The sequence below is a fragment of the Streptomyces yongxingensis genome, assembly GCF_055597465.1.
This window is the reverse complement of the sequence record NZ_CM145717.1, coordinates 10,273,811-10,329,582: the sequence shown is the minus strand read 5'-3', so window position 1 is coordinate 10,329,582 and position 55,772 is coordinate 10,273,811. Positions and strand designations below refer to the sequence as shown.

Annotated in this window: 52 protein-coding genes and 1 pseudogene (2 of these 53 running past the window's edge); 28 read left to right on the top strand and 25 right to left on the bottom strand. The window is 71.4% G+C overall.

The genetic code is table 11. The annotated features are described in order from the left end of the window. The 3 genes in view from ACZ6TD_RS43620 to ACZ6TD_RS43610 are tightly spaced (at most 4 nt apart) and all read right to left on the bottom strand, a layout consistent with a single transcriptional unit that may run on beyond the window. A protein-coding gene (locus ACZ6TD_RS43620; RefSeq protein ID WP_471347177.1) for a UbiA family prenyltransferase crosses the window boundary here: on the bottom strand, nt 1-972 show its 5' portion. The gene continues 30 nt to the left of window position 1, outside the view; only the first 972 of its 1,002 coding nucleotides appear in the window; it begins with the start codon at nt 970-972; the stop codon falls past the left edge of the window. A 4-nt stretch (nt 973-976) separates the two neighbouring features. After that, nucleotides 977-2,005, bottom strand: coding sequence for a polyprenyl synthetase family protein (locus tag ACZ6TD_RS43615; RefSeq protein ID WP_471347175.1), 1,029 nt, complete (start codon nt 2,003-2,005; stop codon nt 977-979). Beyond that, on the bottom strand, nt 2,002-2,982 hold the full coding sequence (locus ACZ6TD_RS43610) for an aminotransferase class I/II-fold pyridoxal phosphate-dependent enzyme (RefSeq protein ID WP_471347173.1): 981 nt from the start codon (nt 2,980-2,982) through the stop codon (nt 2,002-2,004). The genes ACZ6TD_RS43615 and ACZ6TD_RS43610 overlap by 4 nt, the downstream gene beginning before the upstream one ends. A gap of 335 nt (nt 2,983-3,317) precedes the next feature. On the opposite strand from ACZ6TD_RS43610, the gene ACZ6TD_RS43605 reads away from it, so the two are divergent. Next, nucleotides 3,318-4,244: a LysR family transcriptional regulator gene (locus tag ACZ6TD_RS43605; protein WP_471347171.1), complete on the top strand. Its 927-nt coding sequence runs from the start codon at nt 3,318-3,320 to the stop codon at nt 4,242-4,244. Between the two features lie 34 nt (nt 4,245-4,278). Here the strand turns inward: ACZ6TD_RS43605 and ACZ6TD_RS43600 are convergent, their stop codons facing one another. Then, nucleotides 4,279-5,286, bottom strand: coding sequence for a sulfotransferase (locus ACZ6TD_RS43600; RefSeq protein ID WP_471347170.1), 1,008 nt, complete (start codon nt 5,284-5,286; stop codon nt 4,279-4,281). Nucleotides 5,287-5,528: 242 nt separating this feature from the next. On the opposite strand from ACZ6TD_RS43600, the gene ACZ6TD_RS43595 reads away from it, so the two are divergent. Further along, nucleotides 5,529-6,440, top strand: a complete 912-nt coding sequence (locus tag ACZ6TD_RS43595; RefSeq protein ID WP_471347168.1) for an endonuclease/exonuclease/phosphatase family protein — start codon at nt 5,529-5,531, stop codon at nt 6,438-6,440. Between the two features lie 39 nt (nt 6,441-6,479). On the opposite strand, the gene ACZ6TD_RS43590 is transcribed toward ACZ6TD_RS43595, so the two are convergent. Continuing rightward, entirely contained in the window at nt 6,480-7,688 is a 1,209-nt protein-coding gene (locus ACZ6TD_RS43590) for an MFS transporter (protein ID WP_471347167.1), read from the bottom strand. A gap of 292 nt (nt 7,689-7,980) precedes the next feature. Here ACZ6TD_RS43590 and ACZ6TD_RS43585 point away from each other — a divergent pair, with 292 nt between their 5' ends. Then, on the top strand, nt 7,981-9,042 hold the full coding sequence (locus tag ACZ6TD_RS43585; RefSeq protein ID WP_137976320.1) for a mechanosensitive ion channel family protein: 1,062 nt from the start codon (nt 7,981-7,983) through the stop codon (nt 9,040-9,042). Nucleotides 9,043-9,103: 61 nt separating this feature from the next. Here ACZ6TD_RS43585 and ACZ6TD_RS43580 read toward each other — a convergent pair whose 3' ends face one another. Together ACZ6TD_RS43580 and ACZ6TD_RS43575 are read right to left on the bottom strand one after the other, a co-directional pair. Beyond that, a complete protein-coding gene (locus ACZ6TD_RS43580) occupies nt 9,104-9,766 on the bottom strand; it encodes a response regulator (protein ID WP_471347164.1) in 663 nt (220 codons plus the stop codon). Continuing rightward, complete coding sequence (locus ACZ6TD_RS43575; protein WP_471358580.1) at nt 9,763-11,031, bottom strand: sensor histidine kinase; 1,269 nt, start codon at nt 11,029-11,031, stop codon at nt 9,763-9,765. The genes ACZ6TD_RS43580 and ACZ6TD_RS43575 overlap by 4 nt, the downstream gene beginning before the upstream one ends. A gap of 301 nt (nt 11,032-11,332) precedes the next feature. Between ACZ6TD_RS43575 and ACZ6TD_RS43570 the strand changes: the two genes are divergently transcribed. The 4 genes from ACZ6TD_RS43570 (at nt 11,333) to ACZ6TD_RS43555 (ending at nt 15,558) form a co-directional block, all read left to right on the top strand. Continuing rightward, the gene (locus ACZ6TD_RS43570) at nt 11,333-12,124 is read left to right on the top strand and encodes a class I SAM-dependent methyltransferase (protein ID WP_471347162.1); all 792 of its coding nucleotides are present in this window, start codon (nt 11,333-11,335) and stop codon (nt 12,122-12,124) included. Between the two features lie 241 nt (nt 12,125-12,365). Beyond that, complete coding sequence (gene tgmA, locus ACZ6TD_RS43565; protein ID WP_037962403.1) at nt 12,366-12,557, top strand: putative ATP-grasp-modified RiPP; 192 nt, start codon at nt 12,366-12,368, stop codon at nt 12,555-12,557. 15 nt (nt 12,558-12,572) lie between these two features. Then, nucleotides 12,573-13,511 (top strand): ATP-grasp ribosomal peptide maturase, encoded by a 939-nt coding sequence (gene tgmB / locus ACZ6TD_RS43560; protein ID WP_471347160.1) that lies wholly within the window; start codon nt 12,573-12,575, stop codon nt 13,509-13,511. Nucleotides 13,512-13,725: 214 nt separating this feature from the next. Next, nucleotides 13,726-15,558: a glycoside hydrolase family 15 protein gene (locus ACZ6TD_RS43555; protein ID WP_471347158.1), complete on the top strand. Its 1,833-nt coding sequence runs from the start codon at nt 13,726-13,728 to the stop codon at nt 15,556-15,558. Between the two features lie 25 nt (nt 15,559-15,583). Here the strand turns inward: ACZ6TD_RS43555 and ACZ6TD_RS43550 are convergent, their stop codons facing one another. Next, nucleotides 15,584-17,203 (bottom strand): GMC oxidoreductase, encoded by a 1,620-nt coding sequence (locus ACZ6TD_RS43550; RefSeq protein ID WP_471347156.1) that lies wholly within the window; start codon nt 17,201-17,203, stop codon nt 15,584-15,586. Nucleotides 17,204-17,341: 138 nt separating this feature from the next. Here ACZ6TD_RS43550 and ACZ6TD_RS43545 point away from each other — a divergent pair. Beyond that, nucleotides 17,342-17,481: pseudogene (locus ACZ6TD_RS43545) on the top strand (galactonate dehydratase); the annotation flags it as partial. A gap of 309 nt (nt 17,482-17,790) precedes the next feature. On the opposite strand, the gene ACZ6TD_RS43540 reads toward ACZ6TD_RS43545, so the two are convergent. After that, nucleotides 17,791-17,919 (bottom strand): hypothetical protein, encoded by a 129-nt coding sequence (locus tag ACZ6TD_RS43540; RefSeq protein WP_471347155.1) that lies wholly within the window; start codon nt 17,917-17,919, stop codon nt 17,791-17,793. Between the two features lie 197 nt (nt 17,920-18,116). Between ACZ6TD_RS43540 and ACZ6TD_RS43535 the strand changes: the two genes are divergently transcribed. Beyond that, nucleotides 18,117-21,494 (top strand): pyruvate carboxylase, encoded by a 3,378-nt coding sequence (locus ACZ6TD_RS43535; protein ID WP_471347153.1) that lies wholly within the window; start codon nt 18,117-18,119, stop codon nt 21,492-21,494. A gap of 46 nt (nt 21,495-21,540) precedes the next feature. Here ACZ6TD_RS43535 and ACZ6TD_RS43530 read toward each other — a convergent pair whose 3' ends face one another. Further along, on the bottom strand, nt 21,541-22,203 hold the full coding sequence (locus ACZ6TD_RS43530; RefSeq protein WP_471347151.1) for a TetR/AcrR family transcriptional regulator: 663 nt from the start codon (nt 22,201-22,203) through the stop codon (nt 21,541-21,543). A 125-nt stretch (nt 22,204-22,328) separates the two neighbouring features. On the opposite strand from ACZ6TD_RS43530, the gene ACZ6TD_RS43525 reads away from it, so the two are divergent. Next, nucleotides 22,329-22,748 (top strand): Dabb family protein, encoded by a 420-nt coding sequence (locus ACZ6TD_RS43525; protein WP_471347149.1) that lies wholly within the window; start codon nt 22,329-22,331, stop codon nt 22,746-22,748. Here ACZ6TD_RS43525 and ACZ6TD_RS43520 read toward each other — a convergent pair. Beyond that, entirely contained in the window at nt 22,688-24,193 is a 1,506-nt protein-coding gene (locus tag ACZ6TD_RS43520) for an MFS transporter (RefSeq protein WP_471347147.1), read from the bottom strand. The two genes, ACZ6TD_RS43525 and ACZ6TD_RS43520, sit on opposite strands and share 61 nt — an antisense overlap. Next, entirely contained in the window at nt 24,190-24,780 is a 591-nt protein-coding gene (locus ACZ6TD_RS43515) for a TetR/AcrR family transcriptional regulator (protein WP_471347145.1), read from the bottom strand. Before ACZ6TD_RS43515 ends, ACZ6TD_RS43520 begins: the two co-directional genes overlap by 4 nt. A gap of 247 nt (nt 24,781-25,027) precedes the next feature. On the opposite strand from ACZ6TD_RS43515, the gene ACZ6TD_RS43510 reads away from it, so the two are divergent. Further along, nucleotides 25,028-25,876, top strand: coding sequence for a hypothetical protein (locus tag ACZ6TD_RS43510; protein WP_471347143.1), 849 nt, complete (start codon nt 25,028-25,030; stop codon nt 25,874-25,876). Between the two features lie 70 nt (nt 25,877-25,946). On the opposite strand, the gene ACZ6TD_RS43505 is transcribed toward ACZ6TD_RS43510, so the two are convergent. Further along, nucleotides 25,947-26,450 (bottom strand): MarR family winged helix-turn-helix transcriptional regulator, encoded by a 504-nt coding sequence (locus ACZ6TD_RS43505; protein WP_471347141.1) that lies wholly within the window; start codon nt 26,448-26,450, stop codon nt 25,947-25,949. A 66-nt stretch (nt 26,451-26,516) separates the two neighbouring features. On the opposite strand from ACZ6TD_RS43505, the gene ACZ6TD_RS43500 reads away from it, so the two are divergent. Together ACZ6TD_RS43500 and ACZ6TD_RS43495 are read left to right on the top strand one after the other, a co-directional pair. Continuing rightward, on the top strand, nt 26,517-26,681 hold the full coding sequence (locus ACZ6TD_RS43500) for a hypothetical protein (RefSeq protein ID WP_471347139.1): 165 nt from the start codon (nt 26,517-26,519) through the stop codon (nt 26,679-26,681). 56 nt (nt 26,682-26,737) lie between these two features. Beyond that, entirely contained in the window at nt 26,738-27,139 is a 402-nt protein-coding gene (locus ACZ6TD_RS43495) for a DUF3662 domain-containing protein (RefSeq protein ID WP_137976329.1), read from the top strand. A 4-nt stretch (nt 27,140-27,143) separates the two neighbouring features. Here ACZ6TD_RS43495 and ACZ6TD_RS43490 read toward each other — a convergent pair whose 3' ends face one another. Beyond that, a complete protein-coding gene (locus ACZ6TD_RS43490) occupies nt 27,144-29,600 on the bottom strand; it encodes a GH92 family glycosyl hydrolase (RefSeq protein ID WP_471347137.1) in 2,457 nt (818 codons plus the stop codon). Between the two features lie 130 nt (nt 29,601-29,730). On the opposite strand from ACZ6TD_RS43490, the gene ACZ6TD_RS43485 reads away from it, so the two are divergent. Then, nucleotides 29,731-30,660 carry a right-handed parallel beta-helix repeat-containing protein gene (locus tag ACZ6TD_RS43485; protein ID WP_471347135.1) on the top strand — a complete coding sequence of 310 codons (930 nt, stop codon included), beginning with the start codon at nt 29,731-29,733 and terminating at the stop codon, nt 30,658-30,660. A gap of 127 nt (nt 30,661-30,787) precedes the next feature. Here ACZ6TD_RS43485 and ACZ6TD_RS43480 read toward each other — a convergent pair whose 3' ends face one another. From ACZ6TD_RS43480 to ACZ6TD_RS43455, 6 genes are all read right to left on the bottom strand, one after another. Next, nucleotides 30,788-31,582: a sugar phosphate isomerase/epimerase family protein gene (locus ACZ6TD_RS43480; protein ID WP_471347133.1), complete on the bottom strand. Its 795-nt coding sequence runs from the start codon at nt 31,580-31,582 to the stop codon at nt 30,788-30,790. 4 nt (nt 31,583-31,586) lie between these two features. Beyond that, nucleotides 31,587-32,447, bottom strand: coding sequence for a carbohydrate ABC transporter permease (locus ACZ6TD_RS43475; RefSeq protein WP_471347131.1), 861 nt, complete (start codon nt 32,445-32,447; stop codon nt 31,587-31,589). After that, entirely contained in the window at nt 32,437-33,390 is a 954-nt protein-coding gene (locus tag ACZ6TD_RS43470; protein WP_471347129.1) for a carbohydrate ABC transporter permease, read from the bottom strand. Before ACZ6TD_RS43470 ends, ACZ6TD_RS43475 begins: the two co-directional genes overlap by 11 nt. Nucleotides 33,391-33,401: 11 nt before the next feature. Further along, entirely contained in the window at nt 33,402-34,715 is a 1,314-nt protein-coding gene (locus ACZ6TD_RS43465; RefSeq protein ID WP_471347127.1) for an ABC transporter substrate-binding protein, read from the bottom strand. Between the two features lie 40 nt (nt 34,716-34,755). Next, a complete protein-coding gene (locus ACZ6TD_RS43460) occupies nt 34,756-35,886 on the bottom strand; it encodes a mandelate racemase/muconate lactonizing enzyme family protein (RefSeq protein ID WP_470012120.1) in 1,131 nt (376 codons plus the stop codon). 61 nt (nt 35,887-35,947) lie between these two features. After that, a complete protein-coding gene (locus ACZ6TD_RS43455) occupies nt 35,948-36,934 on the bottom strand; it encodes a hydroxyacid dehydrogenase (RefSeq protein ID WP_471347125.1) in 987 nt (328 codons plus the stop codon). Between the two features lie 116 nt (nt 36,935-37,050). Here ACZ6TD_RS43455 and ACZ6TD_RS43450 point away from each other — a divergent pair, with 116 nt between their 5' ends. The 6 genes from ACZ6TD_RS43450 to ACZ6TD_RS43425 all read left to right on the top strand — a co-directional run bounded on the left by ACZ6TD_RS43450 (nt 37,051) and on the right by ACZ6TD_RS43425 (nt 41,601). Then, nucleotides 37,051-37,971 carry a LysR substrate-binding domain-containing protein gene (locus ACZ6TD_RS43450; RefSeq protein ID WP_471347123.1) on the top strand — a complete coding sequence of 307 codons (921 nt, stop codon included), beginning with the start codon at nt 37,051-37,053 and terminating at the stop codon, nt 37,969-37,971. A gap of 130 nt (nt 37,972-38,101) precedes the next feature. After that, nucleotides 38,102-38,920 (top strand): DUF4142 domain-containing protein, encoded by an 819-nt coding sequence (locus ACZ6TD_RS43445; protein ID WP_471347122.1) that lies wholly within the window; start codon nt 38,102-38,104, stop codon nt 38,918-38,920. Nucleotides 38,921-39,421: 501 nt separating this feature from the next. Further along, complete coding sequence (locus tag ACZ6TD_RS43440) at nt 39,422-39,844, top strand: hypothetical protein (protein WP_471347120.1); 423 nt, start codon at nt 39,422-39,424, stop codon at nt 39,842-39,844. Then, nucleotides 39,841-40,668 (top strand): transcriptional regulator, encoded by an 828-nt coding sequence (locus ACZ6TD_RS43435; RefSeq protein WP_471347118.1) that lies wholly within the window; start codon nt 39,841-39,843, stop codon nt 40,666-40,668. The genes ACZ6TD_RS43440 and ACZ6TD_RS43435 overlap by 4 nt, the downstream gene beginning before the upstream one ends. Nucleotides 40,669-40,705: 37 nt before the next feature. After that, on the top strand, nt 40,706-41,140 hold the full coding sequence (locus ACZ6TD_RS43430) for a roadblock/LC7 domain-containing protein (RefSeq protein ID WP_471347116.1): 435 nt from the start codon (nt 40,706-40,708) through the stop codon (nt 41,138-41,140). Nucleotides 41,141-41,226: 86 nt separating this feature from the next. Next, the gene (locus tag ACZ6TD_RS43425; protein ID WP_471347114.1) at nt 41,227-41,601 is read left to right on the top strand and encodes a hypothetical protein; all 375 of its coding nucleotides are present in this window, start codon (nt 41,227-41,229) and stop codon (nt 41,599-41,601) included. Nucleotides 41,602-41,667: 66 nt separating this feature from the next. On the opposite strand, the gene ACZ6TD_RS43420 is transcribed toward ACZ6TD_RS43425, so the two are convergent. From ACZ6TD_RS43420 to ACZ6TD_RS43410, 3 genes are all read right to left on the bottom strand, one after another. Further along, on the bottom strand, nt 41,668-42,996 hold the full coding sequence (locus ACZ6TD_RS43420; RefSeq protein WP_471358578.1) for an enolase C-terminal domain-like protein: 1,329 nt from the start codon (nt 42,994-42,996) through the stop codon (nt 41,668-41,670). Between the two features lie 52 nt (nt 42,997-43,048). Beyond that, a complete protein-coding gene (locus ACZ6TD_RS43415; protein WP_471347113.1) occupies nt 43,049-44,386 on the bottom strand; it encodes a gluconate:H+ symporter in 1,338 nt (445 codons plus the stop codon). A 181-nt stretch (nt 44,387-44,567) separates the two neighbouring features. After that, on the bottom strand, nt 44,568-45,746 hold the full coding sequence (locus tag ACZ6TD_RS43410) for an L-talarate/galactarate dehydratase (RefSeq protein WP_471347111.1): 1,179 nt from the start codon (nt 45,744-45,746) through the stop codon (nt 44,568-44,570). Between the two features lie 152 nt (nt 45,747-45,898). On the opposite strand from ACZ6TD_RS43410, the gene ACZ6TD_RS43405 reads away from it, so the two are divergent. The 3 genes from ACZ6TD_RS43405 to ACZ6TD_RS43395 all read left to right on the top strand — a co-directional run bounded on the left by ACZ6TD_RS43405 (nt 45,899) and on the right by ACZ6TD_RS43395 (nt 49,554). Then, complete coding sequence (locus ACZ6TD_RS43405; RefSeq protein WP_471347109.1) at nt 45,899-46,801, top strand: LysR substrate-binding domain-containing protein; 903 nt, start codon at nt 45,899-45,901, stop codon at nt 46,799-46,801. A 5-nt stretch (nt 46,802-46,806) separates the two neighbouring features. Continuing rightward, nucleotides 46,807-48,093 carry an MFS transporter gene (locus ACZ6TD_RS43400; RefSeq protein WP_471347107.1) on the top strand — a complete coding sequence of 429 codons (1,287 nt, stop codon included), beginning with the start codon at nt 46,807-46,809 and terminating at the stop codon, nt 48,091-48,093. 204 nt (nt 48,094-48,297) lie between these two features. After that, nucleotides 48,298-49,554, top strand: coding sequence for a cytochrome P450 (locus ACZ6TD_RS43395; RefSeq protein WP_471347105.1), 1,257 nt, complete (start codon nt 48,298-48,300; stop codon nt 49,552-49,554). 32 nt (nt 49,555-49,586) lie between these two features. Here ACZ6TD_RS43395 and ACZ6TD_RS43390 read toward each other — a convergent pair whose 3' ends face one another. Then, complete coding sequence (locus ACZ6TD_RS43390) at nt 49,587-50,213, bottom strand: ATP-binding protein (protein ID WP_471347103.1); 627 nt, start codon at nt 50,211-50,213, stop codon at nt 49,587-49,589. Nucleotides 50,214-50,411: 198 nt separating this feature from the next. On the opposite strand from ACZ6TD_RS43390, the gene ACZ6TD_RS43385 reads away from it, so the two are divergent. The 5 genes from ACZ6TD_RS43385 (at nt 50,412) to ACZ6TD_RS43365 (ending at nt 55,112) form a co-directional block, all read left to right on the top strand. Beyond that, nucleotides 50,412-51,179, top strand: coding sequence for an IclR family transcriptional regulator (locus tag ACZ6TD_RS43385; RefSeq protein ID WP_471347101.1), 768 nt, complete (start codon nt 50,412-50,414; stop codon nt 51,177-51,179). Between the two features lie 43 nt (nt 51,180-51,222). After that, nucleotides 51,223-52,728 (top strand): glycerol kinase GlpK, encoded by a 1,506-nt coding sequence (glpK, locus tag ACZ6TD_RS43380; protein ID WP_471347100.1) that lies wholly within the window; start codon nt 51,223-51,225, stop codon nt 52,726-52,728. Between the two features lie 160 nt (nt 52,729-52,888). Then, entirely contained in the window at nt 52,889-53,290 is a 402-nt protein-coding gene (locus tag ACZ6TD_RS43375) for an SseB family protein (RefSeq protein ID WP_037964666.1), read from the top strand. 158 nt (nt 53,291-53,448) lie between these two features. Then, nucleotides 53,449-54,285: an undecaprenyl-diphosphate phosphatase gene (locus ACZ6TD_RS43370; protein ID WP_471347099.1), complete on the top strand. Its 837-nt coding sequence runs from the start codon at nt 53,449-53,451 to the stop codon at nt 54,283-54,285. Nucleotides 54,286-54,776: 491 nt separating this feature from the next. Then, nucleotides 54,777-55,112, top strand: a complete 336-nt coding sequence (locus tag ACZ6TD_RS43365; RefSeq protein ID WP_471347097.1) for a hypothetical protein — start codon at nt 54,777-54,779, stop codon at nt 55,110-55,112. Between the two features lie 334 nt (nt 55,113-55,446). Here ACZ6TD_RS43365 and ACZ6TD_RS43360 read toward each other — a convergent pair whose 3' ends face one another. Then, a protein-coding gene (locus ACZ6TD_RS43360) for an oxidoreductase (protein ID WP_471347095.1) crosses the window boundary here: on the bottom strand, nt 55,447-55,772 show its end. 532 nt of this gene lie beyond the right edge of the window; only the last 326 of its 858 coding nucleotides appear in the window; its start codon lies off the right edge, out of view; it ends in the stop codon at nt 55,447-55,449.

Sequence of the window (55,772 nt, the reverse complement as noted above, 5' to 3'; positions counted from 1 at the left end):
GCCGTCGGCCAGGGGCGGCGCGGGGAATTCGTGGCGGGACCGCATCCGGCTCTGGGTGATGACGCTGACCGCGAGGAGCGGCGTCAGCAGGGCCAGGGCGGGTGCCGCGCCGGCGCCCGCGGCCACCACCGCCGCGGCCAGCACCAGACGTTCGGCGACGAGGACGGCGTGGGCGCGCAGCGCCAGCGCGGGGGCGAGGTGCCCCGGTGACCGCAGCAGCAGCCGGAAGGCGCCCGCGCCGCACAGCGCCGCCGCCGACAGCAGTGCGAGGTACCCGGCCGGGTCCCTGGGCACCAGCCCGGTGGCGGCGCAGGCCACGGCCACGGCGGCCAGATACAGCGCGGCCGCGGTGTGGGTGGCGCGCCGGAGGCCCCGGCGCACCGGCACGGTGGCGTAGCCGCCCTCGCGGTCGCCGTCGACGTCGCGGAGGGTGCCGACGAGGTTGGACGCGGTGTCATGGGCCAGGAACACCAGGGCGAAGGGCAGCGCCCGCCACGGTGGCCACGGCTGGACGGCCATCGCGCCGAAGAGCACGGTGAGCGCGGTGAGCACGCCGCGGATGAGATTGCCCGGCAGGCCACGCCCCTTGAGGACCCGGCTGTACGCCACGATGCCCGCCATGGCTGCGGCGGCCACGGCCACGGCGCGCCAGTTCGCCCACAGGGCCAGCGCGGCGACGGCCACGATGCAGCCGATGCCCGTGGCCACGGCCGTGCGTGGGCTCAAGCGCCCCGAGGGTATGGGGCGTTGGGGCTTGCTGAGCGCGTCGAGGTCACGGTCGTAGTAGTCGCCGAGATAGTGGCCGGCGACCCAGCCGAGGGTCGGCGCGGCCCAGGCCACCATCAACTGTCCCGTGGTGGGGTGCCCTCCGGTGAGCGCGGCTCCGGCCAGTCCGACCAGCCCGGGATACCAGAGGGTGTACGGGCGCCAGGTCTGCAGATGGGCCAGGAGCGCGGTGCGCGGGGCCGCCACGGCGTCACCGGTCCCGGCTGACCGACAGATCGGCCACCGCCGCGAGTACGGCGGTGGCCCGGGAGCGGGGCAGCGGCTCCAGACAGGACTTGGCGCGCTCGGCCTGGGCCGTGGCCCGGTCCCGCACGGCGGTGAGCGCGCCGGTCGCCTCCAGCAGCTCGTGCACCGTCCTCAGCGCGTCGGCGGCGGGCAGGGCGCCGCCGAGCGCCGCCTCCAGCCGGGCGCGGGCCGGGCCGCCGGCCATGGCGTGGCAGAGCAGGACCGGAAAGGTGGGCCGGGCGGCCGCGATGTCGCTGAGCGCGGACTTGCCGGTGGTGCGGCTGTCGCTGGTGTACGGCAGCAGGTCGTCGTGCATCTGGAAGGCCAGCCCCAGGTGTTCGGCGTAGGAGGTGAGCGCGTGCTGCTGGGCGGGGGATCCGCCGCCCAGGATCGCCCCGCCCCGGCAGGCGGCCCGGAACAGCGCCCCGGTCTTCAGGGCGCTCATGGTGAGGTACCGGTCGAGTCCGGAGCCGAGGTCGCCCCTGAGCTCGCCCTCCATCGCCTGGCCTCGGCACAGATCGACGCCCGCCCGGGCGAAGACCCGTACCGCCCCGAGGACCCGGCCCGCCGGCAGCCCGCCGGCGTCCTCGGCGCCGTCGGTGAGCACGCCGAACATGCCCAGCATCAGGGCGTCCCCGGTGACGATGGCGTCGGTGGTGCCGTAGCGCGCCGCGACGGACGGGCGGCCCCGCCGCATGGTGTCGCCGTCGATGACATCGTCGTGGACGAGGGATCCCACATGCAGGTACTCCACGCTCAGCGCGGCCGGGACGACGGCGGGTCCGCCGCCGCCCACCGCCTCGGCCGACTCCATGAGCAGCAGCGGGCGCAGCAGCTTCCCGGCCGGGAGCAGGGCGTACCGGGAGATCTGGTGGAGGCGTTCGGCTTCCCGCGGCCAGCGCCGGTCGAGCTCGCGCAGCAGGAGCTCCATGGTCGGGGCGGCCTCGGCCAGCGGGTCGGCCACCTCGGTGACCGCGACGTCGGGCGGGGTCACCGGCACGCCTCCCGGTACTTCCCGGCGAGCTCCGCGAACGCCTGGTTGGCTTCGGGCTCGGCGACGGTCACCCGTATCCCCTCGCCCGGTTTGCCGCACACCACCACGCCGTGGTCCGCGCAGAACTGGGTGAAGCGCTCCACGCCGGACGCCATGGGCAGCCACAGGAAGTTGCCCTGGCTCGCGGGCGCCTCCCAGCCCTGGTCGAGCAGGATCCGGTGGAGCCGGTCGCGCTCCTCGGCGGTCTCGGCGCACTGCCGGAGCACCCGCTCATGGGCGCCGAGCGCGGCGATGGCGGCTTCCTGCGCCACGGCGCTCACCCGGTGGAAGGGCAGGATCGCGCGGAGCGGGGCGAGCACGGGCTCGTGCGCCACGAGATAGCCGACCCGCAGGCTGAGCAGACCGTACGACTTGGAGAACGTCCGCACCACACAGACCCGTTCATCGGCACGGTGCAGTGCGATGCCGTCGGCGATGGCGCCGGGGGCGGCGAAGTCCCGGTACGCCTCGTCGATGACGACGGTGACGTGGGCGGGGAGCCGGTCCAGGAAGCGAAGGATCCGGTCATGGTCCAGCGCGGTGCCGGTGGGGTTGTTGGGGGTGCACAGCAGGACCATGCGGGTGCGGCCGGTGACGGCGTCGGCCATCGCCTTCAGATCGTGGTCGTATCCGGTGAGCGGCACCCGGACGGTGGTGGATCCGGCATTGGCCGCCATCATCGGGTACGCCTCCCAGGAGGGCCAGGCGTGCACCGTGTCGGTGTCCGGTCCGGTGAGCGTGGAGAAGAGCTGCTGGAGCAGCGCGCCGGAGCCCGGCCCGGCGAGCACGTGCTCCGGCTCCACTCCCAGATGTGCGGCGAGGGCCTGACACAGCCCGGTGCCGAGGGCATCCAGGGTACGGTGGGCGGTCCGCGCGGTGCGCAGGACGGCGTCCACCACTTCCGGAAGCGGAGGGTGAACGGTTTCGTTGAGCGACATCTGATGGAGGGGATTGTTCTCCGCGACCACCGGAGTCATGCGATTCCAGCCATCATGCATCGGGCACCATCCATCCATTCCAGCGGGGGATTCGGGCGGAGGGAGGAATGTCACCGCGCCCGGTTCCCCTTGCCGGTCCGGCCGGATCGGTGGGAAGGAAACCGTCGTGGGCGGGCTATGACCGTACGGTCAGCCAGTGCGGGTGGGCCGTGTCCGATCGGTCAGTTCGATGAGCGAGTACGGGCGAAATCCGTCACCATGATTTTGACGGCCTATCGATCACGCGTCCAATTAAAGTCTTTCGGGAATTGATAAACGATTTTTATCTTCCTGTGGTGATCGAACTTCGCCAGCTCACCGTGCTCGCAGAGGTCTGTCGCTCCGGCTCGTACAGCGCCGCGGCGGACCATCTCGGTTACACCCAACCGGCCATCAGCTATCACATGCGCGCGCTGGAACGTGCCGTGGGCGTGCCGCTGACGGTCAAGGCGGGACGGGGGGTGCGGCTCACGCCCGCGGGCCACAGACTCGCCGAGCGCGCCCGGGGGGTGCTGGCCGGGCTGCGGGACGTGGAGAACGAGTTCGAGGCGCTCGCCGCGCGCACCCGTGGCCGGGTGCGGATGTCCTCGGTGCAGAGCGTCTGTGTCGCCGTGCTGCCCGCGGCGCTGGCCCGGCTGGGCGCCTCCCGTATCGAGGTGGAGGTCGAGCTGGGCCGGCCCGCCTCCCATGACGCGTACCGGCTGCTGGAGGCGGGTGAGACGGATCTGGCGATCGTGGCCGACGACGAGCCGGGAGAGGCGGCGGAGCCCGCCGAGACCCGGCTGCGCCGGGTCCCGCTGCTGGTCGACCGCCGCCATGTGCTGCTGCCGCGGGGCCATGTGCTCGCCGGGCGGCGCAGCGTCCGCCTCGCCGATCTGGCGCGGGAGCGGTGGATCCTGGAGCGGGACCGCGAACCGCTGCTGCGGCGCTGCGCCGAGGCGGGGTTCGAGCCCCGGGTGGTGACCACGACCGATGACCAGGCGACGACCCTCGGCCTGGTGGGCGACGGGGTGGGGATCGCCCTGATGGACGGCCTCGGGCTGCTCCCCCGGCCCGATCCGCGGGTCGAGCCGCGCCCGCTCTACGACTGGCCCCGGCGCCATGTCTGCGCGCTGCTGCGGCCGGAGGCGGCCAGGGAGCCCGCGGTGGCCGCCCTGCTGGAGGCGCTGCGGGCGGTGGCGGTCGAGCAGTCGGGGGATGCGGTGGAAGCGGCGACGGCCTGACGCCGGGCCTATCGCATCCGGCGCCGGGCCCCTCTCATCCGCCGTGGACCAGGCTCAGGGCCCGGGCGCCAGGGGCGCAGCTCTCGCGGAGGGCGGCCAGTTCGGCGGGCGGCAGGGTCGCGGCGGCCGTGCCCCGGCGGTCGCCGTCGAGCAGGGCGCGTCCGGCCGCCAGCCACTCCGGGAGGGGTTCCACCCCGAGGTGGTGGGCCAGCCGGGTGAGCTCACGCTCGGGCGCGTCGAGGAGGCCCTCGTACGACAGGGACATCCGGATCGCGGCGGGGAGCCGCGACAGATGCCCCAGCCCCTCGACGATCGTGCTCGACCACAGCTCACCGAACTCGGCCACGGGCACGGACCGTTCGTACAGCGGACGCAGATCGGCCTCGTCGTCGCTGAGCAGCGCCGCGAGACCGGCCGGAAGGTCCTCGGTGCTCGTGGCGCGCTCCGTCATCAGCTGGATCAGCCGGAATCCGGGGTGGCGGCTCATGGAGAGCGCGCAGTCGGCGCCGTCCCGGTGGAGGTGGACGAACCGGGCCTCGGGGAAGACCTCCCTCAGCCGGGGCACCGAGCGCAGCGAATAGCCGGACCGCTCCACGACGGCCCGTCGGCCGTACCGCTCCCCCAGCAGGCCGAACAGCGCCCGGTAGTGATCGGCCACCGGCGCCGCGGGCCGCCGGGACAGCTCCGGCTCCAGCGCGTCGAACAGCGCGTCGGGGTCGTCGGTGAGGTGGGGCAGCGTCATCATGCACACCGCCGGAATGCCACCGCCCGCCACCGAGAACCGCCCCTTGACATGCGGATACCGGTACTCGGGCAGCGGGATGCCGTCGCGGATGACCCGGTTGGCGAACGACCGCGGAGTGGCGAGGATCCGCCAGAACTCCGCCCCGGTCAGCGGCGCCTCGGGCAGCGCGTCCGGCTCCAGCGAGGCGATCAGCTCGCTCACGCTCAGCAGATCCGGATGCAGCCGCAGGATGCGCGACAGAGCGGTCGAACCGCATCGTCCGGTCCCCACGACGAAGGTCAGCGGCCGTACGGTCACCCCGGGTGCCCCTTTCCGTCTCCGACGACTACCGGCCTCCCTACCCATCGCCGCCCCCGCGCACCCCCGGCCACTATCGTCACTCGTGGGGTCCCTCGTCACCGGTGGTCTCCGCGAGCGCTCTTGAGGTCGGCTCGGCGTGACCGTACGTTCCACCGGACGGCCACCGCAGGACACACCCCCCACACCGCGGGGTCCGACACTTGAGGCCGTCACCGCACCTTCAAGACCTTGGAGGAGCCATGCCCGCACCTGTGTTCAGCCGCCGTCACGGTATGCGCGCCGCGGCCGCGGCGGCCGTCGCGCTTCCGCTCGCCTCCCAGCCGCAGAACGTGGCCGCGGCCGCCCCGGTCGCCTCGATCGCCCCCGCCGACGGTCCCCGGCTGGCCGTCATGACGTTCAATCTGCGCTACGCCGGCGACGCCGAGCCCAACTCCTGGGGGCAGCGCCGCCCCGTCATGCGGGAGCTGCTGCTTCGGGCCCGGCCCCATCTGCTGGGCACCCAGGAGGGACTGTACGGCCAGCTGCGCGACATCGCCCACGACCTCGGACAGCGCTACTCGTGGATCGGCACCGGCCGGATGGGGGGCAGCCGGGACGAGTTCATGGCCGTCTTCTACGACACCGGGCGGCTCGAACCCCTGGAGTACGACCACTTCTGGCTGTCCGGCACCCCGAATGTGATCGGCTCCAACACCTGGGGCGGGGCCGTGGTCCGGATGGTCACCTGGGTGCGCTTCCACGACCGGCACACCGGCGAGGAGTTCTACGCCCTCAACACCCATCTGGACCACCGCAGCCAGAACGCCCGTGAGCACTCCGCCGCGCTGATCACCGAGCGGCTCGGCGGTCTGGACTCCGCGCTCCCCCGCATCGTGACCGGTGACTTCAATGTGGCGGCCCACGGCAACCCGGTCTACGACGCCATGCTGGGCGGCGGCACGCTGGTGGACACCTGGGACACCGCCGAGCGGCGCGGCCCGCTGTACGGAACGTTCCACGGCTTTGGCCCGCTGGTCCCGGACGGCGACCGGATCGACTGGATCCTGACCTCACCCGGTGTGCGCACCCGCCACGCCGTCATCGACACCTACGCGCGGGACGGGCAGTTCCCCAGCGACCATCTGCCGGTGCGGACGGTCCTGGAGCTGTGACGCGGGGCTCCCTCAGCGGCCGGCCCCGGCGGCCGGGTCTCAGCGGCCGGGCGCCGCCGCGGAGAGCGCCCGCAGCCGCAGCAGGGTGGCCACGGCCAGCAGGGCCACACAGCCGGTGAAGATCAGCCCGGCGGACCGCAGCCCGACCGCGACCGTGAGCGCGCCCACGCCGATCACCGGAATCGAGATCGCCAGATACATCAGCACGAAGAGCGCGGAGGTGACCTCGGCACGGTGATCGGCCGGGCTGCGCTCCGTCACCACCCGTACGGCCGCGTGGAACGACAGCCCCTGCCCCGTCCCGGCGATGACGGCACCCAGCACCAGCAGCGCCAGTGACGCGGTCGCCAGCGAGACGGCGATGGCCGCCATACCGGCCACCAGCACCGCACATCCCCCGGGCAGCGAACGTCTCGGGCCCAGCCGCCGCCCCAGCGCCTGCCCGGCGATCGAGGCGGCGAACACCGAGAACGCCACGGCACCGGCGACCGCGAGATTGCTCTCCCCCTCCACCTCGCTCAGGAACGTGGGCGACACCGAGGTGAACAGGCCCAGCGTGGCGAAGCCCGCGAACCCCGCCATGGCCGCGGCCGCGAACGTCGAGCGCATCTCCTTGGGCACCCGCAGCCGCTGCGGCCTCAGCGGCGGGCGGCTCCGCTTCCGTACGGTCTCCGGGAGGGCGAGCACCACGGCGGCGCCCACCGCCACCAGCGCCAGGTCCACCACGAAGACCAGTTTCAGCGGGGCCGGGGCGTACTGCGCCAGCACCCCGGCCAGCAACGGGCCGAGGCCGAGCCCGCCCAGGTTGGCCCCGGTCGCGAGAAGGGTGGCGCCACGGCGCCGGTGCTCGGGCGCCAGCTCGATGACGGTCACGGTGGCGGTGCCGGTGGCCAGACCGGCGGACAGCCCCGACAGGGTGCGGCCCGCGAACAGCTCCGGCAGTCCCTGGGCGAGGAGGAAGCACACCGCGCTCAGCCCCGACAGCACCAGCGCGGCCAGCATGACGGGCCGTCGCCCGATGAAGTCGGACACACTTCCGAGCAGCAGCAGCGCGGCGATGACCCCCGCCGCGTACACGGCGAAGATCACCGTGACCATGAACGAGGAGAAGGAGAACTCCCGCTGGTAGAGCGAGTAGAGCGGGGTGGGCAGCGTCGTACCGCACATCGTGACCACGAAGGCGTAGGCGGCCGCGAGGAACGGCCATCCCCTCTCCCCGTCGTCCACATCACTGCGGCGGCTATCCATACGACCCGATTCCACCACAGACCACCTGTCCGTCAAACGCGGTGGCGCGCCGCCCCCTGCCTGGCGCGTTACGTGCGGTAGCGGGCCATCCCGTCATTCGGCCCTCATCACATGCGGCAGGATGGCACCTTACGCCGGAGCCGTACACATGTACGCCCGGCACCGCCCGTAGAACCCAGGCACGAGCAGGTGACAAGGTGATCCCACAGAACTCCAGACCGGAGGCCGCACCGACGACGGCAGGCCGCGCGGCCGCTTCTGACGCGCTTTCCGGCATAGCGGAGGGTGGCCGATGAACCGGGCTCTCACCTTGCACGATGTCATCGTCGTCGGAGCGGCCCTGGTCTGCGGCGCCGCCGGTGGTGTGCTGTTGCGCATGGCGCTGCGCTGGCTCGGTGAGCGGGCCCGCTCCACCCGGTGGAGCGGTGACGACATCATCGTCGACACGCTGCGCACCCTGGCCCCGTGGGCGTCGATGGCCGCCGGAGTCGCCGCCGCGGCCGCCGCGCTGCCGCTGAACCGCACGGTCGGCCATGACGTCAATCAGACGCTGGTGGCCGTGCTGATCCTGGTCACCACGGTCACGGCGGCGCGGGTGGTGGCCGACCTGGTGCGCTCACTGGCGCTGTCCCGCTCCGGGGTGGCGGGAACGGCCAGCATCTTCGTCAACATCACCCGGATCGCCGTCCTGGCGATGGGTGTGCTGATCCTGCTGGAGACGCTGGGCGTCTCGATCGCTCCCCTGCTCACCGCCCTGGGCGTGGGTGGTCTGGCGGTCGCCCTGGCCCTGCAGGACACGCTGGCCAACCTCTTCGCGGGGGTGCACATCCTGGCCTCCAAGACGGTGCAGCCCGGCCACTACATCCGGCTCAGCAGCGGGGAGGAGGGGTACGTGGTCGACATCAACTGGCGCAACACGGCGGTGCGGCAGCTGTCGGACAACCTCGTCATCATCCCGAACGCCAAGCTGGGCAACACCATCATGACCAACTTTCACCAGCCCGAGCAGCAGATGTCGGTCATGGTCCAGGCGCGGGTCGGCTACGGAAGCGATCTGGACCACGTCGAGCGGGTGACCATCGAGGTCGCCGGGAAGGTGATGTCCGGGGTCGAGGGCGGGGTCGTCGACCATGAGACGAGTGTGCGCTTCCACACCTTCGGAGAGTCCGGCATCGACTTCTCGGTGTTTCTGCGGGCCCTGGAGTTCAGCGACCAGTACCTCATCAAGCATGAGTTCATGAAAGAGCTGCACCGCCGGTTCCGCGCCGAGGGCATCGAGATCCCGCTGCCCACGCGGACGCTCGTCCTGCCCGACCAGGACCGGGCGCCGCTGCCGGGCCGGCCCGCGATCTGACGCGGTCAGCCGTCAGCCGTCAGCCGTCAGCCGTCAGCCGTCAGCCGTCAGCCGTCAGCCGTCAAGGCAGCAACCGCCGCTCGGTGGCCACCGCCACCGCCCCGGCGCGGGTCTCGACCCCCAATTTCCCGTAGATCCGTCCCAGATGCGTCTTGACCGTGGCCTCGCTGATGAACAGGGCCCGGGCGATCTCCCGGTTGCCCAGGCCGCGGGCCAACTGCCGGAGGATGTCGCGCTCCCGCTCGGACAGCCCGGGGCGCGGGCTGCGCATCCGGGCCAGCACCCGGTCGGCGACCGGGGCCGACAGCGCGGTACGGCCGGAGGCGGCGTTCCGGATCGCCGCGAACAGTTCCTCCGGCCGCTCGGCCTTGAGCAGATAGCCGGTGGCCCCGGCCTCGATGGCACGGGTGATGTCGGCGTCCGTGTCGAACATGGTGAGCACCAGGACACGGGGTGCGGGCGGGTCGCCGGAGACCAGCCGCCGGGTGGCGGTCACCCCGTCCATCCCCTCCCCGAGCTGCAGATCCATCAGCACCACATCGGGCCGGAGCCGGGCGGCCATGGCGAGGGCCTCCTCGCCACTGCCCGCCTCCCCGACCACCTCGATGCCGTCGGTGCTGGCCAGCAGCGCCCGCAGCCCGGCCCGTACCACCGCGTGGTCGTCGCAGAGCAGCAGCCGGATGGCGGCCTCGGACGACGGGGACGAGGTCAGGCTCTGGCTCATGGCGTGGTCTCCACGGGACGGTCGGGGACGGGGGCGGGAAGGGGTTCGACGGGGATCGCGGCCGAGACGACGGTCCCCTCGCCCGGTGCGGACTCGACGGTGAGCGTGCCGCCCAGCTGCCGTACCCGGGCCCGCATGGCAGGGAGCCCGTGTCCGCGCGACCGGTCCGCGCCGGGGGCCGGGACGGTGCCGGTGTCGAAGCCGCGGCCGTCATCGGCGATGTCCAGACAGACCTGGTCGCCCAGGCAGGTCAGGGTGAGCGCGGCCCGACTCGCCCCGGCGTGCTCCCGCACATTGGCCAGCGCGCCCTGGGCGATGCGCAGCAGCGCCGCCTCCACCCGCTCGGGCAGCGGGCCGAGCGGTCCGTCGAGCCGGAAGTCCACCGCCGGTCCGGCACCGCTCTCCCGCTCGGCGAGCGCGCCGAGCGCCTGGGCCAGGGAGCGCTCGGCGAGGTCGGCCGGGGCCAGGTCCTGGACGAACCGGCGGGCCTCGGCGAGGCTGCGGGACGCGATCTCCGCGGCGTTCCGCATATGTCCCCGGGCCGCCTCCGGGTCCGTCTCCCAGGTGCGATCGGCGGCCTGGAGCAGCATCCGCTGGCTGGACAGGCCCTGGGCGAGGGTGTCGTGGATCTCCGAGGACAGCCGCTGGCGCTCGGCCAGGATCCCCGCCCGCCGCTCGGTCGCGGCCAGGTCGCGGCGGGTGCGGACCAGGTCGTCGATCAGCACCCGCTGCCGGGCCGACTGGCGCCGCAGATGGATGAGGACGGCGGCGGCCACAGCGGCGATGGCGGGCGGCGCGATCAGCGCGTTGGGGTCGAAGCCGTCGTGCATGAACCGCAGTTTGGAGGCGACGACCAGCGCGGTGAGCACGGCGGCCAGGGGCACCGCGAACCGGGTGGGCAGGGTGTGCAGACCGGTGAAGAACAGCGGCATGGCACACCATGCGGCGCTCGGCGCGAGGACCAGCAGCGCGACCCACGCGGCGAGTACCGCGGTCAGCCAGGCCAGATAGCGGCCGGAGGGCCGGCCGCCGGGGCTCGGCGCGGGCGCCGGCCACCGGCCGGGCAGATAGAGCGCGCCGAAGGCCACGAAGAGGGCGATGACCCAGCCGTTGGGCGCGCTGCCGGTGTCCCGGACCAGATAGCGGACCAGCGAGGACCCCAGCAGCAGGAAGAACGCGATGTGCAGGACCGCCGTCAGCCACCGCTCGTCCGGATCGTCCGGCCCGTCGGACCCGGACCGCCCCGACCACGCCGACCACGGCACCGACCACGCCCCCGGCCACGGCGCCCGCCCGGACCGCCCGACCGCCCTGACCGCCGACCGCACCCCGGCCCCCTCCTCCGCTCTTCGGTTCACTCCCTCAGCCACAGTCCTAACGCGCCGGACCGGGCGCCGCATCATCCGATCGGTTGATACGGCGATCACCCGGAACGCCTCCTGACCGGGGCCGCTCCGCCGATCCCCGCCGCGGCCACGGCGCCGAGGCTGGTACCGACCACGACGACGCGGGAACACATGGACCGCCAGGCCGCCGCGTCCCCACCACCAGCACGAAAGAGTCCCCATGCCCGCCAAGAACCTCAGCGTCAACCGCTCCGCCCTCGGCCACCGGGTCTCCTACGCACTGCGCCATCCGCAGCGCGTACCGCGCCATCTGGTCCGCGCCACCCGGGACGCCTGGCTGCGCTACCGCTACCCGGACCACGTCGCGTACTACCGCGCGGTGATGCGGTCGGACACCCGCACCAGTCCGGAGGTGGCGGTCGGCAGCCGCAGCCATGAGCGGTGGCTGGCGCTGGGCGCGATGCAGTTCGACTATCTCCTCGGCCACGGTCTGCGCCCGGAGCACCGGATGCTGGAGATCGGCTGCGGCAATCTGCGGGCGGGCTGGCGGTTCATCAGCCATCTGGAGCCGGGCCACTACTACGGCATCGACATCTCGCCCGACATCCTGGCGGCCGCGCAGGACACGCTGGTGCGCCAGGGGCTCCAGAGCCGCCTGCCCACCCTCACCCCGGTCCGCGATCTGACGTTGCGGTTCCTGCCCGACGCCCACTTCGACGTGGTGCACGCGCACAGTGTGTTCTCGCACTCGCCACTTCCGGTCATTGAGGAGTGCCTCGCCCACGTCGGCCGCGTCATGGCGCCGGGCGGCTGGTTCGACTTCACCTTCGACCGCACCGAGGGCGTGGAACACCAGGTGCTGCGGGAGGACTTCTACTACCGCACCGAGACGCTCATCGCCCTGGCGGAGAAACACGGTCTGGCCGCGCGCTTCATGGCGGACTGGGAGGAGCTGCCGCACGGCCAGTCGAAGATCCGCGTCACCCACCGCGAGGGCGGACGGACGTCCTGACCCGACGGGCGGTCAAGCCCGGTGGTCGGCCTCGGAACACCGAGGCGGATCCGGTGCTCCCCCGGAGACAGGCCGACTATTCGAAGACGCATTTCCCGAGGCATATGTTGCCTTCGAAGCCTGTGACACACTTCATATCGCCCTACACAGGACAAAATCGTTGCTAGTGAGTGCCGTAGACTTTTAGTACGTACTGTTGCGTGGTGGATAGACGAATACATGGAGCACCAAGAGGTCACTCATGCAGCCCTTCGTACTGAAGCACGCAATCCCCGCCGAGCGGTCGTCGGTCAGTGTTCCCTACGCCTATAACGCCGCCCTGCAGTTGAATGTCCTCTCCGACGGCCGTCCGGCCATCGCCGACCGAGCGGTGCTGCTGGCGACCGGCACGACCACGTCCACAGCCGGCTCCAAGACGCACTTCGACGACTGACCTGTCCATACGTCGATGACGGTACTCATCCTGACCTGTCGCCAGGATGTCACGGCCGACTTGGTGGTGGCGGAGCTGCGCGAACAAGGCGTCCCTCTGGTGCGTTTCGATCCGGCCGACCTTCCGGATCAGGCCGCGCTGTCGGTCGAATTCGACCGTGGAGACTTCACGGGATTTCTGTCGACCGAGGGACGCCTCGTCAGCATCCACGGCGTGCGGTCCATCTGGGTGCGCAGGCCGGGGCGGCCGGCGGCGCACGCGGCGAATCCGTCGGAGTGGCTGACGGCCGAGTGCGGACAGGCCCTGTACGGGATGCTCTACGCGACAACGGCACGCTGGATGAACCATCCCGCGGCCGCCGAACCGGCCCGCCACAAACCCTTCCAGTTGCGGGTCGCCCAGCACAGCGGTTTCGCCGTGCCCTCGACTCTTGTCACCACCTATCCGCGTGCGGCGCGCGATTTCGCCGTCCAGTACTCGGACATCGTGGTGAAATCCGCCTCCGGTCCGCCGTCCGTCGATCCGCCGGTCGCGCTGCCCACCACCCGTATCGGACCGGACACGGATTTCTCCGATGTCGCGGCCGGGGCGACCCTTCTTCAGCGCTACATTCCCAAAGCGGCGGACATCCGGCTGATCTGCGTCGGCAGCCAGTTATTCGCCGCGCGCAAGACCGCCGCCTCGGGCCAGGTGGACGGGCGCTATGGCTGTCATGGACACCGCTGGGAAGCCGTGGACGTGCCCGCCAGAATCGTGCGCTCGGTGCATGAGTACATGACGCTCACCGGTCTTGCCTACGGGGCCTTCGACTTCGCCGAGGACGCCGAGGGCGTGTGGTGGTTCCTGGAGTGCAACCAGGGCGGCCAATTCGGCTTCGTCGAGCTCGAGACCGGTCAGCCCATCGCGGCGGCGGTCGCGTCCTGGCTGGCGGCCCCCAGCGCCGCCCCGCGCTGAGGGCCGGGCCCCGGGCATCCGGCTCCCGTGGCCACACATGGTGACGGCCGGTGACGCGGAGGCAGCGCCCGCGGCCCGTCGCGGGCGGCGCGGGCGCCGGGGGCGCCCTGGTGGGCCGGGCGCTGCGCCGGACCGGTCCGTCGGTCGTATGGTGAAGTGAGAGTCCGCGCCACCCAAGGGTGCCCAGCCCCTCCCCCCAGCGCGGGAGGTTCCGATGACCGTCGCCGAGAGCATCCGCCACCCGACGGACGCGTCCCGCTATGTGCCGATCGCCGAGCACGGACTGATCGGCGATCTGCGCACCGCCGCGCTCGTGGACACGCGCGGCACCATCGACTGGTACTGCCCGGTCCGGTTCGACGCCCCCAGTGTGTTCGCGTCGATCCTCGACGCCGACCGCGGCGGCTCCTTCCGGATCACGCCCGAGGTGCCCGCCCGGACGAAGCAGTTCTACTTCCCGGACACCAACATCCTCATCACCCGCTTCTTCGCGGACGACGGGGTCGCCGAGGTCCAGGACTTCATGCCGATCGTGGACGACTCGCGCGAGGCGGACCGGCACCGGCTGATCCGCCGGGTGCTGTGCGTCCGCGGATCGCTGCCCTTCACCGCGCGGTTGGCGCCCCGGTTCGACTACGGCCGGCAGTCGCACACGGTGCGCACCGAGAAGGGGCTCACGATCTTCGAGTCCCCGGAGCTGGCGCTGGCACTGACCTCCGGCGTCACCGTGGAGATCGACGGGCCCGATGCGGTGTCCACGTTCAAGCTGGTCGAGGGCGAGGCCGCGGTGTTCGCGCTGGACCGGATCGGCGGTACGGTGCGGCCGCGGCACTGTCCGCAGGCGGAGGCGGAGGAGCTGTTCGACGCCACCGTCCGCTACTGGCGCCGCTGGCTCGCGCAGTCCCGCTACCGCGGGCGGTGGCGGGAGATGGTGCACCGCTCGGCGCTCACCCTCAAGCTGCTCACCTACGCGCCGACCGGCGCCATCGTGGCGGCCCCGACGACCAGCCTGCCCGAGCAGATCGGCGGCGAGCGCAACTGGGACTACCGCTATCTGTGGGTCCGCGATGCCGCGTTCTGCATCTACGCACTGCTGAGGCTGGGCTTCACCCAGGAGGCCGAGGCGTTCGTGCGCTTCCTGTCCGAGGGCATCGCCCTGGGGGACGGCCCCGGCGGCCCGCTGCAGATCATGTACGGCATCGACGGCCGCAGCGAGATCCCCGAGCAGCTGCTCCCCCATCTGGAGGGGCATCTGGGCTCGTCCCCGGTCCGGGTCGGCAACGCGGCGGTCCACCAGCTCCAGCTGGACATCTACGGGGCGCTGGTGGACTCCCTCTACCTCTACGACAAGTGGGGGCAGCCGCTGTCCAGCGACCACTGGGACGCCGTGTGCAAGCTGGTCGGCTGGGTGTGCGACAACTGGGACCGGCCCGATATGAGCGTCTGGGAGACCCGCGCCGGTCCGCAGCGCTTCCTGTACTCGCAGCTGATGTGCTGGGTCGCGATCGAGCGGGCGATGCGCATCGCCCGCCACCGCGGACTGCCCGCGGACATGTCCCGCTGGTCGACGGCGCGTGATGACATCTACCGCCGGATCATGCGCTGCGGCTGGTCGCCGCGGCGGCACGCCTTCGTGCAGCGCGAGGGCGAGGAGGTGCTCGACGCCTCGCTGCTGATGATGCCGCTGTCGAAGTTCATCTCCCCGACCGACCCCAAGTGGCTGTCCACCCTGGACGCGCTGGGCGAGGAGCTGGTGTCCGATTCGCTGGTGTACCGCTACGACCCCACGGTGAGCCCGGACGGGCTGCGTGGTGAGGAGGGCACCTTCTCGATCTGCTCGTTCTGGTACGTCGAGGCGCTGTCCCGGGCCGGCCGGGTGGACGAGGCGCGGCTGGCCTTCGAGAAGATGCTGACGTACGCCAACCATGTCGGGCTGTACGCCGAGGAGATCGGCCGCACCGGTGAGCAGATCGGCAACTTCCCGCAGGCGTTCACCCATCTCGCGCTCATCAGCGCCGCGTTCAACCTGGATCGGGCCCTGGGCTGACGGCGCGGGCACGCCCGCGGCGGAGTCACCGGCCACCGACGGGGTCCTCGGCCAGCACCCGGGCCATGGTGCGCTCGGCCAGGGCGGTGATGGTGACGAACGGATTGACGCCGATGGAGCCCGGGATGAGGGATCCGTCGGTCACGTAGAGCCCGTCGTACCCGGTCACCCGGCCGTACGCGTCGGTGGCCCGGCCCAGGACGCAGCCGCCCAGCGGGTGGTAGCAGAAGTCGTCGGCGAAGGCCCGGGTGTCGCCGAAGAGGTCATAGCGGTAGATCGTGACGTTGGCGGAGTTGACGCGGTCGAAGAGCGCCTTGGCCGCGGCCACGGAGGGCGCGCTCTGGGCGCGGGTCCAGTTGAGTACGGTGGTGTCCTTCGCCGCGTCATAGGTGAAGGTGGCGCGCTCGGGGTTCCGGGTGATGGCGAGGTAGAGGCTGACCCAGGTCTCGATGCCGGCCGGCAGCGGGGCGATCTCGGCGAAGACCGGGTTGGTGGCGTTGGACCAGTCGTCGATCGCCATCACCGGGATGGTGGACTGCTGGGCGCCGGTCGGGTTCCACACGTGGTTGGCGCGGCCGAGCATGACATTGCCGTTGCCGCCCCAGCCTCTGCCGACCTCCGCGCTCAGCTCGGGGAGGGCGCCGGTCTCGCGGGCGCGCAGCAGGAGTTCGGTGGTGCCGAGGCTGCCCGCGCCGAGGAAGAGCGACCCGCAGGTGATCTCGTCGGTGGCGACGACGGTGCCGGTGGTGTCGACGCGGTCCACGGTGAGGACATAGGTGCCGTCCGGTGCCCGCCGCAGGGCGCGGGCGCGGCTCAGCGTGTGCAGGGTGACCTGGCCGGTGCCGAGCGCGGCGGCGAGATAGGTCTTGTCGAGGCTGCGCTTGCCGAAGTTGTTGCCGTAGATGACCTCTTGGGCGAGCGCGGACTTGGTCGCCGTTCCCTCGGCCTCGCGCCGCATGTAGTCGAAGTCGTAGACGTTGGGCACGAAGACGGTCTTCAGGCCCGCCTTGGCGGCCTGGGCGCGGGCGACCCGGGCGTAGGTGTACCACTCCGTGGCCTCGAACCACGCGGACGGCACGGTGGTGGCGCCGAGCATCCGGTTGGCCAGCGGGAAGTAGGTGTCGTACATCGGGTCCGCGGCCACCTGCGGCAGCATCTGCTGGAAGTACGAGCGCGGCGGGGTGACCGCGATACCGCCGTTGACCAGCGAGCCGCCGCCGACCCCGCGGCCCACGTAGACGGACATGCCGGGGTAGCGGACGCGGTCCAGGACGCCGGGGTAGGGGGTGATGTCCTTGTTGATGACGTCCAGCCACAGGAAGGTGGACAGGGGTGCCTCGGTCCTCCTCTTGAACCACATGGAACGCTGGTCGGGGGCGGTCATCGAGCAGTGGACCCGGCCGTCGGGGCCCGGGGTGTCCCATAACCGCCCCATCTCCACGACGAGGGTCCTTATGCCCGCCTCGCCGAGCCGGAGCGCGGCCACGGCCCCGCCGTAGCCGGAGCCGATGACGACGGCGGGGAAGTGGTCGGCGCTCTCGGCGGCGGCCGCCGGGGTGAGGCCGATGCGGGTGAGTCCGAGGGCCGCCGCGCTCTGCAGGGCGGCCAGACCGAGAATGTGACGACGCGTCAGGTTTCCTGTCATGGCGGCATGATGGGCGGAATCGCCGGAACTCGCCATGGCGTGACGCAAGGTCTTTTTCGGCCCCGCAGCCATGCGCAAGTTCTCGTTATTTATTGTTTATTCTCGCAGCCGCGCCCCTTCCAGGGAAGGACACCACCCGTGAAGATCGCTCGTATCGAGACATTCCTGGCCCCGCCGCGCTGGATGTTCGTCCGGGTGGAGACCGACGAGGGGTGGTCGGCTGGGGCGAGCCGGTGGTCGAGGGGCGGGCCGAGCCGGTCCGCGCCGCGGTCGAGGTGGCGACGCGCTCACCGCGCAGATCGAGGCGGGGTTCACCGCCGTCAAGATGAACGGCTGCGGCCGGATGACCCCGGTCGCCACCCGGGCGGAGATACGCGCCGCGGTGCGCCGCGCCGAGACCGCCCGTGAGGTCCTCGGCGACGACCGAGGCCGCGGTGCGCGCCGCCGACCGCCGTGGGCACGCCTGGCGGAATCCGGTGTGGCGCCACGCGGACGGCTCGCTCGCCGAGTGGTGAGCCCGGTCCGTAGACCATAGAGCCCCGGTCCCGTACGAGAGTGGCTGAGCCGGTCGCCGGTGGGTGCCCGGCTCAGCGCGACGGCGCCGGGACCACCAGGGCGCGGCCGTCGGGGAAGCGGCCCACGCCCTTGACCACCTCGGCATTGCTCACCCGCACGATCAGCTCCCGCATCCCGCTGAGCGGCGCCAGGTCCACCATCGGTCCATGCACAGCACCACCCGGCGCGGTCACAGGGCCACTCTGTGTATCCCCGGCGACCATGGATGACGAGGACCGGATGCCGTGCCGCACCATCCACGAGAACTCGATCACACCCCGGGCGTCCCATCTGGTGGGCGGCAGTAGGGTTCGCCGACAAGCGTGTGTTGGTAACGGGCAGGTAGAAGGGATCGGGCATGTTCCGCAAGGTGCTGGTCGCCAATCGTGGTGAGATCGCCATTCGCGCCTTCCGCGCCGGCTATGAGCTGGGCGCGAGAACCGTCGCCGTGTTCCCGCACGAGGACCGCAACTCACTGCACCGGCTGAAGGCCGATGAGGCGTACGAGATCGGTGAGCCGGGCCATCCGGTGCGGGCCTATCTCTCCGTCGAGGAGATCATCCGCGCGGCGCGCAAGGCGGGCGCGGACGCGGTGTACCCCGGATACGGCTTCCTGTCCGAGAACCCCGATCTCGCGCGCGCGTGCGAGGAGGCGGGGATCACGTTCGTGGGGCCCAGCGCGCAGACCCTGGAGCTCACCGGGAACAAGGCGCGCGCGGTGGCCGCTGCCCGTGCGGCCGGGGTGCCGGTGCTGGGCTCCTCCGAGCCGTCGACCGATGTGGACGAGCTGGTCCGGGCCGCGGACGAGCTCGGTTTCCCGGTGTTCGTCAAGGCCGTCGCCGGTGGTGGCGGACGCGGGATGCGCAGGGTCGAGAGCCGGGAGACGCTGCGCGACTCCATCGAGGCGGCGGCGCGGGAGGCCGAGTCCGCCTTCGGCGATCCCACGGTCTTCCTGGAGAAGGCGGTGGTGGAACCCCGCCATATCGAGGTGCAGATCCTCGCCGACGGGCAGGGCGATGTCATCCATCTGTTCGAGCGCGACTGTTCGGTGCAGCGGCGCCACCAGAAGGTGATCGAGCTGGCGCCCGCGCCCAACCTCGATCCGGAGCTGCGGGCCCGGATCTGCGAGGACGCGGTGAAGTTCGCCCGGGAGATCGGCTATCGCAACGCCGGGACGGTGGAGTTCCTGCTCGACCGCGACGGCCGCCATGTGTTCATCGAGATGAACCCGCGGATCCAGGTCGAGCACACGGTGACCGAAGAGATCACCGATGTGGACCTCGTCCAGTCGCAGCTCCGGATCGCCGCCGGTCAGACGCTGTCCGACCTCGGCCTCGCCCAGGACACCGTGTATCTGCGGGGTGCGGCGCTGCAGTGCCGGATCACCACCGAGGACCCGGCCAACGGCTTCCGTCCGGACACCGGGATGATCAGCGCGTACCGCTCCCCGGGCGGCTCGGGCATCCGGCTGGACGGTGGCACCACCCACGCCGGTGCGGAGATCAGCGCCCACTTCGACTCGATGCTGGTCAAGCTGACCTGCCGGGGGCGGGACTTCACCACCGCGGTCGGCCGCGCCCGGCGCGCGGTGGCCGAGTTCCGCATCCGCGGGGTGTCCACCAACATCCCCTTCCTCCAGGCGGTGCTGGACGATCCGGACTTCCGGGCCGGGCAGGTCACCACGTCGTTCATCGAGCAGCGGCCGCATCTGCTGACGTCGCGTCACTCCGCCGACCGCGGCACCAAGCTGCTCACCTATCTCGCCGACATCACGGTGAACAAGCCCCATGGCGAGCGGCCCCATCTGATCGACGCGACCACCAAGCTGCCCCCGGTGCCGGACACCGAGCCGCCCGCCGGCTCCAAGCAGCTGCTCACCGAACTGGGCCCCGAGGGCTTCGCGCGCCGGCTGCGCGAGTCGCCCACCATCGGGGTCACCGACACCACCTTCCGGGACGCGCACCAGTCGCTGCTGGCCACCCGGGTCCGCACCAGGGACCTGCTGGCCGTGGCCCCGGTGGTGGCGCGGACCGTGCCGCAACTGCTGTCGCTGGAGTGCTGGGGCGGGGCCACCTACGACGTGGCGCTGCGCTTCCTCGCCGAGGACCCCTGGGAGCGGCTGGCCAAGCTGCGCGAGGCGGTGCCCAACATCTGTCTGCAGATGCTGCTGCGCGGCCGCAACACCGTGGGCTACACGCCGTACCCGACCGAGGTGACCACCGCCTTCGTACGGGAGGCCACGGCCACCGGGATCGACATCTTCCGGATCTTCGACGCGCTGAACGACATCGGGCAGATGCGGCCCGCGATCGACGCGGTACGGGAGACCGGCACGGCCATCGCCGAGGTGGCGCTCTGCTACACCTCCGACCTGTCCGATCCCTCGGAGCGGCTCTACACCCTCGACTACTATCTGCGGCTCGCCGAGCAGATCGTGGACGCGGGCGCGCATGTGCTGGCCATCAAGGACATGGCGGGGCTGCTGCGCGCCCCGGCCGCGGCGAAGCTGGTCTCCGCGCTGCGCCGGGAGTTCGACCTGCCGGTGCACATCCACACCCATGACACCGCGGGCGGTCAGCTCGCCACCTATCTCGCGGCGGTCCAGGCCGGTGCGGACGCGGTGGACGGCGCGGTGGCCTCCATGGCGGGCACCACCTCCCAGCCGTCGCTGTCGGCGATCGTGGCCGCCACCGACCACTCCGACCGGCCGACCGGGCTCGACCTCGAGGCGATCGGCGGCCTGGAGCCGTACTGGGAGGCGGTGCGCAAGATCTACGCACCGTTCGAGGCGGGCCTCGCCTCGCCGACCGGACGGGTGTACCACCATGAGATCCCCGGCGGTCAGCTCTCCAATCTGCGCACCCAGGCCATCGCGCTCGGCCTCGGCGACCGCTTCGAGGACATCGAGGCGATGTACACCGCGGCGGACCGGATCCTGGGCCATCTGGTGAAGGTCACGCCGTCGTCGAAGGTGGTCGGCGATCTCGCGCTGCACCTGGTGGGGGCGGGGGTGTCGCCGGAGGACTTCGAGGCGGAGCCGGGCCGGTACGACATCCCGGACTCGGTCATCGGATTCCTCCGCGGCGAGCTGGGCAATCCGCCGGGCGGCTGGCCCGAGCCGTTCCGCAGCAAGGCGCTGGAGGGCCGCGCCGCCGCCAAGCCGGTGGCCGCGGAGCTGTCCGCGGAGGACCGCGAGCAGTTGGAGAAGGATCCGCGGGCCACGCTGAACCGGCTGCTGTTCCCCGGCCCCACCAAGGAGTTCGAGGCGCACCGGCAGGCCCATGGCGACACCAGTGTGCTGGACAGCAAGGACTTCTTCTACGGGCTGCGCCCGCGGCACGAGTACACGGTGGACCTCGAGCCCGGTGTCCGGCTGCTGATCGAGCTGGAGGCCATCGGCGACGCCGACGAGCGCGGTATGCGCACGGTGATGGCCTCGTTGAACGGCCAGTTGCGCCCGGTCCAGGTGCGGGACACCTCGGCGGCCTCCGATGTGCCGGCCACCGAGAAGGCCGACCGGAGCGACCCCGGCCATGTGGCGGCGCCCTTCGCGGGTGTGGTGACGCTGGCGGTGGCCGAGGGCGACCAGGTGGAGGCCGGTGCCACCATCGGCACGATCGAGGCGATGAAGATGGAGGCCACCATCGCGGCCCCGAAGAGCGGGACCGTGTCGCGTATCGCCATCAACACGATTCAGCAGGTGGAGGGCGGCGATCTGCTGGTCGCCCTCGCCTGAGCCGACACCGGCGCCGAACCGCCGCCACCGGACCCCGGCCCTCGGGTCAGGGGTGCCCGGTGGCGGCGGTTTCGTATGCCCGCAGAAAGGTGTCCACCGCGGACCGGGCGACCGTGCGCGTCTCGGCCGCGGAGACCTTGCGGGTGCCCAGCCGGGACCGCACCTCCATGGGACCGGTGAGCAGCGCGAGCAACTGCTCCGCGGCCTGCGCCGGATCACCCGGCCGCAGTCGCCCGGACAGCGACAGCCGGGCCAGCCGGTCCGCCAGCGCCTCACCGAGCCGGATGGCCGTACGTCCCTGGACGGTCTCGATCAGATCGGGGAAGTCGGCCGCCTGGGCGTAGGTGAGCCGCCGTAGCGCCCGGGAACGCTCACCGCAGCACACCTGGAGCATCCGGTACGCCATGTCCTCCAGGGCGGCGCGCAGATCGTCCCCGGGCTCGCGCAGCCGCTCGACGACCGCGAGGTTCTCCGCCATCACGGCGTCGGCCGCGGCCTCGATGGCATGGCGGAACAAGGTCTCCTTGTCGGTGAGGTGGTTGTACACCGTGGGCTTGGCGACCACCGCCTCATTCGCGATCTCCTGGACACACGCCTGTCCGTACCCCCGGCGCGCGAAGACGGTGAACGCGGCGTCAAGGATCGCCTGGCGCTTGTCGATACGCCCTCGCGGAACCTTCCGCCCGGACGAGGCTGTCACTGCCGTCATCCGCGCATCGTATCCCACGACCCGTCGAACTGAACTCATGGGTTCAAGAATCCCAACCCTCTTGTTCATTGACTGACCTGACCACTAATTTGAACTCACCAGTTCACCCACGGAGGGAACTACCCATGCTGGTCAATGTGTTGCGGTTCAGCTTCAAGGACGGCACGACGGAGGAGGAGAAGGCCAAGGTTCTGGCGGCGATGCGCCGCACGGGCGGAGTGGAGGCGGTCTCGTTCTCGACCGCCGGTCAGTTCCTCGGCGACTCCACCGAGGGCTTCACCCACGCCTACTGCGCGGCGGTGACCGATCTGGAGGCGCTGGACCGGTATCTGCACGACCCGGTGCACATCGCGGGCGACGACGAGATCCTCCCGCATATAGCGAAGCTCTCGGCGTTCCAGTTGTCGGACGACACGGACCCCGCGCTCGGCGAACGGGTCATGGGCATGCATCTGAAGAAGGTGGCGATGTACCCGCGGTGGGGTCAGGCGCTCGACGCGATCTCGGACCTCGGGGGCCCGTCCGGGCGCTCTTCCACCGACTGATCCTCGGGCCGCCACGGCGCCGCACGGCCCGGCAGCCTCGTGGCCAGCAGGGCACCGGTCGCGGCCACGGCTGCGAGGACCGTCAGCGCCGGTCCCATCGCCGAGAGGAAGGGATCGGCCGCCCAGCGCGGCCCGTCGCCGGGCGGCCGTCCGGTGATGTCGCCCCGCCCGGTCACGCTCATCAGCGTGGTCGCGGCGGCGACCCCGAGCGCGGGCCCGATGTTCATGGCGGTCTGCTGGAGCCCGCCCGCCACCCCGGCGGTGTCCACGGACGCGTCCCGCACGACGACGGTGGTCGCGGTGACCATCACGGTGGCGAAACCCGCGCCCAGCAGGAGGAAGCAGCCACCGATCGCCTCGGCGCCCGAGCCCCGGCCGAGACGGGACATCAGCAGCACACCGGCCGCCACCAGAACCATCCCCGCCACCGCCGTCCGGCGGGGACCCTGACGGCGCGTCATCAGTGCCGCCACCGGCGCGCCCAGCACCATCATCACCGCCAGCGGCAGCGCCCGAACCCCGCTGGCCAGCGGATCCAGCGCGAGCACGCCCTGGAGGTAGTACGTGCCGAGGAACAGCGCCCCGAACAGTGCGGCCGACGCGGCCACCAGCACACCGAGCGCCGGGCCCGCGGTGCCCGACCTCAGCACGCCGGGCGGCACCAGCGGATCCTCCGTCCGGCGCGCATGCCGTACGAAGGCGCCTCCGGCCACCACGGCGCACCCGAGCCCGAGCGTGGTCGCCGCCGTCCAGCCGGTTTCGGGGATGCCGACGAGCGTGTGCACCAGCCCGGCCAGCGCCACCGCGAGCAGGCCCGCACCGGGCAGATCGAGCCGCGGCCGGGCGGGCTCACGGGGCGCGGTCGGGCCACGGACGGCGAGGGCCGCCGGAGCACGGACGGCGAGGGCCGCGAGACCCATGGCGAGGGCGGGCGCGACATTGACGAAGAACACCGCCCGCCACCCCAGATGGGTGGTCAGCGCGCCGCCGACCAGCGGACCGGCCACGGCCGCCAGCCCGATGGCGCCGGTCCGCACCGCGACCGGCCGGCCGAGCCGGTCCGGCGGATACGCCGCCCGCAGCATCCCGAGGGTGGCGGGTTGCAGCAGCGCCCCGAAAACCCCCTGGGCGACCCGCAGCCCGATCACCCAGCCGATGCCACCCGCGAGCCCGATGCCCGCCGAGGCGGCGCCGAAGCCCAGCATCCCGAGGGCGAAGACGCGCCGATGGCCGTAACGGTCGCCGAGGCGGCCCGCGAAGACCAGCAGACTCGCTACGGCGATCAGATATCCCGTACTGGTCCACTGGACCTGGGCGAACGTGGCATCCAGGTCCCGTTGCAGCCGGGGCTGGGCGACGGTCAGCACGGTGCCGTCCAGCGCGACGACCACGGCTCCGGTGACGCTCGCGACGAGGGTGAGGCGCCGTCCGCGCGGGGAGCTCATCGGGTCTCCGGGCCGAGGTGGGCGTCGAGCGCGGCCCGCAGCAGCGGCTCGGGGTCCTCGGCTCCCACCGCGAGCTGAAGGCTGCCCCACCCCCACAGTTGGGCGATGCCGTGCAGATTGGCCCACAGCACGCCCGCGACGATCCGTGGCTCCGCGCCGGAGTCCGGCCGCGCCCTGGCCACCAGGTCGACGAGGGTGGCGAAGAGCGGGAGGCTCGTCTCCCGCAGCCCCAGGTGGTTGCTCTCCAGCAGGTCGTGGCGGAACATCAGCTCGAACATGCCGCGGTTGGTCAGCGCGAAGTCGAGCCAGCTCCGCGCCAGCGCCGTCAACTGCTCGCGGGGACGGCCCTCATGGGCGGCGATCGCCTCACCGGCCTGGGCGGCCAGGCTCTCGAAACCGCGGCGCGCGATGGCGGACAGCAGGGACAGATGCGTCGGGAAGTACCGCCGCGGCGCCCCGTGCGACACCCCGGCCCGACGGGCGATCTCCCGCAGCGAAAGGGCCCCGACCCCCTCCTCGTCCACCAGTTCCACTCCGACGTCCACCAATCGGGACCGGAGACTCGTGTCCTGCTCACACTCAGCCATAGACACTGTCTACCAAAAGAGCGTAGACACTGTCTACGCGTTCATAAGAACGAACAAACGCTCAAAATAAGGGACAGAGATGCCGCTATATGTACCAGAAAGCGGCAGATTTTGTTCAGCTACCTGAACCAATTCTCAGGCAAAGAACCGCCCGTGAGCCTTGACGGCCCATTTGGTCCGGTCCAATGTGCGTGGTGCGCCATGAGCACGCCACTCCTTTACCGGATCAGGAAGGAAGTCAACGACCATGGCAGAACCCCCCGCTCCCCGCCCGTTGAGCCGCCGCCGGGTCCTCGGTTCGATGGCCGCGGCAGCCGTCGGAACACCGATCGCCCTCGGGCAGTTGGCCTCGGGCGCCACCCCGGCCTCCGCCGCCTCCCGTGCCGCGGCCGCGCAGTTGCTCTGGCATCCTGACCCGTCCGGCGACGGGCTCAAGGCGTTCGAGGGCATCGAGGCCGACCGCGGCGGCGCCCACCCCGACCGGAAGTACGTGATCGTCGAGGGCGGTGACCACTACCGCTTCAACATCTGGAAGGACGACCGGGACACCACCGGGGGCGGCGACCGCCAGCGCACCGAGTCCAGGGGCATGGTGCAGGGCGGCTCCAAGGTGAAGATGCGCGACGGTGAGACATGGAGCCTCAGCTACGAGATGTTCATGCCCACCTCGCTGCACGGCACCAGCAAGTTCACCCACATCTTCCAGACCAAGACCCCGGTGGACAACGGCGGTCCGTACATCACCCTGGACCTTGGCCGCAGCGGCAGCACGGAGCTGCTGCGGGCCCGTGCGTACGCCAACTCCGGCTCACCGGACATCGCCTCGACCAATCTGGCGCCGCTGCGCAACAAGTGGATCACCATCGAGTGGACGTTCACCGTCGGCTCGAACGGCAAGGCGGCCTGCGTGGTGCGCAACGGCACCGGGTCCGGCGCCCCGGTGGCGGTCCAGGGCAGCATGTCCAATGTGAAGATGCCCGACCAGGACGACTACCAGCGGCCCAAGTGGGGCATCTACCGCTCGGTCGAAAGCGCCTCGTCGGACATCCTCGACACCTATCTGCTGTTCCGGAACTTCAGGGCGTCCAAGGCGTAGCCGACGGCCCCTCTCGCGGCGCGGCACACCCGCGGCGGTGACGCGGGGCCGGTGGCGCCCCGGCCCCGCGTCACCGATCGCCGGGCACCTCGGGCGCGCCGGACACCGGCAGATGGCGGGCCACGGAGGCGTTGAGCCGCTCCAGGTAGTCCGTCAGCCGGGCGAGGTCCTCGTCCGGCCAGTCCGCGATGGCCTCGCCCAGCAGCCGGGTCCGCCGGGCGGCCGCCACGGCGACATGGCGGCGCCCGGTGTCGGTCAGCGCCACCCTCCGTATCCGCCGGTCCACGGTGTCCCGCACCCGGGTCACCAGCCCCGCCGCCACCAGCCGGTCCACGACGCGCACGGCGCGGGCCCGGTCGGACAGCAGCAGGGCGGCGATGTCGGACACGGTGGGCGGCGGCGGGGTGCTGGCCTCGACGAGGCGCAGCACCCGGTAGCCGGTCGGGGTGACCCCCGCGGGCAGCCCGCCCAGGAAGCGTTCCCGCACCAGCGGTCCGTACAGCCCGTAGCGGGCGTGGCGCAGCTCCCGCAGCACCGCGTCCAGCCCGCGCAGCTCCTCGTCCCGATCGCTCACGGACACCAGCGTGCGGCGCCGCCACCGCCCCTGACAACGCACATCCGCCACCGTCCATCGAGATGGTTGTCGGGGTTCGCCCCGTTCACCGTCGACCCCGGCACCGAGCCGGGCGGTCCCACCACGATGTCGGTGACCTACTACGCGGTCACCGGGCTCTACGGCCGCGTCGAGCCCGTGGACACCTTCACGCTCCGGCGGACCCGCAGCGACGGTGAGCGGCGCCGCTGACGGTGAGCGGCGCCGACAAGGGCATGAGGTGATCCATTTCGGGAACGCGGGAGGGCATGCAGACGCTGAACCGATGGGAACGGGCGATAGAGCGCTGGGAGGCATCGCTGCTCGCCAAGGTGGTCCGCAGCGAGCCCGTCGAACTCCTCGGCGCGCTGAAACGGGAATGCGACAGCCACACCGTGGTGTGCGGACCCACCCGGGTGGTCGTGCCCAACGTCTATGACGTCGAGCTCGCCGACGCGGTCCACGAGGAGCTCACCCGGCGTGGCTGTCATGTGGGGCAGGAGCTGACGGACCATCTGATGCGCCACGCGGAGGACAAGGGCTATGAGTGGGCCGGCCCGCTCACCGTGCACGTGTCCCGGTCCGACCGGGTGCCCAACGGCAGGTACCGGGTGGTGGGCCGGCCCATGACCCATATCCGCGCCGACACGTTCGCCGACGCGACGGCCTAACGCGTCAGCGGGGCAGCCGCCCCGGGTCGGTGGCCCAGGCGGCGTCGGGCCGGTCGGCCAGGTCGAAGGAGAGCGAACCGCCCTGGCGCACCACGGAGCCGTCGAGCCATGAGGTGTCGTGCGGCCGGCCGTTCACCCGCACCGCGTGCACATAGGGGTGGGTGTCGGACGCGTCCGGGGCGTCGATGGTCAGGGCGCGCCGCTGCCCCGCCGGGGCGATCACCGCGCGGGGGAAGAGCGGACCGGTGAGCAGTGCCTCGGCACGCCCCGGGGCCTGCGGATAGAGGCCGAGCGCCGCGAACACGTACCACGCGGACATGGTGCCCAGGTCGTCGTTGCCGGGCAGCCCCTTCGGCCCGGTGCCGTACACGGTGGTGACGATCTGGCGCACCGTCTCCTGGGTCTTCCAGGGCTGCCCCAGGGCGTTGTAGAGCCAGGGGGCGTGGATGCCCGGTTCGTTGGTGGGGTCGTAGCGGAGCGGGTCGCCGCCGCGGACCGACCAGGAGCCGTCGGGCTTGTGGAAGAAGCCGTCCAGCCGGGCCGCCGCCTTCTCACGGCCGCCCATGGCCTCGGCGAGCCCCTGGACGTCCTGCGGCACCATCCAGGTGTACGTGGCCGCGCTGCCCTGGGCGAAGCCCCGGTCGGACGCCGGGTCGAAGGGGGTCACCCAGGAGCCGTCCCGGTTCCTGGCCTGGATGTAGCCCGCCGTGCCGGTGGCCTGTGGGTTGAACACATCGCGCCAGTAGCCGCCGCGTGCGCCGAGCTCGTCGGCCTCCTTCGTGCGGCCGAGCAGCCGGGCCCAGCGGGCGAGCGCGTCATCGGCGACGGAGTCCTCCAGGGTCTCCGCGGCGCCGCCCCAGCAGTGGCAGGCGTCCTGTGCGGCGTACCGGGATTCCAGGTACTGGGCGAGGCCCGGACGCTGGCCCTCGCACTGCCCCGGGCAGCCCTTGTCGGAGAGCCCGTCGGGGTGGGGGACGGTGGCCTGGCGGTAGAGGGAGTCGAAGGCGCCCTTGGCGTCGAAGTTCCGTACCCCCATGGCGTAGAAGGTGGCGAGCGTGGCGGCGGAGGGGTCGCCCGTCATCACATGGGTGGCGCCGCTGATGTGCACCCAGCGGTCCCACACCCCGCCGTTCTGCCGGGCGAAGTTGAACAGCGACTGGGCGAAGTCCCCGGCGACCTTGGGCTGGAGCAGGGCGAGCAGCTGCACCTGGGCGCGGTACTGGTCCCAGCCGGAGAAGTTGCTGTACTGCGCCGTCTGCCCGCGCTCGATCCGGTGCGGTGTGCCGTCCATGCCCGGGTAGCGGCCATCGGTGTCACTGATCAGGTTGGGCTGCTGGAGCGCGTGGTAGAGGGCGGTGTAGAACGCGGTGCGGCGCGGCTCGCTGCCGCCGCTGATCCGGATGGCGCGCAGCCGGCGGTCCCAGGCGGCCCGTCCTGCGGCCGCCACGTCGGCGACGCTCGCCCGGGGCGCTATCTCGGCGCGGAGGTTGGCCTCGGCGCCCGCGAGGGAGACGTACGAGATGCCGAGCCGCATCCGGACATCGTTGTCCCGCGCGGTGTCGAAGCCGACGTATCCGCCGGAGCCGCGCCCGGCCCGGTCGGCGCCGGTGAGATAGCCCTCGCCGCCGTCGGCGGAGGTGGCGCCGGGTGAGAGCCGGTCGTTCTCCCAGGTGCCCACGGTGGAGAAGGCGCGGTCGAACGAGGCTTGGAAGTAGAGGCGGTAGTACGTCTTGCGGTTGTTCTCGCCGCCGTTGGCGCGCCGTCCGCAGAACGCGCCGGTGAGCACCCAGCCGGTGACCTGGTGCCGCTCACGGTCGATCTCGATGTGCGCGTTCTCGCTGCCGTTGAGCGAGTTGGAGGTGCGGAACAGCAGCCGGGCCGGGGCGTCCCGGGGGAAGGTGAAGTCGGCGACACCGGCCCGCTCGCTCACCGCGAGATCGGCGGCGGCGCCCGAGTCGAGCCCCACCCGGTAGTGGCCGGGCTCGGCCTTCTCCTTCTCGTGCGAGAAGGTGGCGGCGTACTTCTGGTCCTTGGTGTCGGCGGTGGGGGAGCTGTCGACCTCGCCCACGAACGGCATGATCGGCACATCGCCCGCGGCTCCGGGGTGGCAGCCCGCGCCGTTGACATGGGTGAGGCTGAAGCCCCGGACCCGGGTGGTGTCGTACGAATAGCCGTTGGCGGCCGCGGTGTTGGTCTGGTCGCCGGTGGTGCTGGTCGGGGACCAGGCGATCATGCCGAACGGCAGGGTGGCGCCGGGGTAGGTGTTGCCGCCGCCCGCGGAGCCGATCAGCGGGTCCACGTGGTCGACGGGGTGACGTACCTCGTCGGCCCGTGGCGCCGCGCTCGCCGCGGGGGCCTCGACGAGCGGGGCGAGCAGCGCGCCGATCGCCACCGCCACTCCCCCGCCGACCAGCGCCGGTCGGCACTTGAGTCTCTTTCGCTGCGTTCTGTGCGTCTCCATCGGGGATCACGCCCTTCCGTGTGTCGGGGTGAACCTAGGGGCATACGGTGACGGTGGGGTGAACCGGACGCCGACGACGCACGGCTGACGGCGGGACCGGTCCCCGGGATCCGGCTCTACGGTTCCCGCCATGCGGATCACCTGGAGACTCGTCCTCGGCTTTCTCGCCGTCTCGGTCCTCGCGCTCCTGGCCGCCCTGGCGCGTCCGTCGTGGCCCCAGGGGCGGGGCGCCGCCGCGCCGGCGGCGTCGCTCACCATCGAGAAGGGGACCGAGCGCTGCACCCTGCACGTCGCCACCCCGCGGGAGGCGGCGCGCCGGGCGAAGCCGGGGGACACCGTCTGCTTCGACGGCGATCTGTCCCGGCAACGCCTGGTCATCACCAAGGGCGGGAGCCGGGAGCGCCCGATCACCTACGCCGGGGGCGGGGACGCGGTGGACGGCATCACCGTCGAGGCCGACGATGTGATCGTGGACGGGTTCCGGTCCGTCCGGCCGGAGGCGCCCGGGATCGAGCTGACCGGCCACCGCGTCACCGTGCGGAACAACACCGTGATCGGCCCGAGGGGCGGGGACGGCGACGGCATCCGGTTCTTCGGCGACGACCTCACCATCGCGCACAACACCGTCCGCGACACCGACAACAGCCGTGGCCGGCACGCCGACTGCATGCAGACCTTCGCCAGCGACACCCCGCCCAGCCACCGTGTCCGCATCGAGAACAACCGCTGCGAGGACGTGGACAACATGTGTCTGATGGCCGAGGGCCCCAACGACGGGGAGGGCGGCGGCCAGGGCACCACCGGCGACTTCACGATCAGGGGCAACCACTGCGAGACGCTGCGCGCCTCCCAGGCCCTGATGTTCGAGGACGTGCGGAACACCACCATCACCGGCAATGAGTTCGCCGCCCCCACCCACCACGCCATCGGCCTCGCCGACCACTCGACCGGCGCCCGGGTCGACGGCAACACCCTCCACCCCGGTATCCGCTACGAGGTGGGCATCGACGCCTCGTCCCGGGCGGGTTACCGGGGCCCGGAGCCGGACGGCCTGCCCTAGGAGCCTCTGGGAGGAGGAGCCGGGGGGAGCGGGGGCGCGGGGTTCTCCCGCTCCCCCCGGGATACGTTCTCCCGCTCTTCACCAGGACAGACGACGCCCGGTCATACGGCGGACCGAGGACGCCCGGTCATACGGCGCCCGCCGCACCGCGTGCCGCCGCCAGATCCGCCACCAGGCGCTTCTCGACCGGGACACCGGGGTCGGAGTACTGCCCGGACAGACACACCGGGCCCGTATAGCCGAGCTCCGCCAGTTGCCCGAGCGCCGCCGACCAGTCGGCCAGCCCCTCGGGACCGGGCACGAACCAGGGCTTCCAGTGCCCGCCCACGGACTCACCGGCCGGTTCGGTGCGCACATGGAGGGCGTTCTTGAGGTTGACGATGCCGAGCCGCTCGGCGACCAGCGGCAGGGTGACCCGCGGATCGTCGCCCGCCAGCGCGTCATGGGCGGCGTCCCAGATGACCCGGAAGTGCTCGACCGGCAGGCCGTCGAGGAGGTCCATCACCCCCAGCGCGGAGGACACATAGCGCCCGTGGTGCGGCTGCACCCCGATCTGGACGCCATATCCCTCGGCGAGGGGCGCCGCGTCCTCCAGCCGTTGCCGGGCCCGCCGGACCGAGGCGGCATAGCCGTCGGGGCCCAGCTCGGCCATGACCCGGATCATCGGCACGCCCGCCTCCCGGCAGGCCGCGAAGACGGGTTCGCGGAGATCGCTCGCGACGCTGATCACCTCGACGCCCTCCGCCCGCAGCCGCGCGGTGAACTCCGGCAGCAGCCCTCCCGCTTCGCCCGGGGTGACGTACGCGGTGTCCCGGACCGGGACCTCGGCACCGGTGAAACCGAGGCCGGACACCAGCCGGCCCAGGGTGTCGCCGGGCAGCGTGGCCCACGGTTTGGTGAACACGGACCAGAGAAATGTCATGGTGTCAGCGGCCTCCGAGCCCGCTCATGGTGATGCCTTTGACGAACCAGCGCTGGGTGAGGAAGAAGAGCACGATGAGTGGCACGGTGGTGATGGCGGCGGCCATCAGCAGCAGATTCCACTGGGTTCCGTTGGTGGACTGGAACACCTGGAGACCGACCGCCGCGGTCCTGGTGGAGTCGCTGTTGGAGATCACCAGCGGCCAGAGCAGGTTGTTCCACTGGCTGATGAACTTGAACACCGCCAGCGTGGCGATGGCCGGGACGGCGAGCGGGACGATCACCCGGATGAACGTCTGCCAGCGGTTCGCCCCGTCGAGGCGGGCGGCCTCCTCGTAGTCGCGGGGCACGCCCAGGAAGAACTGGCGGAGCAGGAACACCCCGAGCGCGGTGAAGGCGTGCGGCAGGATCATCCCCGGCCAGGTGTCCACCCCGTGCAACTTCGCCACCAGGATGAACTGCGGGATCAGCGTGACCTGCGAGGGGATCATCAAGGTGGTGAGATACACGCCGAACAGCACACTCCGGCCCCGGAAGCGCAGCCGGGCGAAGGCGTACGCGGCCAGCGCCGCGGTGGCCGTCTCCAGGAGCGCCGTACCACCGGCGAAGAAGACGGTGTTCAGCAGATAGCGCCCCAGCGGGACGAGGCCGAAGACGCGGCCGATGTTCTCCGGATGCCAGCTCCCGGGCCAGAACGACGGCCGCGCCGCCATCGACTCGGTGTCGGACTGGAAGGCCACCAGCACCATCATCACGATGGGTGTGAGGGTGACCGCGGTGACCAGGAAACAGGTGAACACCAGCAGCCGCCGGGCCGCCACGGGCGAGCGGCGGAGGGCCGCGAGCGCGGGCACGTCAGAGGTCATAGTGCACCAGCCTCCGCTGGAGCAGGAACTGCGCCGCGGTGATGACGACGATGAAGGCGAACAGCACCATCGACTGCGCGGCCGCGTAGCCCTGCTCGTAGTTCTGGAATCCGGTCCGGTAGATGTACATCACGAGCGTGGTGGTGCTGGATCCCGGCCCGCCGTCCGTCATCACCAGCGCCTGGTCGAAGACCTGGAAGGAGCCGATGATCGAGGTGACCACCGTGAAGAACACCGAGGGCGCCAGCAGGGGCAGCGTCACCGCGCGGAAGGTCCGCCAGGGCGAGGCACCGTCCACCCTGGCCGCCTCGTAGAGCTGCTGTGGAATGGCCTGCAGCCCGGCGAGGAAGATCACCATGCCGAAGCCGAAGCTCTTCCAGACACTCATCAGGATGAGGGCGGGCATGGCCCAGTCGTCCGAGATCAGCCAGGCCGGGCCGTCGATCCCGAAGCCACCGAGCACCGCGTTGATCAGCCCGTCGTGCGGGATGTAGAGCCAGACCCAGACGAAGGCCACCGCCACGGTGATCGTCGCGTAGGGCAGCAGGAGCAGCGACCGGAACACCGCCATGCGCCGCAGCCCCTGGTTGAGCAGCAGCGCCAGGCCCAGGCTGACCAGCAGCGTCAGCGGCACACTGACGAAGGTGAAGTACGCGGTGTTGACAAGCGCCGACCAGAAGGTGGCGTCCGGGCCGAGCCGGGCGAAGTTGTCCAGCCCGATGAAGTGGGGCGGGCTGAACAGGTTCCAGTCCAGCAGCGAGATCACCCCGGCCGCGACCACCGGCCCGGCGGTGAAGACCAGGAACCCGGCCAGGCTCGGCAGGAGGAACAGCCAGGCGGCGAGCGTCTCCGACCCGTGCCGCCAGAACCGGGGGCGGCGCAGCGAACCACGCGGGGTGCGCCGTGGGGCCGCGGTCGCCGCGGTGGGGGTTTCGACAGCCATCGTGATCCTCCTCAAGTGGCCTGGCGGACGGCGTCCCGGTGCTGGCGCATCAGGGCGTTCAGCCGTGGCATCACACCGTCGATCGCGTCGCGGACACTCACCTGGCCGAGGAAGGCCCGGGGCAGGTCCTGGCCCAGCAGCAGCCGGACGCGGTTCCAGTTGGTGGTGACGTTGAAGGGATGGCCGCCGGCGACCTCGCCCTTCAGGATCCGCTGGACGATGCCGAGGTTGGCGGGTGGCGGTTCGAAGGCGCTCGCGGCGGAGAGCCGCGCGGGGTTGTTGCGCCCGGCGCGTGCGTAGATGTTCAGCGCGCCCGTGCTGGTGAGGGTCTTCAGCAGTCGCCACGCCAGGTCGAGGTCGTCGTCCTTGACGCCCGAGGGGATGGCGAAGCCGGAGCCCGACACCCGTGGTGTGCTTCCGGCCGGTCCGGCGGGGAAGGGCGCGATGTCCCACGTGAAGGGAGCCTTGCGGACGTTGAGCACCTGCCACGGGCCGTTCTGCATGAATGCCACGTTGCCCTGGAGGAAGTTGGCCAGGGCGGCGCCGGAGGCGTTCTGGGCGACCAGATTGTCGATCGGTGGGGTGACGCGGTCCTTGACGAACAGGTCGACCACAAAGTGGATCGCCTGCAGGGCCTCGGGGGCGTCCAGGGGGCTGGTGTCACGGTCCCCGTCGATGACATCGCCACCGGCGCAGTAGATCCAGGACACCAGGTCGTCGACGGTCGGGGCGCAGGTGAAGCCGTACTGGTCCTTCGGCTTGCTCAGCTCGACGGCCAGGTCCCGGAAGGTGTCCCAGCTCATGGGCTCGGTCGGGGAGGGCGGATCGACGCCGTTCCGCTCCAGCAGCGTCCGGTTGTAGTAGAGCACGGTCGGAGCCACATCGAAGCCGATGGCGTAGGTGTGGCCGGCGAACGTGGAGATGGACCGGATGGCGGGGTAGAAGTCGTCCAGGTCGAAGTCGGGGTCCGCGGCGATGAGATCGTCCAGCGGCCGGTGTGCGCCGCGTGAGGCGTAGGTGGGGATCAGCCAGCCGTTCAGTGCGGTGACCATGCCGGCCGTTCCGCTGACGAGCTGCAGGTCGAGCTTGGTGGGATAGCCGTCGGAGGGGGTGAGGGTCGAGGCCGATCTGATGTGCATGCGCCGTTCGACGTAAGCCCCGAAGTCGGCCCAGACCCGGTTCTCCTCCGGGCTGCTGGACCACATGGACCAGGTGGCCGTGGAGGGCGGCGGACCGGAGGAGCAGCCGCTGAGGGCTCCCGTGGTGGCGAGCCCGCCGAGGGCCGCTCCCTTGAGCAGAGCACGCCGGGAAAAGCTGGAAGACATCGTCGTCTCCTCGCTGCTGGGTCTGGGGGTGCGCGGGTGTTCAGGACCAGGCCAGGTCCAGGGATTCGGCGCGGATGCGTTCCTCGTCGACCTCGACGCCGAGACCGGGACCGGAGGGGACGGTGGCGGTGGCCGCGACGATGTCCAGGTTCTCCACGTAGAGGTCGGCCAGCAGTTCCGGACCGTTCAGTTCGGCGGGCAGGGCCAGTTCGAGCTGGCTGAAGAGGTGCAGCGCGGCCGCGAAGCCGATACCGCAGTCGGTCAGCCCGCTGGCCAGCACCTCCAGGCCGCCCGCCAGCGCGACCTGGGCGGTTTTCAGGGCGTTGCGCAGCCCACCGGATTTGCAGATCTTGACGACCACCAGATCGGCGGCGTCGAGGCGGAGTGTGCGGGCCAGGTCCTGGGCGGTGAAGCTGCCCTCGTCGATGGCCACCGGCAGGCCGATCAGGTCCCGCACCCGGCGCAGGGCGAGGGTGTCGGTGCCCGGTACGGGCTGCTCCACGCACGTCAGGTGCGGCACCTCGCGCACCGCGTCCATCAGGCGGATCAGGGCGGTCGGCCGGTAGGACTGATTGGCGTCCAGCCAGAGGGGTTTGCCCGCGGCGACCTCCGCGACGGCGGTGATGGCCGCGGTGTCCGCCGCGGGGTCGCCGCCGATCTTCACCTTGTAGGCGGTGTAGTCGGAGGACTGGTGGGCGTGCTCGCGGACGGCAGCGGGCTCGCCCACCCCGATGGCCGAGCAGAGCGGCACGGTGTCCCGGAGCTTGCCGCCCAGCAGGGCGTGGACCGGCAGCCCGGCCAGTTTGCCGGCCGCGTCGTGCAGGGCGATGTCCACCGCGGCGCGGGCGAACGGAAAGCCGTTGGACACCGAGGGGCTCAGTCGGCGGCTCGCCCGGGCGTGGAACAACTCCACGTCGAACGGGGTGAGTTCGAGGAGGATGGGGGCCAGATGGCGCTTGATGACCACGGCGATCGTCTCGGCGGTCTCATAGCTCCAGCTGGGCAGGGCGCGCTGTTCGCCCCAGCCGACCACCCCGTCCTCGGTGGTCAGCTTGACGAAGATGACCGATCCCGCCTGATCCGGGGTGCCGACGGCGCCGCTGCCCAGCACGAACCGCCGGGCGAACGGCACGGCCACGGGGAAGACCTCGACCGCCGTGATACGCGACATGGTGAAGTGACTCCTGACATGAGGTCGATGACGCGAACGGCCGGATGCGGCTCGGGGGCGGTCAGGCGGCGATGGGCCAGGAGGCGGGGTCCACGAAGCTCGGACCGCGGACTCCCTTGTCCAGCCAGTCGGCCACATCCGCCATCACATACCCGGCCAGGGCCAGATGCCCGTCCACGGTGTCCCCCGCGATATGCGGGGTGAGCAGCAGATTCGGACAGCTCAGCACGGACTCGCCGAACTGCGGCGGCTCGGGGTCGAAGACGTCCAGCGCGGCGAACAGCCGCCCCGCCAGGACGTGTTCGAGGAGGGCGGCCTGGTCGACGGCCGGTCCCCGGGCGGAGTTGACGACCACGGCGTGATCGGGGATCCGCTCGATGAGCCGGGCGCTCACCAGCCCACGGGTGTCGGGGAGATCGGGCACATGGACGGAGACGAACGGGCAGCCGAGCGCCTCCTCGAGGGTGACGGTCCGCACCCCCAGCGCGGCGGCCGCCTCCTGGTCCAGATGCGGGTCGTACACCACCACATCGCAGCGGAACGGCCTGAGCAGGGTGATCAGGGCGCGAGCCGTGGAGCTCGCACCGAGAACGCCCACCCGGTGGCCGGTGAGCTCACCGCCCCGGAAACCGCTCTGCTTCCAGCCGCCGGCGCGCATCGCGGTGTCGAACAGCGGCAGCCTGCGGGCCAGGGTGAGCATCGCCGCCAGGCAGTACTCCCCCACGGACCAGGCGATCCGCCCGGCGGCCGAGAAAACCGCGACGCCCTGGTCGAGCACCTCGCGGTCGATGAGCTTCTTCACCGTCCCGGCGGCGTGTGCCACCACCCGGGGGCCGCCGCCACCGGCCCAGATCGCCCGGTCCAGACGGGGTGTGCCCCAGCTCGTCAGCAGCACATCGCTGCCGGCGGCGAGCCGGGCCACCGCGTCCGCGGTCAGCGGCTCATCGGCCCAGCTCACCTCGTAACGTTTCGCCATCAGCCGCCGGGCCTCGGCGCTGATCACATCGTTGGCACGCTGGGGGGTCATGGCGACGGCGAGTCTGGACAACCTGGCTCCTCGGACGGGATCGGCGCGGATCTGCCCTGTGGCGGTCGTCATGACCGTAGGGGCGCGCCGCCATGCCCGTCCAAGCCCACTTTCGCATCGCCCCATACCGTGAGGGCATGAACCTCTCCCTGCAGCAGCTCCGCGGCTTCGTGGCGGTGGCGGAGGAGCAGCACTTCGGCCGCGCCGCCGCCCGCCTCAATATGACCCAGCCCCCGCTGACCCGTCAGATCCAGGCGCTGGAACGCGCCCTGGACGTCGTCCTGTTCGAGCGCACCGGACGAGGCGCCCGGATCACCGCGCCGGGCCGGGTCTTCCTCGACCACTGCCACCGGGTGCTGGCCCTGCTGGACGCCGCGCCGACCGCCACCCGCCGCGCCGCCGAGGGCCGCACCGGCACCCTGCGGCTGGCCTTCACCGCGATCGGCGCGTACGCCATCCTGGCCGACGTCCTGGATCTGGTGAAGCGGCATCTCCCCGATGTCACCGTCGAGTTGACCGAACTGGTCAGCCCCGACCAGTTCGCCGCCCTCTCGGAGCTGCGCATCGACCTGGGTCTGGTGCGGCCGCCCATCCCCGAGGGGTACGCCTCGCTCCTGGTCCACTCCGAGGACCTCGTCCTCGCGGTGCCCTCCGGCCATCCGCTGGCCCAGGACGACGATGGCACCCCCGTCGCCCTGACCGACGTGGCCGATGACTACATCGGCTACAGCCCCGAGGGCTCCCGCTATCTGCACGACATCTGCGCCGCCATGATCGGCGTGGACCGCTACGCCGTCAGCCAGTTGACCTCCCAGGTCCCCACCATGCTCGCCCTGGTCCGCGCGGGCCTGGGCTGCGCCCTGATCCCCCGCTCGATCATGACCATGGGCGTCCACGGCGTCCGCTACCGCGAACTGGCCCCGGCCGACGCCCACTCCGTCACCCTCCACGCCTGCTGGAGCCCCGACAGCCCCAACCCGGCCCTTCAGCGGCTGGTGGACGTCCTCACCCGGGAGCGCCCGGGAGGTGACTGTGAGATAGGCCATATGCGGCAGTAAGTAACAGTCCAAAGATACATAAACAGCCGCCAGGCCATTGAGCAGAGGTCCTTCGTGATCCGTATTCGCCGGTGCAAGCACGGGCAGACACTGCTCCGCACAACGACCGGCGTCCCCGCCAGGAGGCTCTATGCGATCCCGGTACTTCGTGACAGGTACCTCCCTCCTCATAGGTTCCGTGGTGGTCACCCTCGGCGTGATCATGTCGCCCGTCCTGACGGGTGTGCAGCAGACGAACCAGACGAACCTGGCGAAGACGAGCTCGACGCAGTACGGACCGCTCACCGGCGCCGACCGGGACTTCGTGGTCAAGGTCCGGCTCGCCGGACTGTGGGAGTACCCCGTCGGTGAGCTGGCCCTCAAGAAGGGCACCACGGCGGCGGTGAAGACGGCCGGTGAACATCTGATCGTGGGACATGCGCAACTGGACGACGCCTCGCGGGACATCGCACCCAAACTCGGCATCACCCTGCCCAACAAGCCCACGCCGCAGCAGCAGGGGTTCCTGGACACCCTGACGGCCGCCACGGGCAAGAACTTCGACAGCCAGATGGCCCAGATCCTGCGCATCACCCACGGCCAGATCTTCAGCTCCATCGCCAAGATCCGGGCGACCAGCAAGAACACACTGGTGCGTCAGCTCGCCACCCAGGCCAACAACACGGTGCTGGACCACATCACGCAGATGGAGAACACCGGGATGGTGGACTACGAGCGGCTTCCCGCCCAGATCACCGCGACCCCGACCCAGGGCCCGGACTTCACCAAGCCGGTGCTGCCCAAGCCCGGTGAGCCCATGGTCGTCCTGAAGAAGCCGGCCTCGCTCGAGGGCAAGGGTGAACCGCCCACGCCGTCCCCGCCCGCCCCGGTCGACGACGCGCCGGGCTCCTCGGCCTCCCCGACCACTCCGGGCGCCACCTCCTCCCCCTCGGCGCCCGCCGTTCCGTAACGCACCGTCAGGAGAGCGCAGACAAGCCGGGTGAAACGCGGGCGGTTTCCGCCACATCGGTACCGTCAAATCACGCCACTCTGTGCGCCGCGGGGGTGCGAAACGGCTCCGGGAGAGCCTCATGACCACCCCCGGCGGACACCGCGCCGCGTCCCGGCTCCACGCGTATGCGTACTCGACCATCGCATGCCCGTCTACTGACCCATCCACCCCACCTGCAATAGGACGGTGGAATATGCGCCCGCCCGCCTGTGGCCCGGTGGGCCCCGCACCCGCTAGGAATCGTCCAGAGGGCCGATGACCGGGCCCGGCGCCGCCTCCGGCGGGGGTTGCCGGGGCCTACGGGACCCATGGGGCGGCGGACTTTACAACGCGCCGCCCGGCATTTCCGAGCATTACTGGATTTGACCCCCAAGGGCTGAACCCTGCGTAACCTCACCGTCACTGGCGAAGCGCCACCGGTGGGCGCCCGCCATGGGTGACGCAGGGAGGGGAGGCCGCATGCCCGGAATCGACGAGTGCTTACTGGAAGCGATGACCGTGAACGGCGCGCGCGGAGCCGCCGTGATCGAGTGGACCAGCGGACTCGCGCTCGGCATGGTCGGCGAGGTGCGCGACGAGGACCCCGAGGCCACCGCGGCGGAGACGGCGGAGCTGGCCCGGATGGCCGCCGAGCAGCGGGCGTTCGCCGCGCTGGGCCCCGGGAGCGACAAGAGCGGCGCCGACGCGGACGAGGCGGACGGGGAGCCCGCCGTCGAGGACGTCATCGTCACCACCCGCACCTGCTACCACCTGCTGCGCTTCGTCGACACGGCCTTCGACAGCGGCGTCTTCTTCTATCTGTGGCTCGACCGCCGGGAGGGGAATCTGGCGCTCGCCCGGATCCGGCTGCGCGATATGTGCGGGCGGCTGACGCTGGTATGAGCCTGCCTCACCGGACCGGGGCGCGGACCGGACACGCGCCCAGCCTCGCCGGGCTCGCCGCCGAGCGTGCCAGCGGCGCCCTGCTGTGCGACGCGGGCACGGTCTATCTCCGGGACGGCCAGGTGGTGCACGCCGAGAGCCCCGTGGCCCCCGGGATCGAGGTGCTGCTCACCACAAGTGGGCGGCTGACCGCCGACAACTGGCGGGAGGCGGTGGGCCGGACGGGCCGGGCCGGTGGGGTCGGGCGGTTCCTCGTCGACAGCGGCCTGCTGTCGGACGCGGAGCTGGAGATCTGCCAGCTGGGCGCGCTGTTCGACGCGGCGTACTTCGCGCTGGGGCACGGCAGCGGACCCCGCGGCTTCCAGCGGGGCGCGGCCCACTGGCTCGGGCCGGTGCGCCCGGTGGGCGCGGTGGCCGTCGAACGCGAGACCCGGCGCCGCGGCAGACTGCTGGCGGCCTTGTGGCCGTATCCGCAGGTGGACACGGAGCCGGTGGTGCTGCGCCGCCCCGATGGCCGCGCCCCGGCCGTCACCCCCCGTCAGCGCGCGGTGCTGGCGCTGGCCGACGGGGTCCGCACCCCCGCCCGTATCGCCCGGGAGCTGGGCCGTCCCGCCTTCCACACGCTGATCGACATACGGCGGCTGGCGGCGGCGGGCCATGTCGCCACCCCACGCTCCACGCGTCCGGAACATCCGGGCCGTCCCGGCCCGCCCGCCGCTTCCGCGCCGCCCGGACCGGACCGCGGTCCCGGCGCGGTCGTCTTCACCGATCCCGATATCGACCTGCTGCGTCGGCTCCGTGACGCCTTGGAGGCAACCCTGTGATTCCCCCGACCGACCCGCCCGCCCCGTGCGCGGCGTCATGAGACTCCCCCTGCGGCAGCGCACGGAGCGGAAGTGGCTGCTGGCCGCCGAGCCCGAAGTGCTGGAGGAGCTGCGCCGGCTGCGGGCCCGGGTGACCCATGTGACCGGCGCCCTCGCCGCCACCAGCGACGGCGTGGTGCTGGCGCATGACACGGCCACCGTCGAGCCCGAGGGCGTGGCGGCGCTGACCGCCGCGGCCCTCGGGGTGGCGCAGTCGCTGGCGGGTGCCACCGGGCGGGGCGCCTTCCGTGAGCTGCTGGTCCGCGGCGAGAACGGCTATGTGGCCACCTACGCCGCGGGTTCCACGGCCGTGCTGACCGTGCTGGCCGGTGACCGCACCAACGTCGGCCGCCTCCATATGGAGGCCCGGCGCTCGGGCGCCCGTCTCGCCGATCTGGTGGGCGTCGCCCTCAGCAGGGCCGAGCAGCCCTGACCCCACGACCTCCCCCGCCCGGCGCGCACCCCGCGCGCCGAGATCCGATCCGCACATCACTGACATCGAAAGGAACAGCCACGATCATGGCGAACACCCAGACCGCGCTCAAAGAGGCGATGACGTCCATCGAGGGCTCCCTCGGCGCCGCGCTGGTCGACTACTCCAGCGGGATGGCCCTCGGCACCGTGGGCGGAGGCAAGGAGCTCGACCTGACGGTGGCCGCGGCGGGCAACACCGATGTGGTGCGCGCCAAGCTGCGGACCATGGAGCAGCTCGGTCTGCAGGACGGCATCGAGGACATCCTCATCACCCTCGGCAGCCAGTACCACCTGATCCGGCTGCTGAAGGGCCGGGACAGCCAGGGCCTCTTCCTCTATCTGGCGCTGGACAAGAACCGGGCCAATCTGGCGATGGCACGCCACCAGCTGCGCAAGATCGAGGCCGACCTGGAGGTCTGAGCCGTACGGCCCCGATCCATGCGCCGCGCGTCCGGTGGGTCGGCCCGGCCCACCGGACGGGGCACGTTAACGCACCAGGCAGGGCCGCTTGTTGTCGAAGGTCCAGCCCGGAACGAGATAGCGCATGCCGACCGCGTCGTCCCGCGCGCCCAGCGCCTTCTCCTGGTAGAGGGCGTGGGCGGCGAGGAGCCGGTCCCGGTCGAGCCGGATCCCCAGCCCGGGGGCGTCCGGGATGGCGATCTCACCACCGGCGATCCGCGGCGGCTCGACGGTGAGCCGCTCCAACCCCTCCTGCCAGATCCAGTGGGTGTCCAGCGCGTTGTACGCGCCCGGAGCGGCGGCCCCGCAGTGGGCCACCATCGCCAGGGAGATGTCGAAGTGGTTGTTGGAGTGGCAGCCCCAGGTCAGCCCCATCTCATGGCAGAGCTGAGCCACCCGTACCGACCCCTGCATGGTCCAGAAGTGGGGGTCGGCCAGCGGGATGGAGACGGACTGCAGCGCCAGTGCGTGGGTCATCTGCCGCCAGTCGGTGGCGATCATGTTGGTGGCCGTGGGCAGTCCGGTGGCGCGCCGGAACTCGGCCAGGATCTCCCGGCCCGAGTAGCCGTCCTCGGCGCCGCACGGGTCCTCGGCGTAGGCGAGCGTGCCGAGCAGCGGCCGGCACAGCTCGATCGCCTCGCGCAGCGACCAGGCACCGTTGGGGTCGAGGGTGATACGGGCCTCGGGGAACCGCTCCTTGAGCGCCCGTACCGCCTTGACCTCCTCGTTCCCCTCCAGGACCCCGCCCTTGAGCTTGAAGTCCGCGAAGCCGTAGAGGTCGTAGGTGGCCTCGGCCTGACGGACGATCGCCTCGGGGGTCAGCGCCTCCTCGTGGCGGATGCGGTACCACTCGGCGTCGGCGTCGGGCTCCCGGACATACTCCAGGTCGGTCCGGTCGGGGTCGCCGACGTAGAACAGATAGCCCAGGACCCGTACCGAGTCGCGCTGCTGCCCGTCGCCCAGGAGCGCCGCGACGGGCACCTCCAGATGCTGCCCCAGCAGGTCCAGCAGGGCCGACTCGACGGCGGTGACGGCGTGCACGGTGGTGCGCAGATCGAAGGTCTGGGTGCCCCGGCCCCCGGCGTCGCGGTCGCCGAACCGCTGCCCGATCTCGCGCAGCACCCGCTTGTAGTCGCCCACCCGCGACCCGACCACGAGGGATTCGGCGTCGCGCAGCGTCTGGGTGATCTTCTCACCGCCGGGCACCTCGCCCAGCCCGGTACGACCCTCGGAGTCCTCGAGGACCACCACGTTGCGGGTGAAGTAGGGGCCGTGGGCGCCGGACAGGTTCAGCTCCATGCTGTCCCGGCCGGCGACCGGGTAGACGGCGAACGAGGTGACGGTCGGCTGGCTCATCATGGCGTCCTTGGGTCGGGGCGGTCAGACCTTGAGTGTCGGACCTCGAGTGTCAGACATTGAGTGCTTCGAGGGCGGCTTCGACGGCCAGCACGCCGCCGAGGCCGAGGACCGCGAGCACGGTGGTGTAGGTGGTGCGCGCCTTGATGGCGTCGATGACGGAGAGGTTGAAGTACTCCTTGAACATCCAGAAGCCGGGGTCGTTCACATGGCTGAAGGCGATCGATCCGCAGGAGACGGCGAGGACCATCAGCTCGGGGTGGACTCCGCTGTTCTCCAGGAGCGGCTGCACCACACCGGCGGCGGTGACCACGGCGACCGTGGCGGATCCGAGCGCCACGCGCAGGACGACGGCGATGAGCCAGGCGAGGATGATCGGCGAGATGGACCAGTCGTCGGTGAGGTCCTTGATGTAGTCGGATATCCCGCCCTCGACCAGGACCTGCTTGAACGCGCCACCGGCCCCGATGACCAGCAGGATCATCGCCATCGCCTGGGCGGCGGAGTTGCAGGAGGCGCTGACCTCGGACAGGCTCCGGCCGATCCGCGGGCCGAACGCCCACACCGCCAGCAGCAGGGTCAGCAGCAGGGCGATCGGCGCCGATCCGATGAAGGTGATGAAGTGCAGGAGCGGGCTGGAGCCGGAAGCGGCCATGTCGGTCACCGCGGCGCCCGCGATCAGCACCACCGGGACCAGGGCCACCGACAGCGACCAGCCGAGGCCCGGCATCTCCTCCTCGGTGAAGGTGCGCTCGCTGACCAGGCCCTTGGGGATCTCGGGGTCCATCCGGCGGACGAACGGAAGGCGCGGCCACACCAGGGCGATCAGCGCACCGGCCGGAACGGCGATGAACAGCCCGTAGAACAGGGTCAGGCCGACCGAGGCGTGGAAGGTGGAGGCCACCGCGGTGGGCCCGGGGTGGGGCGGCAGGAAGCTGTGCATGGTGGACAGGGCGATGGACATCGGAAGGCCGACCCACAGCAGGTTCTTGCGGGTGACCCGGACGATGGTGAACGCCACCGGCACGATGATGACGAAGGCCACCTCGTAGAACATGGTCACGCCGATGAGCATGGCGGTGACCACCATCGCCACCTGGACCCAGCGCAGTCCGAAGGTGTCGATGAGGGTGTTGGCTATGCGCTGGGCGGCGCCGCAGTCGCCCATGACCCGGCCGACCATGGCGCCCAGACCGACGACGAGCATGGTGTCGCCGATCTGACCCCCGACGCCCTCTCCGAGGACATCGGGGATCTTCTCCATCTCGACCCCCTGCACCAGCGCGACGCCGACGGCCACGAGGAGCAGGGCGATGAAGCCGTTGAGCTTCAGCCTGGTCATGAGAAACAGCAGGATCGCCACGCTGATTCCGACGACGACTAGAGGCATGTCTTCAGTTCTCCTTTGAACTGCGGCCGGTTGAGCCGGAGACTCGAACGGCTGCCAGACGGGCCAAGGAGTCCACGTACATGCACTCCGTCTATATATGCAGATGGAGGTTAGAGGGGTGAACACCGCCGGTCAATGGGTATGGCCATGGATCCGTGACCGGCGCCGACGCGAAACCGGCTTATCGGGCGCCGAACTCCGCCTTGGCGCACGTCCAGGCGCGGGCCTGCTCGCTGAGGGTGATGCCGAGACCGGGCCGTGCGGACACCCGCATCCGGCCGTCGCGGATCTCCAGCCGCTCGTTGAACAGCGGCTCCAGCCAGTCGAAGTGCTCCACCCACGGCTCCTGCGGATAGGCGGCCGCCAGATGGAGGTGGATCTCCATCGCGAAGTGCGGGGCGAGTTGCAGATGGTGCTGCTCGGCGAGGGTGGCCAGCTTGAGGAACTGGGTGATGCCACCGATGCGCGGCGCGTCGGGCTGGATGATGTCCGCCGCGTTGTGGCGTATCAGCTCCCAGTGTTCGGCCACGCTGGCCAGCATCTCCCCGGTGGCCACGGAGGTGTCCAGCGAGGCGGCGAGGGCCGCGTGACCGGCCGCGTCATAGGCGTCCAGCGGCTCCTCGATCCAGACCAGGCCGAACTCCTCGAAGGCGCGCCCCATGCGCTGTGCGGTGGGCCGGTCCCACTGCTGATTGGCGTCCACCATGAGCGGTACGTCATCGCCCAGGTGCTCCCGTACGGCGGTCAGCCGGCGCAGGTCCTCCTTGCCGTCCGGCTGGCCCACCTTGATCTTGATACCGCCGATTCCGCTGGCCAGGGAGGCCGTCGCGTTCTCCAGCAGTTGCTCGGTCGGCGTGTGCAGAAAGCCACCGGAGGTGTTGTAGCAGCGGACGGTGTCGCGGTGTGCGCCCAGCAGCTTGGCCAGCGGCAGCCCGGCCCGCTTGGCCTTGAGGTCCCACAGGGCGATGTCGAAGGCCGCGATCGCCTGGGTGGACAGCCCGCTGCGGCCCACTGAGGCACCGGCCCACACCAGTTTGGTCCAGATCTTGGCGATGTCGCTGGGGTCCTCGCCGAGGAGGGTGGGCGCGATCTCCTGGGCGTGGGCGAACTGGCCGGGCCCTCCGGCGCGCTTGGAGTAGCTGAAGCCGATGCCCTCGTGTCCCTCCTCGGTGGCGAGTTCGACGAAGAGGAAGGCCACTTCCGTCATCGGCTTCTGGCGCCCGGTGAGCACCTTGGCGTCGCTGATGGGAGTGGTCAGGGGAAGGACGACCGAGGACACTCGGATCCAGGAGACCCGGTCGAGGGTTGCCTCACCTGCCTGCTGCGCGGCGTGCGTTGCCGTATGCGATGTGGTCACCACGTGTTGTCCCTGTGTGTGGGGCCCGTATGCGGGGCGAGTGGATGTCGTCGGAACCGCCCCCGGGCGGCCGACGAGCTCCTTTGCAAGCTAAGGTCGCCAGACGATCTACGTCTAACTTAAAATTGGCATGCGTTGATACCGGGAGAGCATCGTTGTTCACGCTCATGCAACTCACCAGCTTTGTGACGGTCGCCGAGGAGCTGCATTTCACCCGGGCCGCGGAGCGGCTGAAGATGACCCAGCCGCCGCTGAGCCGCCAGATCCAGCTGCTGGAGACCGAATTGCGGGTCCAGTTGCTGGAGCGCACCAACCGCTCGGTGCGGCTCACCCCCGCGGGACGCGCCTTCCTCACCGAGGCCCGCCGCATCCTGCGCCAGTCCGAGCACGCCGTGCTCGCCGCCCAGCAGGTGGCCACGGGCGAGGCGGGGAGCATCGCCATCGGCTTCACGGCGGCCAGCGCCCACTCCGTGCTCGGCACACTGCTGGAGATCGCCCGCGCGGCCATGCCGGGCGCGGAGATCACCCTGCGCGAGATGGTCACCCGTGACCAGTTGGAGGCCGTCACCGAGCAGAGCCTGGACCTGGGCCTGGTGCGGCCCTCGGTCACCGGACCGGATCTGCGCTCCCGGCCCGCGGCCCGCGAGCGGCTGCTCGCCGCCCTGCCGACCGGGCATCCGCTGGCGGCGGGCGAAGGGCCGCTGAAGGTGGCCGACTTCGACGGGCAGGAACTGCTGATGTACTCGCCCATCGAGGCGCGCTACTTCAACGAGCTGCTCATCAGCATCTTCCGCGCCGCACACGCCACCCCGGTCTTCTCCCAGTACCTGAGCCAGGTCCACACCATCCTGGCCCTGGTGAACGGCGGCTGGGGAGTGGCCCTGGTCCCGGAGACCGCCGCCCGGCCGCTCTACCCGAACATCGTCGTCAAATCGGTGGAGCTGACCACCCCGGAGCCGGTAGAACTCAACCTCGTGTGGCGCAAGAACAACGACAACCCGGCCCTGCACGCACTGCTCCGCCACGCGGCCGCCCTTCTCCCCGACCGAGGAGCCTGACCGGCGTGACTCCCAGGACCTCCGGTGGCCTGCTGCGGCGCCACCGCGACTTCCGGCTGCTGTGGTGCGGCGAGACCGCGGGGAAGTACGGCTCGGCCGTCACCGCTGTGGCGATGCCACTGATCGCCGTCTCCACCCTGCACGCGGACACCTTCGAGGTCGGTCTGCTGGCCGCCACCGCATGGGCCCCCTGGCTGCTCATCGGCCTTCCGGCGGGGGCGTGGGTGGACCGGCTGCCCAGACGGCCGGTCATGGTGGCCGCCGCGGCGGTCTCGCTGGTGCTGTTCGCGTCCGTCCCGGTGGCCGCCCGGTCCGGTCTGCTGAGCGTCGGAGTGCTGCTGGCCGTCGCCCTGCTGACGGGTACGGCGGCGGTGTTCTTCCAGACCGCCTACAGCGCCTATCTCGCCGGGCTCCTGGACCCCGCCGACCAGCCCGAGGGCAATGCCAAACTGCACGGCAGCGCGTCCGCCGCGCAGATCGCCGGACAGGGTTCCGGCGGTCTGATCGCACAGCTCGCGGGCGCGGTGAACGGGATGTTCGTCAACGCCGCGACCTTCCTGCTCTCCCTTCTCTGCCTGACCGGCATCCGCTTCCGCGAATCGCGCGTCCCCCGGGCCGAGCGTCCGCCCCGGGCGCTGGCCCGCGAGGTGGCCGAGGGGCTGCGGCTGATCGCCGGCGACCGGTGGCTGCGCACCCTGACGCTCTTCGCGGCCGCGTCCAATCTGGCGCTGATGGGATACCAGTCGATCCAGGTGGTGTTCCTGGTCCGGACCGTGGGTCTGCCACCCGGGCTGGTGGGTGGCCTCGTCGCGGCCGTCAGCATCGGCGGCGTCGCCGGGGCGTTCTGCGCCCGCCGCGTCGCCGCCCGGATCGGCGACGCACGGGCGACCCTCGTGTTCGAAGTGGGGCTGGCCGTCGGCGCCCTGCTCATGCCGATGACCGCCGAGGGGCCCGGGGTCGTGCTGTTCGTGGCGGGCGGTTTCTGCGTCACCGCCGGTGTGGTGGCCGGCAATGTGATCAAGGCGAGCTTCCAGCAGCGCTATTGCCCGCCGGAGCTCCTCGGGCGGCTCGCCGCCACCTCGGCGTTCGTCAGCTATGGAACGCTGCCCCTCGGGGCCCTGCTCGGCGGTGCGCTGGGCACCGCGCTGGGCCTGCGCACCGCCATGTGGATCACCACGGCGGGCATTCCGCTCGCCGGGCTGATCCTGCTCTTCTCCCCCATCCGGCGCTCCCGGGACCTCCCGGCGTCGGCTCCGCCCGGGCCACGCCATGAAGCCCCCGCCACGCCATGAAGCCCCGCCGCCTCGTGAAGACCACATCATGAAAAGGAGCTCTCGCCATGACCACTCCCCGCGGCGTGGTGCGCGATGCCGCACCGGCCCGGGAAACCGCCCGTGGTGAGGGCCCGTTGCCGTAAGGCTCGCGTCGCCCGGCCCACCGTGCGGAGCTACGCTCGAAAGGGAGGGACTCGGTTCGCCTTCGAAGGGAGCGCTTCCGTGTCCGTCACATCACGCGCGTCGGCTCCGGCGCCGCTGCCCAGACATCGCGACTGCCCCTTCGATCCGCCCGGCGCCTACGCGGCGCTGCGGGAGGACGGCGGGGCCAGCCGGCTGGCCTTCCCGGACGGCAAGGTGGGCTGGCTGCTCACCCGGCACGAGGACGTGACGCGGCTGCTGGCGGACGACCGCTTCAGCTCGGACCGCCGCCGCACCTCCTCACCGGTGCACGCGTTTCCGGTCCGCCCGGACGACCGCCGCATGCTGGGCTCGTTCATCGGCATGGATCCACCCGAGCACACCCGCTACCGGCGGCTGCTGAGCAAGTGGTTCACCGCCCGGGGGCTGCGGGGGCTGCGACCGCGGATCGAGGAGATCGTCGAGGACCACCTGACCGCGATGGAGCGCGCCGGCCCCCCGGCCGACCTGGTGACGTCGTTCGCCCAGCCGATCCCGTCGCTGGTGATCTGCGAGCTGCTGGGGGTGCCGTACGAGGACCGGGCCGACTTCCAGCGGTGGGCCACCGTTCTGCTCCGGCTCGGCCGGCGCGAGGAGGAGGTCTACGCGGCCCGGGACGCGCTGTGGGAGTACATGCGGGGGCTGATCGGCACCAAGCGGCACCGGCCGGACGAGGGGCTGCTCTCGCGACTCGTCAACGGCGATCACGGCGCGCCCGGCGGCCCCGGCAGCGCCACGGCGGCCGGGCTGACCGACGAGGAGCTGACCGGTGTGGGGCTGCTGCTGCTCGTCGCGGGCCATGAGACGACGGCGAACATGCTGGCCCTGGGCACCTACGCGCTGCTGCGCCACCCCGAGCAGTCGCGCGGGGTGCGCGAGCGGCCCGAGGTGATCGACCACGCGGTCGAGGAACTGCTGCGGTACCTGACCATCGTCCAGTTCGGGATCGTACGGGTCGCGCGGGAGGACCTCGAGATCGCCGGGGCGCGGGTACGGGCCGGGGAGACGGTGGTCGGGGCGCTGGCCTCGGCCAACCGGGACGCCTCGCGGTTCGCCGCCCCGGACACCCTGGACGTCACCCGCGACCCGGGCGATCAGATCGCCTTCGGCCACGGCATCCACCAGTGCCTGGGCCAGCATCTGGCGCGGATGGAGATGCGGACGGGCTTTCCCGCCCTGCTGCGGCGCTTCCCCACGCTCCGCCTGGCGGTGCCGCCCGACGAGGTGCCGCTGCGCCACGACATGCTGATCTACGGAGTCCATCGGCTCCCGGTCGCCTGGGACCGGGCCGTCGGTTAGGGCCCTTCTGACGGATCTCCGCACGACAGACGCTAGGCGGCCGGCAGGTCCGCCCACCAGGTGATGCCCTCATGGCAGGTGTGGCTGCCGTGGCGCGTGGACAGCGCGGTGACGATGCCGAGCCCGCGGCCGTGCTCATCGGGCTCGATGTCCTCGTCCACCCGCTGATCGGCGGGGATCGGGCCACCGTCGGTGACCTCGATGCGCAGGCCGGCCCGGCCCTCGCACTCGGTCCAGCTCAGTCGCAGCACGGCCGGGGGCAGGGCGTGCAGGATCGCGTTGGTGACCAGCTCCGAGATCACCATGAGCGCCTCGTCGAGCCGGTCGGCCGGCAGCTCCCATTCGGACAGCAGCGCGTGCGCCCGCCGCCGTACGGTGGCGACGGCCTCGCAGATGTGCGGGACGGCCAGGACGTGGTCGCCGGCCTCGTCCGCCGAGGGCTGGTCCGGGGCCTCATCGCGCATCGCCGCCGACGGCCGGCCCGGGATTTCGTCGCGGGCAACCGCCGACGTCACCAGGGAGTCCGGGTCCGGCGCCTGGGAGCCGATGAGACGGGCGTCGGTGAGATCGACGGCCCCCGCGGCCTGCCCGGTCACGCCGTGCCTGGTGATACCGGGCCCGGTGACGCCGGGCATCGGCAGGCTCAGTTGTTCCGCCACGTCTCCTCCTCTCCAAGCCGGGTTCTGTCTCTCTGCCGGGCACCCTTCGGGCCACCTATCGGCATACTGGTCTTCTTGTCCCGATACGGACGCTATGGGCCGCATCGGCCGGGGTCAACGAATCCGGGTCGGCATTGCCGAACGTTTCGCGTTCTCGCCGACGGGCTGTGCCACTGGCCGAAGAGCTACGATCGCGACATGGCCGGCCCGGTGCAGTCCATCGAGCGGGCGGCGGCGATCCTGCGGCTGCTCGCCCAGGGGTCCGGTCGGCTCAGTCTGGGCGAGGTGGCGGCCTCGCTCGGCCTCGCGAAAGGCACCGCGCACGGCATCCTGCGCACCCTGCAGAGCGTCGACTTCGTCGAACAGGACAAGGCGACGGGGAAGTACCAGCTCGGCGCGGCGCTACTGCACCTGGGGACCAGCTATCTCGACATCAACGAGCTGCGGTCCCGCTCCGTCAACTGGACCGACGCCCTGGCCGCGCGCAGCGGTGAGGCGGTCCGCCTCGGAGTGCCCCTGGAGGGCAAGGTCCTCATCGTCCACCACGTCTTCCGGCCCGATGACACCTTCCAGACCCTGGACGTGGGCTCGCTGCTGCCCCTGCACGCCAGCGCGCTGGGCAAGATCCTGCTGGCGTACGGGACGACTCCCCTGGAGCCGCTCATGGAAACCGAACTGGAGAGCTACACCCGGCACACGCTCGACTCCCCCCAGCAGCTGAGCCGGGCGCTGGCCGAGATCCGCGACACCGGGTGGGCGTTCGCGGCACAGGAAATGATGATGGGCGAGGCGGACATCGCCGCGCCGATCCGCGGACAGGGCGGGCTGGTGGTGGGCGCCGTCGGCATCTCCGGCGCCATGGACCGCCTCTGCGACAGCAAGGGACGGCCGCATGGCTCGCTCGTCGGGCTGACGCGCGACGCCGCCCGGGCGATCTCCCGCGATCTCGGCGCGGCCCGCTGGTGATGCCCCATGCCCTGCTCCAACCCGCCCGAAGGCAGGCCAGGCCATGGTTGAACGCTATGTGATGTCCATCGACCAGGGCACCATGTCCACCCGGTGCATCATCTTCGACCACCAGGGACGGCTGGTCTCGGTCGGCCAGCGAGAACACGAGCAGTACTTCGCCAAGCCCGGCTGGGCCGAGCACGACGCCGCCGAGATCTGGTCCCATCTGCGCCGTGTCGTCGTCCCCCGGGCCCTGGAGGGCGCGGGGATCGGCCCCGAGCAGATCGCGGCGATCGGCATCGCCAATCAGCGCGAGACCACGGTGGTCTGGGACCGCCGCACCGGCGTTCCCGTGGGCCACGCCATCACCTGGCAGGACACCCGCACCAGCGGCTATGTCGAGGAGCTGCGCCGGACCACCGGTGACGACTTCTTCCTCGAGCGCTGCGGGCTGTCGCCCACGACCTACTTCTCCGCGCCACGGCTGCGCTGGCTGTTCGACCATGTCGACGGCTTGCGCGAGCGCGCGGAGCGCGGCGAGGTGCTGTTCGGCACGATGGAGAGCTGGCTGATCTGGAACCTCACCGGAGGGCCCGACGGCGGACTGCACCTGACCGACGCCACCAACGCCAGTCGCACCATGCTGATGAACATCCGCAGCCTGGCCTGGGACGATGAACTACTCGCCTATTTCGATGTGCCCCGGGCGATGCTGCCGGAGATCCGCTCCTCCGCCGAGCGCTACGGCATGGCCCGCGCCCTGCTGCCGGACGTCCCGATCTGCGCGGCCCTCGGCGATCAGCAGGCGGCGCTGTTCGGGCAGACGTGCTTCGCCCCCGGCGAGGCGAAGTGCACCTACGGCACCGGCAGCTTCCTCCTGGTCAACACCGGCACCGAGCTCGTACGGTCCCGGCACGGGCTGCTGACCACGGTGGGCTACAAGGTCGGCGGCGAGCCGCCGGTCTACGCCCTGGAGGGCCCGATCGCCGTCACCGGCTCACTGGTGCAGTGGTTCCGCGACCGCCTGGGGCTGATCCACAGCGCCCCCGAGATCGAGACCCTCGCCCGCGGCGTCGAGGACAACGGCGGCTGCTACATCGTCCCGGCCTTCTCCGGGCTGTTCGCCCCGCACTGGCGCAGCGACGCGCGCGGGGTGATCGTCGGGCTCACCTCGTACATCACCAAGGGCCATCTGGCCCGGGCCGTCCTGGAGGCCACCGGGTGGCAGACCCGTGAGGTGGTCGACGCCATGAACGCCGACTCGCCTCGGCCGCTGCGCCGGCTGAAGGTGGACGGCGGGATGACCTCGAACAATCTGCTGATGCAGTTCCTGGCCGACGTCCTGGACATGCCCGTGGTGCGTCCCATGGTCTCCGAGACCGTCTCCCTCGGCGCCGCCTACGCCGCGGGGCTCGCCTCCGGCTACTGGCCGGATCTGGAGGGGCTGCGCCGCAACTGGCACCGCGCGGCCCAGTGGATGCCCACGATGGACCCCGCGCGGCGGGAGGCGGAGTACGAGAGCTGGCGGCGGGCGGTCGAGAGGTCGCTGGGCTGGGCCAGGTCGTAGCCCGGGGCATATTCCTCCGCGGCCCGCGGAGGAATCGAGGCGGAACGGGACGTGTGAGTTCCCTGAGGCGGGGTATTCGAGCCAGCCGCGGCTGTTCACTCGAGCCGCTCTGGGACCCAGAAACCCATGAAGACCCAAAACCCGATCCATGGACGGAATCATGACCAGCCCTTCCGATGAAAACGTCTCCGCCACCCAGCAGGCCCTCGGCGAGCTGGCGGCCGACCGGGCGGACGAGTCGGCGCTGAACACCCTTGCCAACAGTGAGGTCCTCCTCCCCTCCGCCGAGACCGGAGAGGAGACGGACCCGCAGGCCGTGACCCTGCCCGTGTTCCAGCAGGAGGACGGCGCGCAGCTGGTACCGGTCTTCACCACTCCGGCCCGGATGCACCAGGCCCTGCCCCAGATCGAGCGGTACCACCTGGTGCCGCTGGGCGCGCTGGCCCAGGGATGGCCCTCCGAAGAGCTCTCGCTGACCATCGACGCGGGCGCCCCGGAGGCCGTCACCCTCTCGGCCACCGGCGTGCGGAGCCTGCTCAGCGGCTCCGGTCCGGCCGCCTGACCCTCCCGCGGCGGCCCGTGCCCCCTTGCTCCGTACGGGCACGGGCCGCGGCGATGCCCGAACTCGGCGGGCCGTTCGCTGATTGGCCACCGTCCCGATCCATCGTCTACCGTCCCGTAGGCAACTGATCACGGAAAGACACCGGCGGGACGGACCACGTGAGCGCGATCAACATCGGACAGGCCGCCGTTCTCGGCGTCGTGGAGGGGGTCACGGAATTCCTCCCGGTCTCGTCCACCGGCCACCTCAAGATCACTGAGGGGCTGATGGACATCCCGGTGGACGACAAGTCCGTCGTGGCCTTCACCGCGGTGATCCAGGTCGGCGCCATCGCCGCCGTCCTGCTGTACTTCTTCCGCGACATCCGCCGCTTCGCCACCGCGTGGGCGCGCGGGCTGGTCAACCGCGAGGAGCGGTACCACCACGACTACAAGTTCGCCTGGTGGGTCATCTACGCCACCATCCCCATCGTGGTCGTGGGCCTGGCGGCCAAGCCGCTGATCGAGGGCCCGCTCGCCTCCCTGTGGGTGGTGGCCGCCTCGCTGATCGTGGGCAGCGGGCTGATGTGGCTGGCCGACCGGATGGGCCGCCACAAGCGCGGGGAGGACGACACCAGTGTCAAGGACGCGATGCTGGTCGGCTCCTCGCAGATCCTCGCACTGCTCTTCCCCGGCTTCTCCCGCTCGGGCGCCACGATGGCCACCGGCCTCATGCTCGACCTGGACCGGGTGGCCGCCACCCGGCTCTCCTTCTTCCTGGGCATTCCGTCGCTGACCGGCGCGGGGCTCTACGAGCTCAAGGACGCCATGGGCGGTGGCGTGGGCACGACGCCGCTCGCGGTGGGCACGGTGGTGTCCTTCGCCGTGGCCTACGCCTCGATCGCCTGGCTGCTGAAGTTCGTCGCCAAGCATTCGTTCAACGCCTTCGTGATCTACCGGATCGTGATCGGCCTGGCGCTGTTCGGGCTGCTCGGCGCGGGCGTCCTCAACGCCTGACGCCGTTCCCCCAGCGGCTCGCCGGATAGTCGACACACCGCCCGCCCCGCCGGTGTAGTACGTGCCCGGGTCGCCCGCCGCCAGCTCGCGGTCCAGGGCGAACCGGGCCACGAGGTCGAGGTTGGCCACGAAGTCGGGGTTGGCCACGAAGTCGGGGTTGGCCACGAAGTGGGTGGCGTAGGAGACGGCGTCCGCGAGCCCGGCTTCGATCACCGCGTTGCCGGTCTCCCGGTCGAAGCCGTGGTTGGCGATCAGCGGGCCGTCGAAGAGGCGGCGATAGCGGGCGAAGGCGGTTCGCGGAGCCCCGCGCTGGTCAATGGGTCCGTAGGGATCGTCGTGGCCCTGCACGGCCGGCTGCTCCTCGCCTGCCCTGACCGTCACCGTCGGGGACGGGAGGATCGCCGCGTACGAGGTGGTCTCCGACCCCGCGCGGCTGAGCGGTCTGGAACTGGGCCTCCTCGACGACGTACGGCCTCACATAGCCTCGGCCCATGGGTGATTTACTGCCGTATCTGATCGTCGCCGGTGTGCTCGCCGCGCTCATGGGCTTCCTCGGCTGGGTGGCGTCCGTCGCCCGTCGCCGTGGTGCCACCGGCGCGGCCCTGCGGGCGGCCCTGGCCTCCCACGACGAGGCGTTCAGGGTGACCGCGTATGACTCCCACCACGAGATCCGGGCGCAGGCGGAGCGCAAGGCACCGATCCTCTCCCCCGACGGCCGGTGGACGCCGAGCCGCGCCGTGGCGGAGGGCCGCCGGCCCTCCGGACCCCGGGCTTCCCGGACCCGGCGGGGACTACTGCGCCGGTGGCGCCGGGCCCGGGGGCGCTGAGGGCCCGGGCCCGGGGGCGCTGAGGGCCCGGCGGACGCTTACGGGGGTGTCCGGCGGGCCACGCGGCGGAGCCGCATAGCGGTGCTTTCCCCTCCCCGCCCCTTCCCGTTACCAGGGGCTCCGCCCCTGGACCCCGGGGCCGAGGGGCAGAGCCCCGCCACGCTGCGGAGCCGCCATATCGAGGCCGCGGGAAGGGACGGAGCCCCGGTTCTGGGGTCTGGGGCAGAGCCCCGGTCCCCGGTCCCCGGGGTCTGGGGCAGAGCCCCAGTTTCGGGAAGGGGCGGGGAGGGGAGCAGCCCGCCGCAGGCGTCACCGACGTCCCCGGACAAGACCCCTAGGACGTCGCAGTCGCGGGGTAGTCCGCTCCGAGCGTGACCTCGCGCCACGTGTCGAAGGTGGCCCTGAGGGAGTCCAGCCGGGCCTGGGCGATGTCGTAGGCGGCCTTGCCCAGTAGCAGCCGCAGCGGGGGTTCCGCCGCCTCCACCGCGCCGATGATGGCCTCGCTCGCGCGGACCGGGTCGCCGGGCTGGTGGCCGTAGGTGGCGAGGGTGCCGGCGCGCCGTGCGCCCGCGGTCTCGGCGTAGTCGTCGATGGTGATGGCGGACTGGCGCATGGAGGGGCCGGACCAGTTGGTGCGGAAGGCGGCCGGTTCGACGATCG

Bases quoted from the DNA above. Each gene is read 5' to 3' on its own strand.
- ACZ6TD_RS43610 (WP_471347173.1), bottom strand. From the start codon at position 2,982: ATGTCGCTCAACGAAACCGTTCACCCTCCGCTTCCGGAAGTGGTGGAC.
- ACZ6TD_RS43595 (WP_471347168.1), top strand. From the start codon at position 5,529: ATGCCCGCACCTGTGTTCAGCCGCCGTCACGGTATGCGCGCCGCGGCC.
- ACZ6TD_RS43590 (WP_471347167.1), bottom strand. From the start codon at position 7,688: ATGGATAGCCGCCGCAGTGATGTGGACGACGGGGAGAGGGGATGGCCG.
- ACZ6TD_RS43585 (WP_137976320.1), top strand. From the start codon at position 7,981: ATGAACCGGGCTCTCACCTTGCACGATGTCATCGTCGTCGGAGCGGCC.
- ACZ6TD_RS43580 (WP_471347164.1), bottom strand. From the start codon at position 9,766: ATGAGCCAGAGCCTGACCTCGTCCCCGTCGTCCGAGGCCGCCATCCGG.
- ACZ6TD_RS43570 (WP_471347162.1), top strand. From the start codon at position 11,333: ATGCCCGCCAAGAACCTCAGCGTCAACCGCTCCGCCCTCGGCCACCGG.
- tgmA (WP_037962403.1), top strand. From the start codon at position 12,366: ATGCAGCCCTTCGTACTGAAGCACGCAATCCCCGCCGAGCGGTCGTCG.
- tgmB (WP_471347160.1), top strand. From the start codon at position 12,573: ATGACGGTACTCATCCTGACCTGTCGCCAGGATGTCACGGCCGACTTG.
- ACZ6TD_RS43555 (WP_471347158.1), top strand. From the start codon at position 13,726: ATGACCGTCGCCGAGAGCATCCGCCACCCGACGGACGCGTCCCGCTAT.
- ACZ6TD_RS43550 (WP_471347156.1), bottom strand. From the start codon at position 17,203: ATGACAGGAAACCTGACGCGTCGTCACATTCTCGGTCTGGCCGCCCTG.
- ACZ6TD_RS43540 (WP_471347155.1), bottom strand. From the start codon at position 17,919: ATGGTGGACCTGGCGCCGCTCAGCGGGATGCGGGAGCTGATCGTGCGG.
- ACZ6TD_RS43535 (WP_471347153.1), top strand. From the start codon at position 18,117: ATGTTCCGCAAGGTGCTGGTCGCCAATCGTGGTGAGATCGCCATTCGC.
- ACZ6TD_RS43530 (WP_471347151.1), bottom strand. From the start codon at position 22,203: ATGACGGCAGTGACAGCCTCGTCCGGGCGGAAGGTTCCGCGAGGGCGT.
- ACZ6TD_RS43525 (WP_471347149.1), top strand. From the start codon at position 22,329: ATGCTGGTCAATGTGTTGCGGTTCAGCTTCAAGGACGGCACGACGGAG.
- ACZ6TD_RS43520 (WP_471347147.1), bottom strand. From the start codon at position 24,193: ATGAGCTCCCCGCGCGGACGGCGCCTCACCCTCGTCGCGAGCGTCACC.
- ACZ6TD_RS43515 (WP_471347145.1), bottom strand. From the start codon at position 24,780: ATGGCTGAGTGTGAGCAGGACACGAGTCTCCGGTCCCGATTGGTGGAC.
- ACZ6TD_RS43510 (WP_471347143.1), top strand. From the start codon at position 25,028: ATGGCAGAACCCCCCGCTCCCCGCCCGTTGAGCCGCCGCCGGGTCCTC.
- ACZ6TD_RS43495 (WP_137976329.1), top strand. From the start codon at position 26,738: ATGCAGACGCTGAACCGATGGGAACGGGCGATAGAGCGCTGGGAGGCA.
- ACZ6TD_RS43490 (WP_471347137.1), bottom strand. From the start codon at position 29,600: ATGGAGACGCACAGAACGCAGCGAAAGAGACTCAAGTGCCGACCGGCG.
- ACZ6TD_RS43485 (WP_471347135.1), top strand. From the start codon at position 29,731: ATGCGGATCACCTGGAGACTCGTCCTCGGCTTTCTCGCCGTCTCGGTC.
- ACZ6TD_RS43480 (WP_471347133.1), bottom strand. From the start codon at position 31,582: ATGACATTTCTCTGGTCCGTGTTCACCAAACCGTGGGCCACGCTGCCC.
- ACZ6TD_RS43475 (WP_471347131.1), bottom strand. From the start codon at position 32,447: ATGACCTCTGACGTGCCCGCGCTCGCGGCCCTCCGCCGCTCGCCCGTG.
- ACZ6TD_RS43470 (WP_471347129.1), bottom strand. From the start codon at position 33,390: ATGGCTGTCGAAACCCCCACCGCGGCGACCGCGGCCCCACGGCGCACC.
- ACZ6TD_RS43465 (WP_471347127.1), bottom strand. From the start codon at position 34,715: ATGTCTTCCAGCTTTTCCCGGCGTGCTCTGCTCAAGGGAGCGGCCCTC.
- ACZ6TD_RS43460 (WP_470012120.1), bottom strand. From the start codon at position 35,886: ATGTCGCGTATCACGGCGGTCGAGGTCTTCCCCGTGGCCGTGCCGTTC.
- ACZ6TD_RS43450 (WP_471347123.1), top strand. From the start codon at position 37,051: ATGAACCTCTCCCTGCAGCAGCTCCGCGGCTTCGTGGCGGTGGCGGAG.
- ACZ6TD_RS43445 (WP_471347122.1), top strand. From the start codon at position 38,102: ATGCGATCCCGGTACTTCGTGACAGGTACCTCCCTCCTCATAGGTTCC.
- ACZ6TD_RS43440 (WP_471347120.1), top strand. From the start codon at position 39,422: ATGCCCGGAATCGACGAGTGCTTACTGGAAGCGATGACCGTGAACGGC.
- ACZ6TD_RS43435 (WP_471347118.1), top strand. From the start codon at position 39,841: ATGAGCCTGCCTCACCGGACCGGGGCGCGGACCGGACACGCGCCCAGC.
- ACZ6TD_RS43430 (WP_471347116.1), top strand. From the start codon at position 40,706: ATGAGACTCCCCCTGCGGCAGCGCACGGAGCGGAAGTGGCTGCTGGCC.
- ACZ6TD_RS43425 (WP_471347114.1), top strand. From the start codon at position 41,227: ATGGCGAACACCCAGACCGCGCTCAAAGAGGCGATGACGTCCATCGAG.
- ACZ6TD_RS43420 (WP_471358578.1), bottom strand. From the start codon at position 42,996: ATGAGCCAGCCGACCGTCACCTCGTTCGCCGTCTACCCGGTCGCCGGC.
- ACZ6TD_RS43415 (WP_471347113.1), bottom strand. From the start codon at position 44,386: ATGCCTCTAGTCGTCGTCGGAATCAGCGTGGCGATCCTGCTGTTTCTC.
- ACZ6TD_RS43385 (WP_471347101.1), top strand. From the start codon at position 50,412: ATGGCCGGCCCGGTGCAGTCCATCGAGCGGGCGGCGGCGATCCTGCGG.
- glpK (WP_471347100.1), top strand. From the start codon at position 51,223: ATGGTTGAACGCTATGTGATGTCCATCGACCAGGGCACCATGTCCACC.
- ACZ6TD_RS43375 (WP_037964666.1), top strand. From the start codon at position 52,889: ATGACCAGCCCTTCCGATGAAAACGTCTCCGCCACCCAGCAGGCCCTC.
- ACZ6TD_RS43365 (WP_471347097.1), top strand. From the start codon at position 54,777: ATGGGTGATTTACTGCCGTATCTGATCGTCGCCGGTGTGCTCGCCGCG.